This window comes from Enterococcus sp. E4-223, assembly GCF_035727065.1.
Taxonomy (GTDB): domain Bacteria; phylum Bacillota; class Bacilli; order Lactobacillales; family Enterococcaceae; genus Enterococcus_B; species Enterococcus_B faecium.
Genome location: NZ_JAPMLH010000002.1, coordinates 173,015 through 230,685, shown reverse-complemented (window position 1 = coordinate 230,685; position 57,671 = coordinate 173,015). Strand labels below are relative to the sequence as shown.

General features: G+C 37.6%; 54 protein-coding genes and 1 riboswitch (2 of these 55 running past the window's edge). Of the genes, 6 read left to right on the top strand and 48 right to left on the bottom strand.

Going from position 1 to position 57,671, the window contains the following annotated elements; genetic code table 11:
* The 18 genes from copB to OS139_RS03755 form a co-directional block, all read right to left on the bottom strand.
* A protein-coding gene (gene copB, locus OS139_RS03840) for a copper/silver-translocating P-type ATPase CopB (protein ID WP_002331527.1) crosses the window boundary here: on the bottom strand, window positions 1-1,311 show its 5' portion. The gene continues 861 nt to the left of window position 1, outside the view; only the first 1,311 of its 2,172 coding nucleotides appear in the window; its start codon is at window positions 1,309-1,311; its stop codon lies beyond the left edge, outside the window.
* Window positions 1,312-1,330: 19 nt separating this feature from the next.
* The gene (locus tag OS139_RS03835; protein ID WP_002331528.1) at window positions 1,331-3,517 is read right to left on the bottom strand and encodes a heavy metal translocating P-type ATPase; all 2,187 of its coding nucleotides are present in this window, start codon (window positions 3,515-3,517) and stop codon (window positions 1,331-1,333) included.
* On the bottom strand, window positions 3,517-3,726 hold the full coding sequence (copZ, locus tag OS139_RS03830) for a copper chaperone CopZ (RefSeq protein WP_002289040.1): 210 nt from the start codon (window positions 3,724-3,726) through the stop codon (window positions 3,517-3,519). The genes OS139_RS03835 and copZ overlap by 1 nt, the downstream gene beginning before the upstream one ends.
* Window positions 3,727-3,738: 12 nt before the next feature.
* The gene (locus OS139_RS03825; RefSeq protein ID WP_002294855.1) at window positions 3,739-4,179 is read right to left on the bottom strand and encodes a CopY/TcrY family copper transport repressor; all 441 of its coding nucleotides are present in this window, start codon (window positions 4,177-4,179) and stop codon (window positions 3,739-3,741) included.
* Window positions 4,180-4,252: 73 nt separating this feature from the next.
* Window positions 4,253-4,792 (bottom strand): topology modulation protein, encoded by a 540-nt coding sequence (locus OS139_RS03820; RefSeq protein WP_002306254.1) that lies wholly within the window; start codon window positions 4,790-4,792, stop codon window positions 4,253-4,255.
* Between the two features lie 613 nt (window positions 4,793-5,405).
* Entirely contained in the window at window positions 5,406-6,872 is a 1,467-nt protein-coding gene (locus tag OS139_RS03815; protein WP_002288779.1) for an APC family permease, read from the bottom strand.
* Window positions 6,873-7,182: 310 nt separating this feature from the next.
* Window positions 7,183-9,264 (bottom strand): heavy metal translocating P-type ATPase, encoded by a 2,082-nt coding sequence (locus tag OS139_RS03810; protein ID WP_002306253.1) that lies wholly within the window; start codon window positions 9,262-9,264, stop codon window positions 7,183-7,185.
* 141 nt (window positions 9,265-9,405) lie between these two features.
* A complete protein-coding gene (locus tag OS139_RS03805; protein WP_002294862.1) occupies window positions 9,406-9,528 on the bottom strand; it encodes a hypothetical protein in 123 nt (40 codons plus the stop codon).
* Between the two features lie 259 nt (window positions 9,529-9,787).
* Window positions 9,788-10,147: a YccF domain-containing protein gene (locus OS139_RS03800; protein ID WP_002288776.1), complete on the bottom strand. Its 360-nt coding sequence runs from the start codon at window positions 10,145-10,147 to the stop codon at window positions 9,788-9,790.
* A 29-nt stretch (window positions 10,148-10,176) separates the two neighbouring features.
* Complete coding sequence (locus OS139_RS03795; RefSeq protein WP_002331530.1) at window positions 10,177-10,518, bottom strand: hypothetical protein; 342 nt, start codon at window positions 10,516-10,518, stop codon at window positions 10,177-10,179.
* Entirely contained in the window at window positions 10,515-11,189 is a 675-nt protein-coding gene (locus tag OS139_RS03790; protein ID WP_002306251.1) for an SGNH/GDSL hydrolase family protein, read from the bottom strand. Before OS139_RS03790 ends, OS139_RS03795 begins: the two co-directional genes overlap by 4 nt.
* Window positions 11,190-12,243: 1,054 nt before the next feature.
* A complete protein-coding gene (asnS, locus tag OS139_RS03785) occupies window positions 12,244-13,542 on the bottom strand; it encodes an asparagine--tRNA ligase (RefSeq protein ID WP_002288767.1) in 1,299 nt (432 codons plus the stop codon).
* Window positions 13,543-13,581: 39 nt separating this feature from the next.
* On the bottom strand, window positions 13,582-14,772 hold the full coding sequence (locus OS139_RS03780) for a pyridoxal phosphate-dependent aminotransferase (RefSeq protein ID WP_002296294.1): 1,191 nt from the start codon (window positions 14,770-14,772) through the stop codon (window positions 13,582-13,584).
* 20 nt (window positions 14,773-14,792) lie between these two features.
* Entirely contained in the window at window positions 14,793-15,320 is a 528-nt protein-coding gene (locus OS139_RS03775) for a cell wall elongation regulator TseB-like domain-containing protein (protein ID WP_002348809.1), read from the bottom strand.
* A gap of 46 nt (window positions 15,321-15,366) precedes the next feature.
* Window positions 15,367-18,156, bottom strand: coding sequence for a helicase C-terminal domain-containing protein (locus OS139_RS03770; protein ID WP_002306250.1), 2,790 nt, complete (start codon window positions 18,154-18,156; stop codon window positions 15,367-15,369).
* 146 nt (window positions 18,157-18,302) lie between these two features.
* On the bottom strand, window positions 18,303-18,503 hold the full coding sequence (locus tag OS139_RS03765; protein ID WP_002288762.1) for a cold-shock protein: 201 nt from the start codon (window positions 18,501-18,503) through the stop codon (window positions 18,303-18,305).
* A gap of 450 nt (window positions 18,504-18,953) precedes the next feature.
* Complete coding sequence (locus OS139_RS03760) at window positions 18,954-19,274, bottom strand: hypothetical protein (protein ID WP_002326721.1); 321 nt, start codon at window positions 19,272-19,274, stop codon at window positions 18,954-18,956.
* A gap of 378 nt (window positions 19,275-19,652) precedes the next feature.
* Window positions 19,653-20,771, bottom strand: a complete 1,119-nt coding sequence (locus OS139_RS03755) for a baeRF6 domain-containing protein (RefSeq protein ID WP_002294874.1) — start codon at window positions 20,769-20,771, stop codon at window positions 19,653-19,655.
* A 232-nt stretch (window positions 20,772-21,003) separates the two neighbouring features.
* Between OS139_RS03755 and OS139_RS03750 the strand changes: the two genes are divergently transcribed.
* The 3 genes from OS139_RS03750 to OS139_RS03740 all read left to right on the top strand — a co-directional run bounded on the left by OS139_RS03750 (window position 21,004) and on the right by OS139_RS03740 (window position 23,867).
* Window positions 21,004-21,126, top strand: a complete 123-nt coding sequence (locus tag OS139_RS03750; protein WP_002296297.1) for a hypothetical protein — start codon at window positions 21,004-21,006, stop codon at window positions 21,124-21,126.
* A gap of 115 nt (window positions 21,127-21,241) precedes the next feature.
* Window positions 21,242-22,549 (top strand): serine hydrolase, encoded by a 1,308-nt coding sequence (locus OS139_RS03745; RefSeq protein WP_002302201.1) that lies wholly within the window; start codon window positions 21,242-21,244, stop codon window positions 22,547-22,549.
* A gap of 118 nt (window positions 22,550-22,667) precedes the next feature.
* Window positions 22,668-23,867, top strand: coding sequence for a YdcF family protein (locus OS139_RS03740; RefSeq protein WP_002331532.1), 1,200 nt, complete (start codon window positions 22,668-22,670; stop codon window positions 23,865-23,867).
* 26 nt (window positions 23,868-23,893) lie between these two features.
* Here OS139_RS03740 and OS139_RS03735 read toward each other — a convergent pair whose 3' ends face one another.
* The 4 genes from OS139_RS03735 to OS139_RS03720 all read right to left on the bottom strand — a co-directional run bounded on the left by OS139_RS03735 (window position 23,894) and on the right by OS139_RS03720 (window position 27,770).
* Window positions 23,894-25,162, bottom strand: coding sequence for a voltage-gated chloride channel family protein (locus OS139_RS03735; RefSeq protein ID WP_002331533.1), 1,269 nt, complete (start codon window positions 25,160-25,162; stop codon window positions 23,894-23,896).
* Between the two features lie 54 nt (window positions 25,163-25,216).
* Window positions 25,217-25,283, bottom strand: a riboswitch (Fluoride riboswitch).
* 41 nt (window positions 25,284-25,324) lie between these two features.
* Complete coding sequence (locus OS139_RS03730) at window positions 25,325-25,972, bottom strand: FusB/FusC family EF-G-binding protein (protein WP_325066803.1); 648 nt, start codon at window positions 25,970-25,972, stop codon at window positions 25,325-25,327.
* 407 nt (window positions 25,973-26,379) lie between these two features.
* A complete protein-coding gene (locus OS139_RS03725; RefSeq protein ID WP_002289559.1) occupies window positions 26,380-26,883 on the bottom strand; it encodes an HD domain-containing protein in 504 nt (167 codons plus the stop codon).
* Window positions 26,884-27,005: 122 nt separating this feature from the next.
* Window positions 27,006-27,770 carry a TrmH family RNA methyltransferase gene (locus tag OS139_RS03720; RefSeq protein ID WP_002331534.1) on the bottom strand — a complete coding sequence of 255 codons (765 nt, stop codon included), beginning with the start codon at window positions 27,768-27,770 and terminating at the stop codon, window positions 27,006-27,008.
* Between the two features lie 107 nt (window positions 27,771-27,877).
* On the opposite strand from OS139_RS03720, the gene OS139_RS03715 reads away from it, so the two are divergent.
* Together OS139_RS03715 and yidC are read left to right on the top strand one after the other, a co-directional pair.
* A complete protein-coding gene (locus OS139_RS03715; protein WP_002289551.1) occupies window positions 27,878-28,153 on the top strand; it encodes an acylphosphatase in 276 nt (91 codons plus the stop codon).
* A 437-nt stretch (window positions 28,154-28,590) separates the two neighbouring features.
* The gene (gene yidC, locus OS139_RS03710) at window positions 28,591-29,541 is read left to right on the top strand and encodes a membrane protein insertase YidC (RefSeq protein WP_002302193.1); all 951 of its coding nucleotides are present in this window, start codon (window positions 28,591-28,593) and stop codon (window positions 29,539-29,541) included.
* A gap of 90 nt (window positions 29,542-29,631) precedes the next feature.
* Here the strand turns inward: yidC and OS139_RS03705 are convergent, their stop codons facing one another.
* The 23 genes from OS139_RS03705 to OS139_RS03595 form a co-directional block, all read right to left on the bottom strand.
* Window positions 29,632-30,798 (bottom strand): nucleotide sugar dehydrogenase, encoded by a 1,167-nt coding sequence (locus tag OS139_RS03705; protein WP_002331535.1) that lies wholly within the window; start codon window positions 30,796-30,798, stop codon window positions 29,632-29,634.
* A gap of 47 nt (window positions 30,799-30,845) precedes the next feature.
* Window positions 30,846-31,706, bottom strand: coding sequence for a glycosyltransferase family 2 protein (locus OS139_RS03700; RefSeq protein WP_325066822.1), 861 nt, complete (start codon window positions 31,704-31,706; stop codon window positions 30,846-30,848).
* Window positions 31,707-31,827: 121 nt separating this feature from the next.
* On the bottom strand, window positions 31,828-32,937 hold the full coding sequence (locus OS139_RS03695) for a glycosyltransferase family 4 protein (RefSeq protein WP_002331537.1): 1,110 nt from the start codon (window positions 32,935-32,937) through the stop codon (window positions 31,828-31,830).
* A gap of 356 nt (window positions 32,938-33,293) precedes the next feature.
* Window positions 33,294-34,493 (bottom strand): hypothetical protein, encoded by a 1,200-nt coding sequence (locus OS139_RS03690; RefSeq protein WP_002331538.1) that lies wholly within the window; start codon window positions 34,491-34,493, stop codon window positions 33,294-33,296.
* Window positions 34,494-34,508: 15 nt separating this feature from the next.
* Window positions 34,509-35,270, bottom strand: coding sequence for a hypothetical protein (locus OS139_RS03685; protein WP_230198356.1), 762 nt, complete (start codon window positions 35,268-35,270; stop codon window positions 34,509-34,511).
* 30 nt (window positions 35,271-35,300) lie between these two features.
* Window positions 35,301-36,452 (bottom strand): glycosyltransferase, encoded by a 1,152-nt coding sequence (locus OS139_RS03680; RefSeq protein WP_002331540.1) that lies wholly within the window; start codon window positions 36,450-36,452, stop codon window positions 35,301-35,303.
* A 12-nt stretch (window positions 36,453-36,464) separates the two neighbouring features.
* Window positions 36,465-37,091 (bottom strand): sugar transferase, encoded by a 627-nt coding sequence (locus tag OS139_RS03675; protein WP_002331541.1) that lies wholly within the window; start codon window positions 37,089-37,091, stop codon window positions 36,465-36,467.
* Window positions 37,081-38,199, bottom strand: a complete 1,119-nt coding sequence (locus OS139_RS03670) for a DegT/DnrJ/EryC1/StrS family aminotransferase (RefSeq protein ID WP_002331542.1) — start codon at window positions 38,197-38,199, stop codon at window positions 37,081-37,083. The genes OS139_RS03675 and OS139_RS03670 overlap by 11 nt, the downstream gene beginning before the upstream one ends.
* A 1-nt stretch (window position 38,200) precedes the next feature.
* Window positions 38,201-38,833: an acetyltransferase gene (locus OS139_RS03665; RefSeq protein ID WP_002331543.1), complete on the bottom strand. Its 633-nt coding sequence runs from the start codon at window positions 38,831-38,833 to the stop codon at window positions 38,201-38,203.
* 10 nt (window positions 38,834-38,843) lie between these two features.
* A complete protein-coding gene (locus OS139_RS03660; protein ID WP_002331544.1) occupies window positions 38,844-40,661 on the bottom strand; it encodes a polysaccharide biosynthesis protein in 1,818 nt (605 codons plus the stop codon).
* A 12-nt stretch (window positions 40,662-40,673) separates the two neighbouring features.
* Entirely contained in the window at window positions 40,674-41,438 is a 765-nt protein-coding gene (locus OS139_RS03655; protein ID WP_002331545.1) for a tyrosine-protein phosphatase, read from the bottom strand.
* 27 nt (window positions 41,439-41,465) lie between these two features.
* The gene (locus OS139_RS03650) at window positions 41,466-42,164 is read right to left on the bottom strand and encodes a CpsD/CapB family tyrosine-protein kinase (RefSeq protein ID WP_002331546.1); all 699 of its coding nucleotides are present in this window, start codon (window positions 42,162-42,164) and stop codon (window positions 41,466-41,468) included.
* A gap of 11 nt (window positions 42,165-42,175) precedes the next feature.
* Complete coding sequence (locus OS139_RS03645) at window positions 42,176-42,955, bottom strand: YveK family protein (protein ID WP_002327773.1); 780 nt, start codon at window positions 42,953-42,955, stop codon at window positions 42,176-42,178.
* 15 nt (window positions 42,956-42,970) lie between these two features.
* Window positions 42,971-43,915: an LCP family glycopolymer transferase gene (locus OS139_RS03640; RefSeq protein ID WP_002294932.1), complete on the bottom strand. Its 945-nt coding sequence runs from the start codon at window positions 43,913-43,915 to the stop codon at window positions 42,971-42,973.
* 45 nt (window positions 43,916-43,960) lie between these two features.
* Complete coding sequence (locus OS139_RS03635; RefSeq protein ID WP_002331547.1) at window positions 43,961-44,740, bottom strand: hypothetical protein; 780 nt, start codon at window positions 44,738-44,740, stop codon at window positions 43,961-43,963.
* Between the two features lie 390 nt (window positions 44,741-45,130).
* Window positions 45,131-47,206, bottom strand: coding sequence for a glycine--tRNA ligase subunit beta (gene glyS, locus OS139_RS03630; RefSeq protein WP_002331548.1), 2,076 nt, complete (start codon window positions 47,204-47,206; stop codon window positions 45,131-45,133).
* Between the two features lies 1 nt (window position 47,207).
* Window positions 47,208-48,125, bottom strand: coding sequence for a glycine--tRNA ligase subunit alpha (gene glyQ / locus OS139_RS03625; RefSeq protein ID WP_002291706.1), 918 nt, complete (start codon window positions 48,123-48,125; stop codon window positions 47,208-47,210).
* 383 nt (window positions 48,126-48,508) lie between these two features.
* Complete coding sequence (gene recO, locus OS139_RS03620) at window positions 48,509-49,336, bottom strand: DNA repair protein RecO (protein WP_002331549.1); 828 nt, start codon at window positions 49,334-49,336, stop codon at window positions 48,509-48,511.
* Window positions 49,337-49,478: 142 nt separating this feature from the next.
* A complete protein-coding gene (gene era, locus OS139_RS03615; protein ID WP_002288753.1) occupies window positions 49,479-50,378 on the bottom strand; it encodes a GTPase Era in 900 nt (299 codons plus the stop codon).
* A gap of 14 nt (window positions 50,379-50,392) precedes the next feature.
* Window positions 50,393-50,788 (bottom strand): diacylglycerol kinase family protein, encoded by a 396-nt coding sequence (locus OS139_RS03610; RefSeq protein WP_002301250.1) that lies wholly within the window; start codon window positions 50,786-50,788, stop codon window positions 50,393-50,395.
* Window positions 50,772-51,248, bottom strand: coding sequence for an rRNA maturation RNase YbeY (gene ybeY, locus OS139_RS03605; RefSeq protein ID WP_002306229.1), 477 nt, complete (start codon window positions 51,246-51,248; stop codon window positions 50,772-50,774). Before ybeY ends, OS139_RS03610 begins: the two co-directional genes overlap by 17 nt.
* A gap of 16 nt (window positions 51,249-51,264) precedes the next feature.
* Complete coding sequence (locus tag OS139_RS03600) at window positions 51,265-53,457, bottom strand: HD family phosphohydrolase (RefSeq protein ID WP_002331551.1); 2,193 nt, start codon at window positions 53,455-53,457, stop codon at window positions 51,265-51,267.
* Between the two features lie 23 nt (window positions 53,458-53,480).
* The gene (locus tag OS139_RS03595; RefSeq protein WP_002291698.1) at window positions 53,481-54,452 is read right to left on the bottom strand and encodes a PhoH family protein; all 972 of its coding nucleotides are present in this window, start codon (window positions 54,450-54,452) and stop codon (window positions 53,481-53,483) included.
* A 704-nt stretch (window positions 54,453-55,156) separates the two neighbouring features.
* Here OS139_RS03595 and brnQ point away from each other — a divergent pair.
* Window positions 55,157-56,536 carry a branched-chain amino acid transport system II carrier protein gene (gene brnQ, locus OS139_RS03590; RefSeq protein ID WP_002331552.1) on the top strand — a complete coding sequence of 460 codons (1,380 nt, stop codon included), beginning with the start codon at window positions 55,157-55,159 and terminating at the stop codon, window positions 56,534-56,536.
* A 153-nt stretch (window positions 56,537-56,689) separates the two neighbouring features.
* On the opposite strand, the gene OS139_RS03585 is transcribed toward brnQ, so the two are convergent.
* From OS139_RS03585 to OS139_RS03575, 3 genes are all read right to left on the bottom strand, one after another.
* Window positions 56,690-57,136, bottom strand: a complete 447-nt coding sequence (locus OS139_RS03585) for a GatB/YqeY domain-containing protein (RefSeq protein ID WP_002287318.1) — start codon at window positions 57,134-57,136, stop codon at window positions 56,690-56,692.
* A gap of 26 nt (window positions 57,137-57,162) precedes the next feature.
* Entirely contained in the window at window positions 57,163-57,339 is a 177-nt protein-coding gene (gene rpsU / locus OS139_RS03580; protein ID WP_002287321.1) for a 30S ribosomal protein S21, read from the bottom strand.
* 161 nt (window positions 57,340-57,500) lie between these two features.
* A protein-coding gene (locus tag OS139_RS03575; protein WP_002287322.1) for a Fur family transcriptional regulator crosses the window boundary here: on the bottom strand, window positions 57,501-57,671 show its end. The gene runs 258 nt beyond the window's last position; the window shows 171 of its 429 coding nt (coding positions 259-429); its start codon lies beyond the right edge, outside the window; the stop codon is at window positions 57,501-57,503.

Below are 57,671 nucleotides of genomic sequence, written 5' to 3'. Positions count from 1 at the left end.
CGCATCATCAAGTACTTCGACACCCGTTACAGTAAATTTTCCTTCTGTTAATGTTCCTGTTTTGTCCAGCATGATCACATCTAGATCATTAGCTTGCTCCAGTGCATTGCGGTTTTTCAAAAGTAATCCGTTTTTAGCTGCTATTGATGTAGAGCGAGCAACAACTAATGGGATAGCTAAACCTAGAGCATGAGGACAGGCGATGATAAAGACTGTTACCATACGTTCTAATGCATTAGGAAGATCTGTCAAGAACAACCAGGCGATGAATGCCAGGATACCCACAATTAATGCGACATAAAACAGCCATTTTGCCACTTTGTCAGATAATGACTCTAGCTTGGATTTTTCTCCTTGTGCTTTTCGCACCATTTCCATAACCTTCGCTAGATAACCATTTTCACCAGTTCCAGTTACTTCGATTTCGATCGTTCCATCCCCATTGATAGAACCGCCAATCACTTTGTCATTGGCTTGTTTTTTGATTCCTCTTGATTCGCCAGTCACAGCTGATTCGTCAACAATTGTTTCACCTTTCAAGATTACACCATCTGTTGGCATTTTATCACCAGACCGGACGATCAAACGATCACCTTCGTTTACTTCTTTCAATGAAACTGTCTCTTCTTTTCCATCTTTCGTCAAGCGTTTCACTGATTCTGGCAGTAATTCTGCTAGTTTTTGTAAAGCATTGCTGGCATTCGACACAGCATTCATTTCAATCCAGTGACCTAGTAGCATAATAACGATCAAAGTAGCTAATTCCCAGAAGAAATCCATGACGTGCGTATGAGGATTGATCAGATTCGCGATAAACGAATAGACACTATAAATATATGCAACTGTAATCCCCATCGCGATCAGCGTCATCATAGCAGGACTTTTTTGTTTCAATTCCATTTTTGCCCCGCTTAAAAATGGTTGTCCGCCATAGATAAACAGTATAGTTGCTAAGATCAGTACGAGCCAATCAGAACCAGGAAACGTTACTTGAAATGGAAATTCCATTCCCATCATTGGTGAAAAAAGAATGATTGGGATAGCTAGGATAAGCGATAGCCAAAATTTTTGCTTGAAATTCCCCATGTGCATGGAATGATCCATGCCGCCGTGTTCGTGATCCATGTGCATCGAATGGTCCATTTGTTTGCTGTTTGCTATATCTCCATGGTTATGTCCCATGTGCATGGAATGGTCCATCTGGCTATGGTCATGCTTCATCTCCATCTGTTTTTCAGGAGATTCTGTACTTTCTTTGTTTACTACTTCTTTTTTATGTTCATGTTTTTTCTCCATATCGTTCCCATTCATTTTTACTCCATCCCTTCTCTTACTTTTTCATGTGTCGATTTAAGCTCAGGGAATTCAACAATACACTGACGGAACTAAACGCCATCGCTCCTCCTGCAATGATTGGATTCAAAAAGCCTAGTGCGGCAAAAGGAATACCAATCGTATTATAGACAAAAGCCCAGAAAAGATTTTGTTTGATTTTTCTCAATGTCACCCTGGACAACTCGATTGTTTGTGCAATGGATGCCAAACTGCTACTCATCAGCGTCACATCGGCTGTTTCCATCGCGATATCCGTTCCACTTCCCATTGCCATACCGACATCAGCTAATGCTAAGGCCGGTGCATCATTGATTCCATCGCCTGCCATACCGACTTTTTTGCCATCTTTCTGAAGTTTTTCTACGTAGGCTGCTTTATCTTCTGGAAGTACTTCAGCAAAGATATGCTTTGGATCAATACCAACTTGTTTACCAATCGTTTCGGCTGCCAGTTTGTTGTCTCCTGTCAGCATAAAAACATCTAATCCTTTATTCTGGAGCTGCTTGATTGCTTGTTTGGCTTCTAGTTTGATTTGATCAGCCACGGCAATCAACCCGATCACTTGCTTTTCATCAGCTAAAAACATGACTGTTTTTCCCTGCTGTTCTAATTCTAACGCGTGTTCTTGGTATTCATCAAATGATAGGTTCAATTCAATTAATCGTTTACGTGTACCCGCAAAATAGCGTACTCCGTTAATCGTACCGCTGATTCCAGCACCTGGGTGAGCTGTAAAATCAATCATATCGTATGTTGCTGCTTCTTGCAGTTTTCCGTATTCCACGATTGCTTTACCTAGTGGATGTTCAGAGGCTTGTTCTAAAGTATAAAAAATAGATAGGACTTCTTTAGAACCGACTAGATCTGTAACTTTGGGCTTTCCTTCTGTAATCGTTCCAGTTTTATCCAAAACAATGCTGTCTAAGTGAGCAGCTGCTTCTAATGCTTCTCCGCCTTTAATTAAGATTCCGTTTCGTGCGCCAACACCCGTACCTACCATAATAGCTGTTGGAGTCGCTAAACCTAATGCACATGGACACGCAATGACTAATACAGAGACACTATGGATCAATGCGAGTTGCCAATCACCAGTGATCAAACCTGTAGCTATGAGCGTGATAAACGCGATGACTAATACGATCGGAACAAAAATCCCTGAGATCCGATCTGCGATTTTTTGGATTGGGGCTTTGCTCCCTTGAGCATCTTCCACCATTTGAATGATTTGCGCTAATACTGTCTGCTTGCCGACTTGTGTGACTTCCATGTGTAGCAGACCATTCGTATTGATTGTCCCGCCAAAAAGCGTGTCATCCGGATTCTTTTCTACAGGAAGATTTTCACCAGTAAGCATACTTTCATCTATCGCACTGCTTCCTGAAATAATTCGACCATCTGCTGGAATCTGCTCACCAGGACGGATGACTAGTTGATCACCAACGACTACTTCTTCAATCGCTAACGTTTCTTCTTTCCCGTTTCTTATCACTTGGGCGGTTTTTGTTTGAAGAGACATCAATTGTTTGATTGCATTACCTGTTTTCGTTTTTGCTGTATGTTCCAAATATTTGCCGAGCAAAATCAGCGTGATGATCATACTGCTGCTTTCAAAATAAAGATCTTGGGGGTGTCCACGGAAAAATCCGTTGTAAATGCTCAATGCAAAGGCAGCCGATGTTCCAATTGCTACTAATACATCCATATTTGGTGCTTTCGTCTTGATTGCATGGTACGCACCTTTATAAAAACGAGCACCGACATAAAATTGGACAGGAGCAGACAGCACTAACTGGACGATTGGAAAATGAAAAAAGTGAACAATCGCCGCATGGCTTCCTAACATCATAGCAATCATTGACAACATCAACGGCAAAGTCAAAACCGTACTCAATATAAGATCGAATAGCATTTTTTTCAAATACGCTTGCTTTTCTTCTGCAATTTTTTGTTTGTGGGCTTCATCGTACAAAATTGCACCATAACCGATGTTTTCTACGCTTTGGATTAATTTTTCAGTGGTCGTCCCTTCATATTTGACACTTGCTTTTTCAGTGGCCAAGTTGACTGTGGCATTGACCACACCAGGTTGTCCGTTCAGCTCTTTTTCGATCCTAGCAGAACAATTTGCACAAGTCATACCTGTAATGACGAACGTATCCATTTTGGTTGCTGCTGTTGCCATCAAATCACCTCTGCTTTATAACCCAATCCATTGATTGCTTGACAAATCTTTTCGGATTGAACTTTTGTTTCATCAAACTTGACCGTACCGTTTGCTTTTTTCAAATTTACTTTCACTTTTTGCACGCCGTCAAGTGCGCTTACTGTTTCTTCTACTCTTGCTGCACAATGATTGCAGCTCATACCTTCGATTGAAAATTGTTGTTTCATTTTTTCTTCCTCCTATTGATGTTGTTTACATTCACATTGACCTGGGATACAGTTACATTCGATCGTATCTACTGGTTGCTTTTGTTCCAGTTGTTTCAAAATCTCATTGATATCTTCTTGAGTCAAAGTGGCTTCTTCTACTAGATCCGCAATCGTCTCTCCAATCCTTTTTGCACAGATATGGGAAAAAAGATTTTCCGTCGCACTGCGAACTGTTTCCATCTCCGAGACAGCTGGATGATAAATGAATTTTTTTCCTTCTTGTTCTGTCCAGATCACTTCTTTTTTTACCAAACGTCCCAGCAAAGTTTTGATCGTTGCTGGTTTCCAATCCATCGAATCAGCTAAGATCTGCGTGATTTCTTGGGCTGTCGTCTGTCCAAGTGTCCAAATAACACGCATGATCTCCCACTCTGAATCACTGATCTTTACTGGCGTTTTGACTTTTTCCATTTATTTCACACCTTTCGTTTACAAATGTAATCATTAGCTTATGAATATAGATTACACTTGTAAACAAAAACTGTCAATTATTTTTGCTCTCTATTTTCAATTTAGTTAAAAATTCTTGTTTCTCTCGTCTTGTTTTAAGGATGATCAGTTTATTTCTTGCATTAGCTACTTGGATCAGCTGCTGTATTTTTGGTTCATTGTTTTCTTCAAAATGCCAGATAAAAGATAAAAATTCTAAGTATTCCCTGTTTAGTTTCTCCGAAAATGATTCAGGCATATCTGGCCGAGATTTTTTGTTTATCTTTCTTTTTAGAGAACGCCAAACTACTCGGTAGATGGCGAGATAACGTGGCACTTTAAGCCAAATGATCTTATCTGTTTCTTTAATCCTTTCCTCTAATGTAGAAGTATAATTTCCTTCAACGATCCATGACGGATTAGATACCATAAACAATTGCTGTTCTTGCAAAAACCACTTTTTTGCCTGAATACTGTAGTCTGTTGTATGCCATAAAAGGTCTAGCGGCAGTAGCGGAAAGCCGGTGATTTCTTTGATCTTCCTTGCGAGGGACGATTTTCCCGACCCACTTTGTCCAATCACGATGATCTTCATTCTTCTCCCTCACTTCTCTTTGGAATTTGGTTCGATTATACCACTTATAACGCCGCAAAAAAACAAGGGACTGTGACAAAAATCGTGTCAAAGTCCCTTGTTTCGAATAAATGGTGTTCAATCAGCTGACCTTCAGCATTAGCTCAAAAAACGGCAAAATATGAGGAGCTATTTTTCCGTTTGTTTCTCTAATACTCAGTCAAACCGCTGATTTTACAACCTCTTCCTTAAACGGTGTTCTCCTGCCAACACCTCGGTCACAAGTCACAATAGTCAACAAACATGAGAAGTTGTTTTTTGAAATTGCTCCTTGTGACTCGGAGTTAAACGGCAGGCTCACTACCTCTTTCTTAAACGGTGTTCAAAAGCTTGCATCTGCGGTAATAAGCCCAGCCAAACGAAAAATATGAGGGGCTATTTTTGTTTGGCTGTTCTTATTACTTGATGCAGGACAGCTTTTTCACAACCTCTGATTCACGGTGTTCCAGAAGTAGCTTCTGCGAAAAACAAGCCGAAACTTCACAAAAATATGAGAAGCAATTTTCGTACATTCCTTCTTATTTCTTGAAGCTGACCACTTCTGTCACAACCTCTTGTAACAAGTATTTCTATTTTAAGGCTGAACCACTGTTTCTGGTTCAGTGATTTCTTTGTTTTTGTCTCGACGAGCAATTGCTGGCAAGATCATACCTAATAAGATCAAGACGATTGGTGTGATGATATTCGTGAATAATTGGAACCACCATGCTTTAGGATCAGCAGTATAATCTACTTTTGGCACCATTCCTAGGATACATGCAAACGCAGTGAAGGCAAAGCACCAAGCACCAAAGATAAAACCGATTTTTGGATTTTTAACAAATTTATATTCAGAATTGAATTTCTTATAAGCTTTATTCAACATCATATATGCCAAGAACACCCATAGGTAACGCATTGGCATGACAACTGAGTTCAAGTTCGTCAACCATTTTACTAATTCATTCATATCTTTGATACCAAAAATCGGCAACAAAATAATGATTCCTACTAGTATACCTGTCAGAAGATAACCATTCACCAATGTACCTTTACGATTACGTTTACGTAGCCAGTTTGGTACAAATTCTGGATCCGCATCTGCTAACAAGATTTTTAGTGGTGCATCAATTGAAAAGGCTAATGCGGAGATTTGTCCAATCATGTTTGTCAATGCGTAAATGATCATCAATGAGTTACCGATACCATAGTAATTACCTAAAATTTGAAAAGCACTGTATGCCCCATTTGCCATCAAGTCTTTAGGAATATTATCGCTAGCAAACAGCATACCCATTGCGACTGAGCCTAATACAGCACAAATCCCTACCATTGCTGCTAAGAAGATCATCCCTTTAGGAAATTCCTTTGCAGGATTTCTTGTAGAGTTGACATAAGGGGATATTTTTTCCGCCCCTCCAACTGCAAATACTAGCATCGAAACGGTTGTGAAATAACTGAAATCAAATGTTGGAATATATGTTTTCACTTGATTCATATGTGGTGTGGCAAATTCCATCGTTGGATTGATGAACGGTGCCGTTACAGCTAAAAGAATAAATAAGATCGACATGACGAACATCGCTGTTCCGGCCAGTCCGCCAATCACTTTCAAAGTAGAAAGTCCTTTTGTTGATAAATATAAAAAGGCAAGAAATATAATAAGTGAAATAACTGCTACCATTTGTACTGACATCGTATTTACGATATTTCCATTTCCTTGGACTGCCCAACCACCAGCAATCAGAATTGCTTGAGGCTTTTGTGCCAAATAAGGAATATGGACGACCCAGTAAGTCCAAGCGGCATAGTATGCCAGTCGTTTATTAGATGTCGTATTTTCGACCCATGAACTGACGCCTCCTTTACTATCCTTGAAGGCTGATCCTAATTGTCCAACGATCAATGCGTATGGAATAAAATAAATGGCCAAAATCAATAGCCAAGAGGTTACAACTGATACTCCTTGCTGAGCATAGTTATTAACTACATTCCCCATGCCCCAAACCATGTTAAATGCAATTAACGCAACAGTAAACCAGCGTAATTGTTTGTTGTTCATTCGTTCTCTCCTTTATGATAAAAATTTGTTATCCAGATGTAATCATATTCAATTTTTAACAAACTTACAAGACAGTGTTATTTTATGTGTGTATTCTTTTATTTAATACACATCGTTTTTTCATATTTTTTCCATCAAAAAAATAAGTTATTTTCTTTTATTTCATTGACCTTATTGAATTTCAAGCTATTTTGAATTTTCTGTAAAATTAAAAACATTGGTTATTTTATAATTCTATCTATTTTCTTTACATTTTTCATTAAGAAAAGGATATAAAAAAAAGAGGACGTTCATTCGTCCTCTTCATTGATCAACGTTTATTTTTTACATGCAAGCTTCGCATGGCATTCAAAACAGCTAATACTGTCACCCCAACATCTGCAAATACTGCATCTCCCATTGATGCAAAACCAAAAGCACCTAAGGCAAGTACCAAAATTTTTATCCCAATAGCAAAGACAATGTTCTGTTTGACGATTTTCAATGTTTTCTTTGCTAAATGGATTGCTTCTGCAATCTTCGATGGTTGATCATTCATGATGACTACATCTGCTGCTTCAATTGCAGCATCGCTTCCCAATCCACCCATTGCGATCCCTACATCTGCTCTTGCTAGCACCGGTGCATCGTTGATTCCATCTCCGACAAATGCGGTCTTTTTATTGTTTCTTTGTAAGATTTCCTCTAACCGCTGCACTTTATCTTCTGGAAGCAATTCGCTATATATCTTGTCCACGCCTACTTGCTTCCCAATATGATCAGCAATTTTTTTCGAGTCGCCCGTCAACATGACTGTGTTCTTCACACCAGCCTGTTTTAATTGAACCAATGCGTCTACGGCATCTTCTTTCAAGGTATCTGCAATAACAAGATAACCACTGTAACTTTGATCGATCGCTAAATAAAGCAAAGTACCGATTTCTTGACTTGAAGGAAAAGAGATTTCAAATCTTTCCATCAATTTGTGATTACCTGCTAATACTTGTTTGCCATCAACTTCAGCTAAGATCCCTTCACCTGCAAATTCTTGGATATTAGTTGTTGGTAAAAGCGGACCTGCGTAGCCTTCTAAAACAGATTGAGCAATCGGATGTGTAGAAAACTGTTCTGCACTTGCAACATATTGCATAAATTTCTTTGGATCAATTCCTGTTGGATCGATCGTCTGGATCGAAAAGTCGCCTTTCGTTAATGTGCCAGTTTTATCGAATACCACTGTCTCAGTTTGTGCAAGCAACTCCAAGTAATTTGAACCTTTTACTAATACACCGATTTTACTTGCTCCTCCGATACCGCCAAAGAAACTAAGTGGCACGGAAATCACTAATGCACATGGACATGAGATCACTAAAAATGTCAATGCTCGATAGATCCATTCAGAAAACGCCGCTCCAGAAACTATTGGAGGTAAAACAGCCAATAAGACGGCCAGCCCTACAACGACTGGTGTATAATATCGCGCAAATTTGGTAATGAAATTTTCAGCTGGTGCTTTTTTGCTGCTGGCATTTTCTACTAATTCTAATAATTTGCTGATAGTAGAATTTTCATAAGATTTTTCTACTTGAACTAAAAATGGTTTATTTTTATTGATAAATCCGCTTAATACTGTTTCACCAACATATACAGATTTAGGGACTGATTCTCCTGTAAGTGCTGACGTATCGACTAATGATTCTCCTTCGATGATCGTTCCATCTAACGGTACACGTTCACCAGGCTTCACAAGTACAAACTGACCGATCTGCACATCTTCAGGGTTCACGGTCATCAATCCTTCCGCCGTCTGCACGTGAGCTGTTTCTGGACGGATCGCCATCAATTCGCGAATCGATTTTCTTGAATGACTGACTGCCAATCCTTGGAAATACTCGCCGATTTGATAAAATAGCATCACTGCTACGGCTTCTGGATATTCACCGATCAACATAGCGCCAATCGTAGCAACAGACATAAGAAAATTCTCATCAAAGATTTTTCCTTTGACGATATTCATCACTGCCTTCTTCACTACATCATATCCTATCAGCAGATAAATCAATAAATACCCTATCAAGCGAATTGGTTCATTAAAATCAAATAATAGCAATAAAGCGATACCTGCAAGGGAAAATAAAATCCGGAACAGCGTATTTCTCTCTTTTTCATTTCCATGTTCAGATACTTTTTCCTTATCTATTTCTGTTACTTTGACATCTGGTTCTAATTCCTTCACTACTTTTTTTGTTTCTTGTTCAATCGTAGCCAAATGATCTTCCTCTGCGTCAATCGTTAGTTTTCCAGAAGTGAAGTTTACCGTTGCTTCCTTGACTCCATTGATCTTCTGAACTCCTTTTTCGATTTTCATTGCACAGTTCGCACAATCTAAACCTTCTAATCTGTAACTTTTCATTTTAATGACCTCCTCGCCTCAACATATGAATATCTCTTCATAACTAATTATAAATGAACGGTTATTCATATGTCAAGGTATCCGAAAGAAAAAATGAAAAACATCTGCATCGGAAAATTTCTTCCATACAGATGTTTTGGCTTATTCTTTCTTTTTCTTTTCGATCATTGCCACTGCTCTTATCCAACCCGCACTTGCCTTCTTGATCTTGACAGGATAGCAACTAAGTTTGAAGCCTGTTGCTGGCAATTTGTCTAAATTCATTAATTTTTCGATAGGGCAATATCTTTTTTCAATCCCTGCAAAATGTCCTTCCCAGATATTCGAAGCTCCACTACGCTTTCAAAAATATAGAAAGAGTTCTTTAATGAAAATTATTTCAACTTTCCATAAACAGTAATCCCATATAAATAAAAGACGTAAAAGTCACATGGAAGAACTTATACAGGAGAACGCATAGAGTCAGGTGAAATACATGTATCCCACCTGACTCTATGCGTTATCTAACCTTTATTATTCTCTTTTATACAATTTCTGCACCAAATGGCATCAACGCCAATCGAGCAAGTTTGAAAGATTGCTTGGCAAAAGGTATCCCTATGATCGTGATACATAGAAGGATGCCGCTGACGACATGTGCGAGAGCAATTGGTAGGCCTGAAACGATCAGCCAGATGATATTAACGATCAATGACATGCCAGACTGGTGATAAATTACTTCTTTGCCAAAAGGCGCAAAAGAAAGGGAGGCGATCTTAAAACATTGCATACCGATTGGGATACCTATGATCGTGATACACCAAAGTATCCCCGCTGCTAACCAGCTAAGACCACCGATTAGTCCGCCGAATATAAACCAGATGACATTTCCTAAACAACTCATTGTATTTCTCCTTCTATTACTGTTTTTGATTAAAACTGGGCAAAAAATGATTTTATTCTTCTTTTTTTAGCTTCCAGCATCAAATATTCTGCAAATTTTTTTTGGATTTCTTCCGTATTTTCTTTTGTTACTAATGTGTGTTGGATTAGTTTTCCTGATGGTCGCTGATCCAATCGTTCTTCTGACTGTTGCACGTCCGCTTGCGCAAATCCGATAATCCGTTTTTCTTTTGTTACAGCAACGAGCAATAGTTTATTCTTATCACTTAGGTCAGCTGCCGTTTTTGCTTTTACGAATGATTCTGGATGATCAGTAATCAGCTGATTGATTTGAGGTAGATCTTCTTTTACTGCCCACCGTATTTCCATCATTTTTCACTTTTCTTTCGCTCATTTTTATCTCCACTAAAAAAATCGACTGCGGCAATTGCATCTATCCAGCTTTGTGCAATGATCTCATGTCCGCCAATCGTTGGGTGGACCCCATCTTCTCTTGTATATTTCGAAAAACCATAAGCAATCCCTAAAGCATTGAATATACCATCTAAAGGAACCAGCAATGCGCCATATTCCTTAGCAAGTTTACGAACAATTTGGATTTTAGGGTCTAAGTCTTTACGCCAGCCATGACGGTCGTCGGTTATAGGAAGTACAAACGGCTCCATCAAGATGATGTTGCAGATTTCCGCTGTTTGAAGTTCATTTAGTAATTTTCGATAAACGGATTCAAATTGCTGAGCAGATTTCTCAGTTCCGAATATAGCCTGATCGCTAGTATTATGCCAGGTATCATTGATTCCGATCAAAATCGATACATAGTCAGGTTGTAAAGCTAAACAATCTTCTTGCCAGCGTACTTGCAGATCTGCAATTTTGTCTCCTCCTATCCCACGGTTCATGCATTCAAATTCCATCGTTGGATATTGGGAGATTAGTTTTCCGGCAATCAAAAGTGGATAACCTTTACCTAGATCAGTTGATTCTGCTCGGTCTCTTCCTGCGTCTGTAATGCTATCACCGATAAATAATATACGTTTTTTCATTTGTCAAAAACTCCTTTTTGAATAAAACGATGATTTTCTTCCTTATATTATCCCATAAGCCCTATCAAGACGAAAGAGAAAATATATGTATAAAAAATGACACCAGCCTAGTCCCTTCAAACAATTGAATGAACGCTCATCAAGTGTCTAGTTTTTTATGCTATTTTTTTCTTAACGTGCCGGATTCCCCTTGATTCCTTCGTTGTTTGGTCCAGAGAGATCGATCACACCTAAGCTTCCGTCAATCAGACCACTGATGACGCCATCAGAACATATATTTATAGGCTCATCTAAGACTTCTAGTAAATGTCCCTTTACTAATATCTCTTCTAGATTGCTTGGGATAGATTGGTCATAACTTTATCTGGTCCGATGATTTCAAGGGTGAATTGAACTTACATATGGATTATTGCATGCTGAAAATACGGACCTACTCCATCTTCGAATGTTACTATTAGTTTGTTTTCAGGTGCTAGATGCTGCTTTATTTCAACAGCAGAAGCATCATCAAATTAGATTTCCATTTGAATTACCTTCTTTGTAAATGTTTGATTGATTGCGATTTCGTTATAGAATCTTGTGAATCAAATAGCAATTTCTTTTGCTTTCTTCTCTTGTCTGCTGGAAACTTCCTTTATCCCGTATTTAAAAAAAGAACTGCGAGAGTTCGCAGTTCTTTTTTTTTTAATAAACGTTGCTCTCCGGCCAACTCCTCGGTCACAAGTCACAATAGTCATCAAACATGAAAAACTGTTTTTTGAAATTACTCCTTGTGACTCGGAGCTGAACGGCAGGCGCACAACCTCTTGATATAAACGGTGTTCAAAAGCCAGTTTCTCGGTATTAAGCCAAATTTATGCAAAAATGTGGAAAGCCATTTCCGCAAAATTTTTCTTAATACTCGAAACTAAACAGCTTTTTCACAACCTCTCCACTAAACGGTATTCAAAAGCTTACATCTGCGGTAATAAGTCCCGCCAATTCAAAAACATGAACAGCTGTTTTTGCTTGGCTGTTCTAATTACTTGATGCAGAACAGCTTTTTCATCACCTCTTATGGATAAATTCGGTTCAACAAACGTGGGAATGGAATAGCTTCACGCACATGGTCGATACCAGCAATCCAAGTGACTGTTCGTTCAAGGCCTAGACCAAAACCAGAGTGCGGAACAGAACCGTATTTACGTAGATCAAGATACCATGAATATTCTTTTTCATCCAAACCGTGATTACGGATTTGTTCTAGCAAGAAATCATAGTCTGTTGCCCGTTCGCTTCCGCCAATAATTTCACCGTAACCTTCTGGTGCGATCATATCTGCACAGATCACCACGTCTTCTCTTGTTGGATGTGGTTTCATGTAGAATGGCTTGATGGCTTTTGGATAGTTTAGGATAAAGACAGGCTGTTCGAATGAATTCGCAATGAACGTTTCATGAGGTGAACCAAAGTCTTCGCCCCATTCGATGTCATCAAATCCATTTTTCTTCAGTAATTCGATCGCATCATCATAAGTAATACGAGGGAATGGCAATTTTGTATAAGTTTTTAAGACTTCTTTGTCTCGTCCTAGTACATCTAATGCATATTCGCAATGATCTAAAACATTTTGTACTAAGAATGCTACATATTGTTCCTGTACTTCTAAACTTTCTTCTTGATGAGTGAAAGCCATTTCTGGTTCGATCATCCAGAATTCGATCAAATGACGTCGTGTTTTTGATTTTTCAGCACGGAAAGTCGGACCGAATGAAAAGACTTTTCCGAAAGCCATAGCAGCAGCTTCCATGTATAATTGGCCACTTTGAGATAAATAAGCTTTTTGATCAAAGTAATTTGTTTCGAATAGATCCGTAGTGCCTTCTGGTGCAGAACCAGTCAAGATCGGCGGATCGATTTTGACAAAATGATGTTGATTAAAGAATTCATACGTTGCACGAATGATTTCATTTCTGATCTGCATAATCGCATGTTGTCTTGAAGAACGAAGCCATAAATGACGATGATCCATCAAGAAATCTGTTCCGTGTTCTTTTGGTGTGATCGGATAATCGTGGCTCTCGCTTACCACTTCCACATTTGTAATTCCGATTTCATAACCAAATTTTGAACGACTGTCTTCACGGATTTCTCCAGTTACTAACACGGATGTTTCTTGGTGTAGATTTTTAGCTGTTTGGAAAACTTCTTCCGACACTTCGCTTTTTACAACTACACCTTGGAAAAAGGCTGTTCCGTCTCTTAATTGTAAAAATGCGATTTTTCCGCTTGATCGCTTATTTGCGACCCAAGCGCCGATTGTTACTGTTTCTCCCACATGGTTTTTCGAATCGATGATTTGAATTTGTTCCACGTATGACTCTCCTTTTATATTCCTTGAATTTCTTCAGGATTAATTTTGACTTTTACTCTCAATAAATTGCTTGATTCTGCGTACCGCTTCTTCTAACGTAGCGCGATCAGTAGCATAACTCATGCGGACATTTTCTGGTGCCCCAAAGCCTTCGCCAGTCACAAGCGCTACCCCCGTTTCTTCTAAAAGATCTTCTACCCATTGTGTGACATTTTCATATTTACACATGCGTAGCGTTTCTTTTACATTAGGAAAAAGATAAAAAGCTCCTTGTGGCTTTTCAAGAGAAACACCCGGCAGTTCTGCCACAAGCGGATATAACGTATTCAGGCGTTCTTCAAAGGCGTTCCGCATTTCTTCCACTGTATCTTGCTCGCCTTTCAATGCTTCAACAGCTGCATATTGACTGACTGCTGTCGGATTACTGGTTGACTGGGAAGCAACAGCGATCATTCCATTGATGATCACAGGATTTCCCACCGCATAACCAATGCGCCAGCCTGTCATCGCATATGTTTTAGACACGCCGTTGATGATGATGGTCTGATTTTTGATTGCTTCTGAAATCGTTGCAATTGGAGTAAACTCATTGCCATTATAAACTAAACGACCATAAATATCATCAGCAACTATCAAAATATCATTTTTTACTGCCCATTCACCGATTGCCTGAAGTTCATTCTTGCTATAAATCATTCCAGTCGGATTCGATGGAGAATTGATGATTACGGCTTTTGTTTTTTCTGAACGTGCTTGTTCTAGCTGTTCAACAGTAACTTTCCAGCTATTGGATTCTTCCCCTTTCACAAAGACAGGAAGTCCTTCTGCCAGTTTTACTTGCTCACCGTAACTGACCCAGTAAGGTACAGGAATGATGACTTCATCTTGCGGGTCAAGGATCGTTTGGAAAAGGGTATACAAAGCAAATTTCGCTCCGTCTGTTACGACTGTTTGTGAAGGTTCATAGACAAGTCCATAGTTTTTCTTCAGATAATCAACGATTGCCTGTCGAAGCTCTGGGATTCCTGCTGTTGGTGTATAATAGCTAGCTTTCCCGTTGCGGATTGCTTCGATTGCTGCTTCTTGGATGTTTTCTGGTGTCGCAAAATCCGGTTCTCCCACAGTCAAACTCAGCACATCTCTGCCTTTTGCTTTTAATGCCTTGGCCTTTGCCGCAGCTGCCAAAGTGACAGACGGTTCTAATCGTTTTGTTCTTTTTGATAACTCCATCCCATTCATTCCTTTACCTTTTAAATTCCCTTGATTGTCTTGACTTCATCTCCAGATTCAAAGCCAATCAGGTAATAATTCAGTTTCCCATTTGTTTCTTTTCCTACTACTTCCCACACAGGCTGATCATCATACATCCCTAAAGCAGCTTTTTCGATTTGGATTTCAGGATGGGCCGCAGCAATTGTCTGTTTTGCTTCGTTTTCAGTCAGTCCCTTTGTTTGATCCAATACTTTTACTTTTTCACCAGATTTAGGAATGATAACGGCGATTTCTTTTCCTTTATCATTTGTACCTGTCAGTGAAAAGTATGTCTTCTTTCGAGTAAACCAATAAAAATGATCGGCTTCCTCAAGATTTGCATATTTCTTTGCGATTTCTACTGCTTCTTTCTTCGCCTGCACCGCCGGACGACTGGAACGCAAGTAAAAAATCGAGCTGATCACGATGACCGCTAATAAAAATACGATCAAGCCAAGTAACACGCGATTAATCGTTTTTTCCTTTGTCTGTTTTTTCTTCAAGGGTCGTCGCTCCTTTATCTTCATTCCTTTTCATTATAGCAGATTTTAATTATGAAAAAAAACAGCTCCTCTAACTTCCTTCTTCATTTTTCTTTAAGAATTCATGGATGTCCTGATAGATTTCCTCCATAGCTAGCTCTTTGATCGGTACTTTTTTCGGTAATGCATGGATGATCCGTGCACTATATTTTGCAGTGACTAGTCTTCGATCCAAAATAAGCAATACGCCACGATCTGTCTCCGTCCTTATCAAGCGACCTAATGCTTGGCGTAACTTCAAAGCTGCTTTAGGTACGGATTCCTGGTAAAAAGGATTGATCCCCTCTGATTCTAAATAAGCGTTCCTAGCTTTGACCATCGGGCGAAGCGGATTATCGAAGGGTAAACGTGTGACTACAACGATCTGCAAAGCATCTCCAGGCAAATCTACACCTTCCCAAAAGCTGTCAGCGCCAAACAATACGCTTTTTTCTGACAAAATGAAGCGTTTCAAAAGCTTCTCCCGGCTTCCGCCAAACCCTTGAGCTAGTATTTCTCGTCCTTTTTCTAGCATGGACAGATGCATTTTCTGATAGACCTTCTGCAAAACATCATGAGAAGTGAATAACACAAGTATTGGCCGATCTTCTTGTTCGATCAGACCTGTAAGTGCTGTCTCTAAATAATCGATATATGCTTGATTGCTGACTTGATGGACGGCAGGTGCCTCTTTTGGCACATAGATCCTTGCCTGTTTCTCATAATCATAAGGAGAGGCAATCACTTTAAGAGGTGCTGCTTCAATGCCAAGCCGCTTAGAGAGATAGTGTCGATTAGGGCCGATCTTCAGCGTTCCTCCAATATAAAGAATACGATCATATCGAGGATACCAAACAGTCGACGGCAACATAGCCGCTTGAAAATCATGGAGATGAAAAATCATCTGCTGCGCTGTGTTCCCAGGAACGAACCAATGGATCAAATGATCTCGCCAGTCTTCCAGCCATTGATCCATCAGCAAGTACTGCTTGTCTAATTGATCAAATAAGCTATATAAACTTGCTAAATCGATCCGCATCTGGTTTGTCCAGCTTTCTTGGATAATCTCAAAAGTCAGACGCATTTGTGACTGTAGCTGCTGGATCTCCTGATAAAAAAGCTGCAGGTGATCAATGGCTGTCCCAGATTCCAGTGGCAGCTGATCCAACATCTCTTTTGTCATCATGACTTCTTCTGGATACTGTCCGTTAGGTTGCTTGCCGCTCACTAAACTCATTAATCCTTCTGCCATACAAATCTGTGCTTCGCATAGCGCAGAAAGTTCTTCTCGATAAATCGATAACCAGCGTAAGGCTTCATGTTCTTTCGGTAAATAGCTTTGTATTCGGTCAAACAGCTGATTTGGTTCTTCTAATTGCTGGATTTGTTTATGGAAATAGTTAATACTTAATCGTTTGTCATTTACTTTTTCAGCGATTTCCGGCAAATGATGTACTTCATCGATCAACAAAAATGGACTAGCTGGAAGCAATGGTTCTTTTCGCTGTGTTTCTTGTACTAAAAACGCATGATTGACAATCAAAAAATTACTTTGCCTGATTTTCTTTTGCAAGAAACGAACAAAGTCTTGTTCGTAAAATGACTGATTTCTTGCTAAAAATCCAGTGCCTCTGTGCGCGATATCTGCAAAGAATGAATGGTTTAAATTTGTTAAATGTAATTCATCCAAATCACCGGTCTTCGTTTGCGTCAGCCAAACTAAGACCGCCATTTGATACAAAGCATATTGTTTTTGTTCTGGCGGTTCCACAAGTGTTCCTTTAAATCGCTGCAGGTCGATATAGTGGCGATAGCTTTTGATAATTACAGGTTGTATGGGCTGATCTAGCAATTGATTCAGCAATGGAATGTCTTTTTCTATGATCTGCTGCTGCAAAACTAGCGAAACGGTACTGATGACAGCGGGTTTTTCAGGTGTAGCCAAATAACTCAATGGCAGCAGATAACCGATTGTTTTACCCATTCCTGTAGCTGCTTCGATCATCAAATCTTTTGATTCATCTTTTGTGAAATGGTCGTAGACCGCATTCATCAGTCTGTTCTGTTCTTTTCGATACATCAGTGTTTTACCAAACATTTTTTCTTTTGCTTGTTTTTTTCTTGGATATGTCCGCTCGCCATAATGGACGGATGTGAATAGTTCCACTTCTTTTTTCTGCAAAGCTAGCCCATCGACGATTTCTAATGAGGGATCAAGTGGCTCTGGTTTTTCTTTCATTTCTTCAATCACATGATAAATGAAACGACTCGTATCCATACCTGTGTGTCTACTTAATCGCGCAATCTGCTCTAACGTGATGATTGGCAATTTTCTCATCCGTTCTTCGATCAGCAAAAGAAGTTGACCTGTCACTTCGGCATCACTATCTGCCTGATGAGGATTCTCATGAATAAATCCAAGGCTTTCTGACAAATCAGCTAAGCGAAAGCTTGGTTCCGTCGGCAAGAAAATTTGTGCAAGTTCTACTGTATCGATGCCTGGTATCTTCAAACTAGGAAGTCCGCATCGCATGAGTTCATGGTTCAAAAAATTATAATCAAAATAAATATTATGCGCGACAAATATGGTGTCTGCCAAAAGATTGTAAATCGTTTGGGCGACATCTTCGAAATAAGGCGCTTTTTGGACGCGTTGATTCGTGATCCCTGTTAAATGCTGGATTTGTTTTGAAATCTTCCGCCCTGGATGAATATCGATCGAAAAACGTGAAGTGATCCGACCTGATTCAATCATGACGCAGCCAAATTGGATGATCCGATCTTCTTTTGGATTCGTCCCAGTCGTTTCGATATCAACGACTGCATAAGTTCTTGGTTTCAAAATATCTTCCTCTTCTCCTGCCTCTAATGTTCTTTTGAAATTATACTACAAAGTGCAGAAAAATACTCTCATCGCTTTTTAAAGAAAATAGACAAAAACGCCCAGACACGCAAATGTCTGGGCGTTTATTTTTTAGTATAGGTTAATTAAGCTTTAGTAACGTTTGTTGCTTGAGGTCCGCGTTGGCCTTCTTCAACATCGAAAGTTACTGCTTGGCCTTCTTCTAAAGTTTTGAATCCGTCGCCTTGGATAGCTGAGAAATGAACGAATACATCGTTTCCGTTTTCTGCAGTGATGAATCCAAATCCTTTTTCTGAGTTAAACCATTTTACTGTACCTGTTTCCATAATAAAAATCCTCCTTGTGTATCAACACATATTTTGCAATTACTTGAATGGTGTATATCTGGAAGATGTTTATTTGAAACAAGCTACCACAGATTACCGAACAAAAACTACTCCTATAGTATATCATACCGTTTACAAAAAAGCTAGAGTTTTTCGACTTTTTTATTAAAAAAAGTTTTCTCAGCGATTACATAAAGTGAAAAACCGAACTTTTTTTAAAATAAACGACATATTGTTCAGTTGGTGTTTTTTTGCTCTGATGTTCTTTTTTAAACTAAAAAAATTATTCTTTCTGACTACTTATCGGTTCTGTTTCAACGGTCGAGGCTGGGGAAGATTCTTTAGTAGGTCTGATGTTCTCATGGTATTTCTGATAGCCTATGACAGTTACCAGAAGAACAAGGCAAACCAATACGACCAACGAGATTAGTTTTTCTTTTTTGCTCATATCTATACCTCATAAATAACAGGATGATGTCCATCATATTTCTGAGTATGAGTAAAAGCAAAAGCTGCAGCTGTAGAATGTAAGAAATGCCAGCAACTTTCATAATCACAGGTCGGACAGTACCAAAAGTAACCAAATCTTGGCTGCAAAGACCGTTCTTCTGTTTCAGGAATCGCAGAATCAAGATCTGGTGTCTGTACATAAACATTTTTGTACAGACGTGTGCCTGTAATAGGAGACCGCTGTGTTTCTTCAGCAAAAACTGGCTGACTTGTTAAACTTAGGGATAGAGACAGCAAACACCATAACAGTCTTTTTTTCATAAAGACCTCCTTATCGATAAGTTTTTCCCAATTAAAATCATATCTCAAGAACGCCCGTTATTCACATTTTGTTCATAAATGATGTTTTTTGTATCATAATCGTCAAAAAGAGGTCGTGACCACGTCACAACCTCTTCCTTAAACGGTGTTCAAAAGCTTGCATCTGCGGTAATAAGCCCACCAAACAAAAAATATGAAGAGCTATTTTTGCTTGCTGTTCTTATTACTTGATGCAGAACAGCTTTTTCACAACCTCTCATACACGGTGTTTAATCAGCTGACCTTCGGTATTAGCTCAAAAAACGGCAAAATATGTGAAACTATTTTTCCGTTTGTTTCTCTAATACTCAGGTCAAAACACTGATTTCACAACCTCTTTTAATAACGAAGAATCGCTGTCAGACTCTTTTCATCTGGCGCATCTTTTTGATCCAAAATAAACACTTTTCCGCCATTAATGATCACATCATCTGCTAATGCATTCAACACTTGACGCCGATCATATTCTGTTTCAGGATCTTCACCGAAACCATCAGCTAAGTTTGACGTAGCGATAAATAAATGTGACACTTTTCCTTCTTTCGCAGCTGGAACGATATCAACTAACTGATCGATGAATTTCTTATCTAAGAGTTTATTGTATTCTTTTGATTCTTGAGCTGCGAGTTCACTTGACAGCTTCTTCGCCCCTTCTTCGATATCTCTAAAGGATAGCTGCGCAGGAGAAGCAGAAATCGCAACGTCTGCACAATAATAGGGATTTTTAGCAATTTTTTTGAACATCGTCTGATTTTCTGGTAGAGCAAATAAATAAATCGGCCATTGTTCTGGATTTTCGAAAGAATCCTTCAAGTACGTATCAACTGCTTGGTAATAGTTGACCCAATCGATCTCTACTTCTTCATCTTTTGGATTTACGCCATGGAAAGTTACTCCATCTCGGGCTCCGCCTCCTCCATTAGAAGAGAAGTTCAAACCGCCACCTGTCAGTTCAGATCCCAATGCAGTAACGACATCAACCGGTGCCCCTTCTGGTAGAGATACTTCTTTTACTTGTTTGTTGCTGACTTCATACAATTTCATGGAGTCGCGGTTCAATCCCAATAAATAATAAGAATAGTTGAACTGCCCATTTTTGATAATAGCCAGTAAATAAGGAAGATCACTTACATAGTATTGATCGTCTACCGGGATACTCAAACGATGGATATAGGTTTGGTCAGCAGTTATAATGACCGCTACACTCGTAGTTGCACTACGCCAAAACGAAGGATCTCCTAACAAATTTTCAATTTTTTCTTGGAACGGGGACCAGTCATGTTCGGAATATTTTTTCTCAAAACGTTTCTTTGCTTCTTTCGCAAAATTTTTGAATTTGATCTGATCTTTTTCCACATCTTGATGGGCGACATGCGTATTCAGCATGATCGTGACGAATGGTCCTTTAGCGCCTTCTGAAGTCAATTGTGACAATAATTCTTTATCCTTTTTTGCCATAAACGTACCCCTCCTAAAAAAATCATTCCTTTGTTTCTATCTAAAGTCTACCACAACACTATTTTTCCATACAATAAAACGTATCTAAAAAAATAAAACGGTTTCTACGGTTTTAAATTTAGCTATTTTTTTAAGTTATCTTCATAATTTCCTCAATTATTTAGCCCCAGTCTTCAACTATTCTTCATGAAATGCTGATAAACTAAGAAAAAGAATAAAAGAGGTGGATCTTATGCATTTGATTATGATTTTCAGTTTATTAAGTATTATCAGTTTATTTGCTTTCAGCGCTTCCCGCTTATTAGATGCGGAAACACAGCCTATTCCTGTAAAAGTACGTAAAAACGACCGCTAACCTTCCATAACGTGCGTTCTTATCCTAAAGTTTTTTCAGAAACATTGAAACTCTCTCCCCTCTCTGATAAAATTTTAATTTGTAGCGAAACAAATTAATTACAAGGAGATCGGATATGTCCATAAAAAAAACACGTCTAGTCCTATTATTGGCTAGTCTCATTCTTTGCCTTGCTTCTTTTCTACCAGCTGTTGCTGTGCAAGCTGAAGATACGTTCAAAGTAAATGCAAAAGCAGCTTTTGCTGTAGATGCGCAAAGCGGTAAGATTCTTTATGATCAAGATGGAGAAAAAACCATGGGGATCGCTTCAATCACAAAAATCATCGGTCTTTACATCGTTCTTGATCAAGTAAAAGAAGGAAAACTATCATGGGATGATAAAGTTTCGATTTCAGATTATGCAGAAAATTTGAGTATCACCCCAGATTTATCGAATGTTCCTTTGCATAAAGAAAACACCTACACTGTCAAAGAATTATTCGACTCTGCAATCATCCAGTCAGCCAATGCTTCAATGGTGGCCTTGGCAGAAAAAATCTCTGGCAGCGAAGCTAAATTCACTGAACGAATGAAAGAACAATTGAAAGATTGGGGAATCAAAGATGCAACGATCGTTAATGCATCAGGACTGAATAACTCTTATCTTGGCGAAAACCGACCAGAAGGCACTGGAGAAAACGACGAAAATCAAATGTCTGCTCAAGATGTGGCCATCGTTGCCCGCCATTTGATCTTGGATTTCCCAGAAATACTGGATGTATCAAGTACTACGACCCAAATGTTTGGCGAAAACACGCAATCACCAGTGGAAATGGTCAACTGGAACTGGATGCTCCCAGGATTCGTTAATTACAAGGAAGGCGTGGACGGATTAAAAACTGGTACGACTGAGCTTGCAGGTGCTTGTTTCGTTGGTACGATCACTAAAAACGATCAACGGATCATCACTGTCGTATTGAATGCGGACGGCCATGCGGAAAACCCGAGTGCCCGCTTCAATGAAACAGACCGTTTGATGGACTACTGCTATGACAATTGGTCAGAAAAAGAGCTCGGAAAAGCTAACGCAAGTATTCCTAGCCTAAAAACCATTGATGTAAAAGACGGAAAAGAATCAACAGTTCCTGTTGTGCTTAAAAGCCCTGTAAAAGTATGGGTACGAAACGATATGGATACTGGCAAATTAACGATCACGCCAACACTTGACAAGAAGCAAGTCACTGACAACGAGATCCAAGCACCTATGGATAAAGGTACAAAAATCGGTACCGCTACGATCACCTTGGCAGACGATAAATTAGGCTATTTAGAAGACAACAATGCGCCATCGACAGAGATCATTACGGATAAAACAGTGGAAAAAGCGAATATGTTCGTGATTGGCTGGCGACGCGTCGCAGAATTTTTCGGCAACTTGTTTTAATTGAACAATAAGAAAAGCATCTTTCCATCGGAAAGATGTTTTTTTGCTTTTTCTAGTTTAAATAACAGCTTTTTTCATCTATTTTCGTTATACTGTATAAGAAAAAGGAGTTGAATTTATGAATCTAACCAGAGATCTGATCTTTTTAGTTCTCTATCTTATTGGGGTATTCTCTATCGTTTATTGGCGAAAACAGAAGAAGGATCCTTCCTTGTTCTTTTACGGCAGTACGTGGACATTTACGGTAATCTTAACTTATTTTGTCGTGTTGGAAATTTTTTATTCGACCTTTTATTTTTTGATTCCATTGTTGTTCTTTAGTATCTTTGCTTTTTCTTATTTCACAGAAAAACGAAGGCTGCTGAATGGTCTTTTATTCAATGTTTTCCTCATCAGTTTCGGCATCTACTTGTTTGTCTTGCTGTATGAAACGCAAAATATTTTCCTTGGCGGACTGATCGCCTTGATCACGATTCCATTGCTACTTGTCCTTTTATTTGGTATTTATGGATTGATTGTTTTACTTTTTTGGAACGGGGTCACAGTTTTACGTAGAGAATCGCATTCATTAGCTAATCTTTTAACGTTGATACTAGCCATTTTTCTTACACTGTTTCTTGTTTTTGACTTTTTCTTGTTAAAATATTTGCCGCAATGGATAAATGCTTTGTTTTTCTGCGTTCCCCTGATCTTGATCTATCTATTTATCGTATTCTACAACTTTTTGACTGTCTCATTCTTGTATCAGTTCAACCGGCCTCGATACAATCAAGACTTCATCGTTGTGTTAGGCGCTGGGTTGATCAATGGAGAAACAGTTTCTCCTCTTCTAGCCAAGCGAATCAATAAGGCAATTGCTTTTTATCGGGCTCAAAGCCGTGCTACATTAAATCCGCCCATCTTATTGATGTCTGGTGGGCAAGGAGCAGACGAAAAATTACCAGAGGCCATTGCGATGAAACAATATGCCATGGAACAAGGAATCCCTGAAAGAGACATTCTTGTCGAAACCAATTCGACAACCACTTTGGAGAACATGCTCTATTCAAAGGAAATCATGGATCAGCAAATGAAAGGGCCATACCGCGCGATCTTCAGTTCCAACAATTACCACATTTTTAGAGCCGGTCTTTATGCGCGGCAAGCCAAATTGAAAGCAAATGGTATTGGTGCAAAAACAGCTTTCTACTACTTGCCTAATGCGTTTTTGAGAGAATACATCGCCATCTTGATGATGAACAAAAAAAGACATATGATCATTTGCGGATTGCTTTTCGCAGGCTCCGCATTCTTATCGCTGATTACTTTACTTTTCTAAAAAAACAAGGTGTGACAAAACATATGTCACACCTTGTTTTTTTCTTTCATTCTCTTAACTATTGGCAAAAAGAGTATCCCTTTTTTGACCGCTACTTGCTGAGCAGAATAAATACCGCTGTTGCCTGAACACATAAAGCTGATCAAGCAGATCATAAAGAAGTATACTGCCGCTTGTGAACCGAACAATTCGATCCCCATCACAAAGCAGGCAATCGGTGTATTTGTCGCACCAGAAAATACTCCGATAAAGCCCAATCCTGCAAGAAAAGGAACAGAAACATGGAGCAAAGGCGCTAGTGCTGCACCAAGCGTTGCACCAATTTCAAACAATGGTGTCACTTCTCCCCCTTGATATCCCGCGCCTAAAGACAAAACTGTGAAGAATAACTTCCCAATAAAATCATAGACATGTGCCTGTCCATTAAATGATTCTTGAAGTAACGGAAGACTCAATCCGAGATAACGTTGTGTTTGCAAAATCAATGCTGCTGCCACAACTACAGCTCCACCTATCGTATTTCGCCAAACAGGATGAGGAATCCATTGTGCATATCGCGCTTTTAAAAAGACGATCGAACGGCTGAATACCCAACCAATCAAACCAAAAGCAATCCCAGCAACAAAAACTTTGAAGAACAGCAACATACTCCATTCAGGAATCACACCCATTTGGTAATGTAGATGAGAAACACCATAGCTTTCTGTCATGAAATTTGCAAACAGTGCAGCAAAGAAGCTAGGGAAGATCGCTTCTGTTCGGACTTTCCCGATTGCCAACACTTCTAATCCAAATAATGTTCCAGCTAAAGGTGTGCCAAATACAGAACTAAAACCCGCACTGATTCCACTGATAATCAAGATTTCCCGTTCTGCTTTATCCAATCGGAACAAACGTGCTGTATTATCTGCTAACGATCCCCCCATTTGGACTGCTGTTCCTTCACGGCCAACAGACCCCCCAAATAAATGGGTAGTTATGGTTCCAAACAGTGTAAGTGGAATAAGCCGCAACGGGATTTTTTCTTCTCCACCATTTCCTTGATCGATCACTAAGTTGTTTCCACGACTAGAAAGACCGCCGTGATACGCATAGAGATAAGCAAAAAGCGCACCACTAACTGGTAGTAGATAAAGGAGCCAAGGATGTGATAGTCGGATATCTGTCACAACTGTCAGGCTATTTAAGAAAAAAGCAGACAAGCTCCCCATGAATATACCGAGAATCGCTGTGATCACCAGCCACTTCAGCATGTACACTAAAATGCGCATTGGACTCGGTAATTGTTTTTCCATAAAAAATTCCTCCTCAATAAAAAAACGCCTACTAAAGAAAGGGGCTGTCCCCAGACTTTAGTAGGCGTCATTAGCTATCTTTCGTTAGCATTTAAAGGCGAACACCATCACCTATTCACTTCCATTAAAAGATAGCATATTTTTCTGTAAAAAACAATAAAATTATCGTTCTTTCTTTACACGTTCAGCAAATTCATAGAAAGGAGCCAATTTCGTTAACTGTTGATTACATTGGTCACTATCATGACAAATATAATTCCCCTTTTTCGTATACGTGCCATCAGAACCTGCTTTCGTTGTAGAAAGAAAAAGCGACACATTCGATGTTTTCTGACAGATTGCACAGATTCCCTTATTTATCGTTGGTGATAAAGTACCGCTAATCCCTTTTAATTTTTCATCTTCGTAATAGACCATGAATTTTTTCTGCGTACCTGGATCATTCCAGCCGATGTACGTATGTTCTTGCAAGTCGATTTCATTCCAAGCTGGTTGTTTGAGTTTTTTCACTTTTCGGAATAATTTCTCGATTTGTGGTTTGCTAGGCTGCATAAACGGCTGAACGATTTGCTTCAGCTCCTCCAATGCTCTTTCTGCTTGCGCTTTTGTCAGTTTTACGTCTAAAACTGTCGTTAAAAATGTATCGATTTCTGGCAGTTCGTGATCTAATATGTCTCGAATCTTTTCAGCTGCTAGTGTCTGAACTGTTTGTACCGTTTTTGGATCATTGACAGATGAGTACGCATTTAATAACTGTTCTACTTCTCTTTTTATAAAAAAATATTGGTATGGTTTTATTGTTTGTTCCATGATTTTAAAGTCCTTTCTTCTAACCAAAGTGCATACTTTGTAGAAAAAAGTGATCTTCTGCAAAGTATGTGTTACCTGAAGATCCCGGACTCTTTTAAATAAGATACGTTTTGCATCTTATCATCACCCCCTTTAATGCTTATTCTTCTATGTACATGATTCATTCGATAAATAAAAGTAAACCGTATCTTGAACAGATAGTCAACTACAAACAGAAAAAAGGACTGTGACAAAAGTCGTGTCAAAGTCCCTTGTTTCGAATAAATGGTGTTCAAAAGCTTGCATCTGCGGTAATAAGCCGAAACTTCACAAAAATTTGAGAAGCAATTTTCGTAAATTCCTTCTTATTTCTTGAAGCTGACCACTTCTGTCACAACCTCAATATGGTCTATTATTGGTTTTACCTGTTAAATCGAGGATTCTTTCCCAAAGTAACGTTGCCATCTCTTACGCATACTTGCAGACATGGGCTGAGCCGCTTCTTTGACTGCGCAGTATTTGTCCACGAATGTCACGATATATCCTTCTTTGTACTTAGGCGGTGCTATCGTTGCACCCCACATGTGCTTCAAAATGATATCTCGCTCAAGATCCGACAAATCGGTGATTTTTTCTGCATTCTTTACAGCAATTCTTGGATGGATATACGCATGTGTCCCCTCGTCAAATTTCGTCGTACGCCAATCATAGTAGAACAGATCATGCAAAAGTCCAGCACGCGCTGTTGCTTTAGCATTGCCACCCCATTTTTTTGCGAGCAGATAACTATAGTAAGAAACACTGATGGAATGCTCCAAACGAGTGGAATGAACATGCTGTGTGTAATTCGCTAATTTTTTCACTGCTTCTGTTTCTAAAAGATCTTGTACATAAGACATATATTCTTCGTCTTCACGCCATTTTTCTGTCATAATTATCGATCTGCCACCTTTTTGAATTTCATTTTCTTCTGAAATTGATCTAAGTATACCACCAGTGTTCGGATTATTCTAGTCGCTCTAGATAAAATAGCTAAAGCTTAATAGTTCCTTAATCATAAAGAAAAATGATAAAGAACGATCCCTGCTGCGACTCCGACATTCAATGATTCCGCATTTCCTTTCATTGGGATATATACGTTCTGATCAGTCAAAGACAAGATTTCCTGACTTACTCCCTGACCTTCGTTTCCCATGATTATAGCGAAATCCTCTGTTTTTTCTACTTTGTCTAATGCATGTGCTTCTTCATTTAATTCTGTACCGTACACCGTAAACCCTTTGCCTTTCATTACAGGGATCACTTCTGACAAATCTTTTTGTAACACAGGCAAATGATAATTGCTTCCCTGCATGCTTCGCAGCACCTTTGTACTATAAATATCTGCCGTTCCTTTACCTAATAAAACACCAGCCATACCAAACGCATCTGCCGTACGGATCATCGTTCCCACATTTCCAGGATCCTGTACATTATCTAGTAAAAGCCAGCCTCCTGAAAAATCTGGCGTATCTTCAGATGTTAACGTCATCACTGCTAAGATCCCTTGCGGTGTAGGTAGATCTGACATAGCGGTCATGACCTCATCTGAAACTAGAAAAGTAGAAATCTCTTTGTTTACAGCCAGCCAGTCTCCCCATTCTTTCATACCTCTCTGTGTCACAAAAAGTTCTTTTATTTCTGCATCAGACGACGCAGCTTCTTCGATCAGATGGAACCCTTCCAAAAGATATTCTGCCTTTTCTTCTCTGTATTTCTTTTTATGTAGTTTTTTTAATTCTTTGATTCTTGGATTTTTTGCTGATTGGATCTCTTTCACATTCCTTCACCTCACCTGATTATATCATGGAATAGGTGCTTGAGCTTGTTTCATCCTAAAAAAATCGGTATCATTGATTTATAAAACAGGAAAGAAAGGTGACGAACATGCGCAAAGTTAAAATGAATGTCCAAGGACGTGTCCAGGGCGTGGGATTTCGCTATATGACCAAGATGGTTGCTGATCAGTTAGGCGTGACCGGAACGGTAAAAAACGAAGACGACGGCTCAGTCACAATCGAAGCAATCGGAAATGACGACATCATCCAAAAATTTATCGAAGAAGTCAAGAAGTCTCCGAGCCCAAGTGGACGAGTGCAGTATGTGGATGTCCAAGAAGATCCGATGATTGAGGAACGAAAGAAATTTGATGTGGTGGGATAAGGTTGTGAAAAGGTCGCTTAGTTTTGAGTATTAAGGAAAATTTTGTGAAAATGGCTTTCCACATTTTTGCATAAATTTGACTTAATACCAAGAAATTGACTTTTGAGCACCGTCGATAAGGTTGTTTTTGAGGCACTTTGCCTCAAGTATTAAAGACAGGTAGTAAAAAAGCTGATCTATAACTTGCAATAAATTTGCTTAACCCATATTTTCCAGACAGAACAAAAAAGTTTTTAGTTTTTTAAATAAGAAAGAAACACTTGGAATCACTCTTTTCTTTCTAAGTATTTCTTTCTTGATTTTTTGTCTTTTTTCAAAATTTTTCGCTACGAAAAAGAAAGAATATTTATATGAAATTTCTATGAAGTTGATTGAATTCCATGCGCTTTTTTAGTATAGTTAAGTTTGTGTAAAAATTATAGAAGAGGAAGTATTCTATGAATAAATGGAAAAACTGGTTATTGGGATCCGGACTTGTCAGTATCCTGCTCTTTTTATCTGGCTGTGTGCGGATGGATTCAAACGGAAACCCTGACACTTCAGGAATCGTTTATCGAGTACTCGTCCATCCTATGGGCCAAGCGATTACATATCTAGTTGAGAATTTCAATTGGTCTTACGGCTGGGCAGTTATTGCAATGACTGTGATCGTTCGTATCATCATCTTGCCACTAGGTATCAGTCAATCGAAAAAAACAATGATCCAATCTGAAAAAATGCAAGCGTTAAAACCACAAGTTGAAGCAGCACAACAAAAGCTAAAAGCTGCAACAACACGTGAAGAACAAATGGCAGCACAAGCAGAAATGCAGCAAGTATATCGCGAAAACGGATTGAGTATGACCGGCGGAATCGGCTGTCTGCCTCTATTGATCCAAATGCCGATCTTCTCTGCCTTGTATTTTACGGCTCGCTACACAGAAGGTATCCGTGAATCATCTTTTTACGGCATCGATCTAGGCTCACCAAGTATGGTGCTTGTTGCCATTGCAGGGGTCGCTTATCTGCTTCAAGGATATATTTCAACAATCGGTATTCCTGAAGAACAGAAAAAGACGATGCGTACGATGCTGATCGTCTCTCCTGCTATGATCGTCTTCATGTCGATCAGTGCGCCAGCCGGTGTTACACTTTACTGGGTAGTCGGTGGTGTGTTCAGCTGTCTGCAAACATTCATCACAAACGTTATGATGAAACCACGTTTGAAAGCACAAGTGGCAGAAGAGTTGAAACAAAACCCGCCAAAACAAGTCGTCACTCCAAGAAAAGACGTGACAGAATCAGCAAAGCCAGCTAATAACAAACAAGCAACAAAACAAATCAAACAACCAAAAAACAGTACAAACAACAAAGGCCGCAACGCAGGAAAGCAACAGAAGCGGAAGTAGATGGATAAACAAATAACCCTCGCCTCTCTATCGATTGACAGAGAGGCGAGGGTTATTTGTTTATCCATCTATAGTAACTATGTCTTTTACTCAATCCCGTCTAAAAATATCTCTTGTATAAACTTTTTCTTTTACTTCAGCTAAAGCTAGCTCCATACGATTTGATACAATTACATCTGACATATTCTTGAACTCGTCAAAATCTTTGATCACCCGTGAATGATAGAATGCTTCTTCATCTAGTGTTGGTTCATAAACTACGACTTCGATCCCTTTTGCTTTGATACGTTTCATTACACCTTGGATAGATGAATACCGAAAGTTGTCAGAATTTGCCTTCATTGTTAAACGATAGATTCCTACAGTTTTAGGTTTTTTCCCTAAAATTTGGTCTGCAATAAAATCTTTTCTTGTGCTATTTGCATCTACAATTGCACTGATGATATTGCTTGGAACATTTTCATAGTTTGCTCTTAACTGCTTTGTATCTTTAGGTAAACAATATCCTCCGTAACCAAATGAGGGATTATTGTAGTGAGAGCCAATTCGAGGATCTAACCCTACACCCTCAATGATTTGTTTTGTGTTCAATCCTCGAGACTCGGCATAAGTATCTAACTCATTAAAATATGCTACGCGTAAAGCAAGATAAGTGTTTGAAAACAATTTGATTGCTTCAGCTTCAGTAGGATGTGTCAAAAGAACTGGCACATCTTTATCTAAAGCGTTCCGTTCAAACATATCCGCTATTTCTTGCCCTCTATCAGAACACTCTCCTACAACAATTCGAGAAGGATGCAAGTTATCATACAATGCCTTCCCTTCTCTTAAAAACTCTGGAGAGAAAATAATGTTCTCTGTTTTAAATTTTGCTTTTAATTCTAATGTATATCCCACAGGAACAGTGGATTTAATAATAAAAGTTGCATCTGGTCGAATGATCAGGGCTTTTTCAATAACATCTTCAACTGTGGAAGTATTAAAGTAATTTTTCTTTTCATCGTAATCTGTTGGTGTAGCGATGATCAAGTAATCACCAAAAAGTACAGCTTCCTCAAAATCTTTAGTAAATTTCACATTTAAATCATCCCGTTCGAGAAACTCGTGAACTTCTTTATCCTCTAAAGGTGATTGTCTGTTTCTTAGCATATCGATCTTTTCCTCAACGATATCATATGCTTTTACTTCTTCTTTTTGACTCATTAAAAGTGCATTTGCTAAACCAACATAACCTAGTCCAAAAACCGAAATTTTCATAAATGTTCACTCCTATTAATAGTAGTTTAGTTATTTACTATTATCATCTAAATTCTATTAGTTAGTTTGAATATGATATACTTTTCTAAAGTACCCATTGAAAAAAGAACTTTATAAACGCTTAGTTTCCAAACACTTATTCCCAGATATTCTTTTAAATAGACTATTTCAGAATATTTAATAATTTTTTGTCGTTTAAAAAAGCTCTTTATATTTTTTTTAACAGTATTCCCACCAAAGTGTGTTACTTGCTGTTTAACTATAATAGCAGCTTTATAGTCCCTTTTTTTAAGTTTAAAAAAAAGATTATTCTCCTCACCATATAAAAAAGTTCTTTCATCAAACAATCCGATACTTTGAAAAACAGAAGCCTTAATCCCAAAAAAACACCCTGAGATTACGTCAACTTCTTTGATATCTGAATTAAAATCTGAATCGTAAAATCTTGAGAGATTCAATTTATTCATAAGAAATGTTGAAAAAGCGAAAGTTTCAGATAATATATGGTAGTATTTTGGAAGCCTCCATGCAAAATTTTTAGCAATTTCCCCACTTTTATTCTTTATCAATCCACTTACAGCAACAAATTTGTTAGTATCTAAACACTCACAAATCTTCCTAATTGTATTCTCATCAACTTCTATATCTGGATTACTTATAATAAAATTATTAACCTCGTAATTTTTTAAAGCATAATTCAATCCAAAGTTATTTCCTGCTGCATACCCTCTATTTTCTTGAGTTGAAAGAACCTCTATTCTATCATTAGACATGCTAGTCAAAAATTCATACGAATTATCAGTAGACTTATTATCGACGATAATAATCTTATCTAAAATTTTGTACTTCTCTATATTCTTTACATATTCTTTGGTCATCAACCAATCATTGTAGTTCAAAATAATCATTATATTCAAGGGAAATCCACCTTATATTTTATATTTAGGGTTTTTTAGTTTTATTGGAATCCCTATGAACCGTTAAGCTCATATTTTTAAAATTTTAGAAATATGAGCTTAAAAATAAAAATTATGGTTTATTATTAAACATACTAATTTGATTAATTTTTTTTGAAACATTTTCCCATGAATATTCTTCATGATATTTTACGGCTTCTTGTCTAACCTTAGAAAAAATTTCTTCATTTGTTAGCAATTGTTGAATTTTATTTGACAATTCTTCAGCTGAGTCAGTTTCTTCCAGTAAATATCCATTTTCTCCATTTTGAATAAAATGTCTCATTTCAAATTTATTCGTACCGATACAAGGCAAGCCAAAGCTTAATGCTTCTATAAAAACTAAACCATACGCTTCAAACTTTGAAGGCATACAAAATATATCGCATATTTCAAAATAGTATTTTAAATCTTCTTGACTTAAATCTCCTAAAAAAATGATATTTGAATCCAATTCATAACCATTTAAATGTTTAGGTCCTGCTATATAAAGTTCTAGTTCATCAAATATATCATTTTTTAATTTTTTAAAGGCTTGGATTAAGACTGGTCCGCCTTTTCTCTCAAAATCACGACCAACGAATAAAATTCTACGTCTATTCTTTTTTCTGACAGTTAGAGGCAAAGGTAAATTAATTCCCCCTCCAACATGAAAAACTTTTTCAGCAGGAATTTGTTCTACGTTAACCAAAAAATCTTCAAGTGTTTTAGACATTGTTAAGATTCCTTTAGCTTTTTCATACCTTTTTTTTTGTATTTGATCTCTTTTTTCTAATTTAGCAATTGGGATATCTTGAAATTTACTATATTTAAAAGCTTCAGGATCATTTTTTCTAACATGAAGTAAAAATCCTACAGATAAGTCTTGATAAATGTAAGAATCTTCAATTTCTGCTAGATCACCAATTTGCAAAATAAATTCCTCTGCTTTATTATCTTTTATTTCTCTATTTATATTTTTGGAGACCTTATTTAAAAAAGGCCAGTTAAAATTCATATTTTTCTCAAATTCTCCATATTTAATAAAAGAATAAGCTCCAAATATAATTTTATTTAACTTTGAACTTTGATGTACTTCGATATTTTTAATTTGGTTAGTTTTTTCTAACGATTCCTTTAAAGAATATGTCGTCCCTGACCAAGTTTTTTTTTTATTTTTATCCCAATTTGCTACAAATATCATAGTTAATAATCATTCCTTTTATTTTTAATACAGAATTATTACAATACTTTGCTTTATGTTTTGAAAAGACTTTATTTATTTTTTAGCATTCAAAAAAATATTTGTACTTTCTTAATTTTAATTCTTCTAAGAATCCTAAGAAATAATTCAACTATTACAAAAAGCACTGTTCAAAAATGAACTTACTTAAGTTTTTATCATTCTTTCGTTTGATGAAAATACTTACCTTAAATTTATTTTGAGTGGCTTATCTTCAAGATAACTATTTTTGAATTATTAATAGTAACGATTTTTTAGGTTAATTATTATACAACAACGTTATTAAATTCTTATACATGAAAAATTTATATAACCATCTATTTTAATTGTTTATTTACATTTTTCCTAGCAATAAAGAGCAGTAAGATAGTACACCAATACCCTGCTGAAAGATAGCCCCCTCTTTGAAATGAAAAGATTGTAAGCATACAGGCTAACCAAAAGTTTGTCTTCCCCATATAAAAGATCAACAAACAAAAAAGAATAAGTGGAATCAGTCCTAATTCTGTTAATAGATATGCAAATATATTAAAAATAGGTGGGGAATTGCCAATACCAATCCCTCCAATATAATCAGAAACATATTGCCAACTACCCACTATCCTAGCCGTTCCAGAACCATCGTTACCATTTATAATTTCATTAAATCTAATAATTATCGTTTGAGTTAACTCTTCTCTGAATATTAAAATTAACACAACAATACCAATAAAAAATAAAATAATTTTTCTATTGAATAATTTCTTAAATGATTTTGATTTTATCATTTGTATTATGGGAAGAATTGCTACAGTTAGTATCGTAGAGAATGAAAACGTAAGTAAGGAACAAAAAATTATAAACCAATTTTTTTTATTACTAATTCTAAAGCCTACCTGATTAAAATATGAAAGAGCTAATGAAACCGTCAACATCATCCCTAAACCTTGAGGCTCATTTGATAATCCACGCAATCTTATAATTGAACTTCCACGATAAGTATAACTTTCAGCATCCTGTCTAGAAAAATACCAGAGAGCCCTATAAGGCAACCCAATTAATTGAGCTACGTATATATAGAGAGAGATAATACACATTAACAATGTATAGTTAATAAATATCTCAATTGCTTTTTTTTGTAAATTAAATTCGGTTACAAAATTATACACATTAAATGTAAAAAGTAAAAAGACAGGTATTTTTATCAAATAAATCAAGGAACTATTTAAATCATAATTAGTAGTAGATATATTTATTCCATAAAATATGTTAGTAATAACAATTGAAATACATAAAATAAAAATAAATATTTGAGAAATTTTAATTTTATGGAAAAATACGCTTGAGCAAATCAATCCCAAGATCAAAAAAATATCTGAGAAAGTTCCTCCAAATGTAGGCGAAAGCATCAAATCATTTAGAAAAAATGAAAGACATAATAAATGTATAGAAAGATGGGCCATAGTTTCAGAAAATTTATTCAGCACGGGTATATCCCTTTTTATGGATTTATCTATGGTCACATTAGGATAATTCACTAGCTCTTACCTCCTTTACTCTTTAAAGTTTTTCGCTCCTTGCAACATATATTTTAATGCTTCTATTCTCTTTACGTTATTACTACTATCGTATCTTCTCAGCCAAAATTGTAAAATAAGGAAAAAAGATAAATTTCCACCAAGAGCTTGGTATAATGCTCCTTTATCTACATAATATTTTTTATTGAATCCCTCAAACCACGAAGACGTGTCATTATAAACATCAGAAATTGTTATAGGGATTGAATAAATTTTTAATTTAGTTTTTAGAGCACTCCATAAAAATAATGTGTCTTCTCCAGAACCGTATTGTGTTCCTCCACCAAATAATAGTGAGAAAGATAGGTTCTTTTTTAGTATGCCATTTCTTTTAAATGTAAAAGTGACAGTTCCATATTTCAGTGAATTATAAAACTTTACTTTTCCTTCTTTTTTTGTAGTTTCTCGGATTTTATTTCCTTGATGAACTCTGACATTAAATATAATCATATCTGCATCTGGATATTTCGAGTAAGCATCATTAATGATTTTTTCATAACCCTCTACAAAAACTTCATCTTCGTCAGCCATTATAACGATATCGTCAGAAGCCCTCATCAAAGCATTATTACGACTGCGTCCTACACCTTTTTCAGACATAGAATAGAATTTCCAAGTTTTGTCATCGAATATTTGTTGTTTATATGAAAAATTTCCTGATACATCTGGAGTTTGATTAATGATAATTGCATTTGTTTGAATATTCATTTTTTTGAATAAAGACATATCTTTATTCATACTTGACACTAGAACTTCCATATGATTAATCTACCTCGTACTTTCTGCTTTTTCCCAAAATGGTTTAGATTTTCCAGTACTCTCTCTATAAGCACCAATTAGTTGAGCTAATATTGTCATTACATAGTAAGAAATAAATTTTAAATATTTATTATTTAAATTTCGAGCAACTAATGCTAGTAGATATATCATTAACTGTACAATAAACAAAAAAACATATATTGAGTTAGAATCGATAAACGCTAAAATCAAGTTTGTTATAAAGACAATTATATGCATTAGATATAGATTATTTCTAAGTGTTCTATGTGAGAAATAAAAAAGAGTAAATAACCCATGCTTAAAAAAATTATATTTACTAAAATCAACAAAATTAATCATTATTATTTTACGAGACATTCGAATTTTTCTCTTAAATTCATCATTATCCGTTTCTCCTGCTTTTTCAAATGCTATTGCTTTTTCATTGTAAATAGCTTTTTTCCCTAAATTAACAAATTTTGGTGGATATATACTGTCATGACTATAAATTGGATTAATTTTTATATAATCATTTTTTCTAACAGCATATATACTCCCATTACCAGCTGTTATAGAAGCTAAATCTGATTCTATTTTACGCATTCTAAGATCAAGATCCCAATAGGTGGACTCTGACTCACTTGTTGAATTTATTTTGTTATTAGTATAAACTAATTTTCCTGCTACATAACCTATTTCTAAGTTTGATAATGATAAAACAAGTTCTTTTACTGATTTTTTTTCTAACATAGAATTAGCATCGGTAAAAACTATGATCTCACCACAGGCTACTTCTACTGCTTCGTCCTGTGCATTTGTTTTTCCTTTTCGTTCTTTAACAACATGTAGTTTAACTATTTTCGGGAATTCAGCTACATATCGTTTGACTATTTCATTCGTTTCATCTGTGCTATTATCAGAAGCGATAATAATTTCTAATTTATCCTTCTCATAGTCTAAACTCATCAAATTCAATATTTTTTTTTCAATAATAGAATCTTCATTATGTGCTGGAACTATTACAGACACACTTGGACGGTAACTCTTAACAAATTTGATTTGCTTTTTATGAATAAATTTATTCAAGAGCTCAAGTAATATAGGATAGCCCACCATTGTATAAATAATTAATATTAAAAATAGATAAAATAAAACTCTCATAGTTCCCTCACTTTATTCTTCATTACCAGTAAACTTTTCATTTGTTACACTGGAATTAGATGTTATTCCATCGTGCTTCAACACCTTTTTTATAGTATGCCAAATTATGTTGATGTCTTTTGTAAAAGAATAATCTTCTATATATAAATAATCGTATTCAAACTTCGCTTTCCAACTAATCGCATTTCTTCCATTGACCTGAGCTAGTCCAGTTAATCCTGGTCTTACGTTGTGTCTTTTCCGTTGCTTCTCACTATATAGTGGCAAATACTCCACTAATAATGGACGAGGTCCTACGATCGACATATCACCTTTCAAAATATTCCAAAGTTCGGGTAGCTCATCCAGACTTGTTGCTCTAAGCATTTTCCCAAATTTAGTTAGTCGAATTTCATCAGGTAAATATTCTCCATTGTGGTCTCTTTCGTCAGTCATTGTACGAAATTTATACATGGAAAAAATTTTTTCACTTTTTCCTGGTCGTTCTTGTTTGAAGATAATTGGAGAACCAAGTTTAATTCTTACTAAAAAACCTACAATTAAGATTATCGGCGATAAAACGATGAGAGCAATGCCTGACAATAGGATATCTAAAATTCTTTTCCCAAAAAGCTGATAGAAAGTTTTTTTACGCATCATTGATCACTCTTTTAATCGTAGATACTACATATTTTAAATCTTCATCTGTCATCTTTGTATCTGATGGTAAACATACTCCTAAGTCAAATAAAGTTTCTGCTACATCATCGCCAATATAATCATAATTTTTGAAAACAGGTTGTAAATGCATAGGTTTCCATACTGGGCGGGCTTCTATGTTATTTTTATCTAACTCATCAATAAGATGATTCGTATTTATCCCCTTTATTGTTATGACGCTTAACCAATAGTTCGGTTCATTCCAATTATTTTCTGGCATGAATTGTATATTTGACAATTTAGACAATTCTTTTTTATAAAAATTATGAATATATCGTTTTTTCTCAATTCTTTCATTTAAAACTTTCAATTGTCCTCGACCGATACCTGCAACGATATTGCTCATTCGATAATTATAGCCAATTTCATTATGTTGATAATGGCGTGCCTTCTCACGAGATTGTGTAGCCCAAAATCTCACTTTTTCCACCTTTTCTTTTTCATTAGACACAAGCATCCCGCCACCTGAAGTTGTGATTATCTTATTTCCATTAAAAGAATAAATTCCATAGTCGCCGAATGTACCAGTATATTTTCCTTTATATGTTGTTCCTAATGATTCTGCAGCATCTTCAATTAGAGTAACATCATATTCTTTGCATATTTTAGTAATTTCGTCTAAGTTAGCTGATAAACCGTACAAATGTACTACTAATACAGCCTTTGTGTTAGGATATTTTTCTAGCGCTGTTCGCAAATGTTCAGGTTTCATGTTCCAAGTTTCGTAATCACTATCAACAAATACAGGTATAGCTCCCTGATAGAGAATTGGATTAGCAGTAGCTGAGAACGTCAAGGACTGACAAATCACTATGTCATCTTTACCGACCCCAGCCGCTTTCAAAGCTAAATGTATAGCTGCTGTTCCAGAAGATAATGCGGCAGCATGACTAGCTCCCACGTATTCTGCTAATTCTTTCTCAAATCCATTCACATTCGCACCTAAAGGAGCCACCCAATTTGTATCAAATGCTTCTTTTACATACTCTTGTTCATATCCTTCCTCACTCATATGAGGAGATGCTAATAATATTCGTTTATTTTCCAACTTAATCCCATCTTTCTATTACTTTGGTAGGTACGCCAACATTTTTAGTATTGTTATTAATATTTTTTATTACTACACTTCCTGCACCTATAATATTCGTATTTCCAATACTTAGATTTTGTATTATTTTAGTACCTACTCCAATTTCATTTTTATCTCCTAATATAACATGTCCTGAAATATTTACACTTGGAAAAACTGAATTATAATTACCGATTTGAGTATCATGTCCGATAGTAGAGCCGATATTGATCATATTGAAATTTCCTAAAACTACGTCAGCAGTGTAAGTCGTATAGGGCATTAAAATATTGCCAATTCCTAACTGAACATTTATGCCTACTAGTGCACTTGGTGCAACTAAATTAGGGAAAATCAATTTATTATTTTTATTTATCTTCTGATATATTTTCTCTTTGATATCTGGCGAAGCAATTCCCAGAAAAATAGCAGTTTCTTCTTCTAATTCTATTAACGAGTCTATTGTTCCTAATATAGGTTTTTCCAATAATTCTTGATTTTGCATTTTTAACGAATCATCGACAAAACCAACCAATTCATATCTAGAGACACTTTGTAATAGAAAAGCAATCTCTTTGCCAAATCCACCAGCTCCTACAATAATTGCTTTCACTTTACTCCCCCTACTTATTCGAAGCATTTGCAAAAGTGACGATATCTTTAGCCAATTGTTCATCGTCTTGCGGCAGGCTCTTGACAAAATCCATCACTTTTTGTATTGAGTAACCTTTGATGTTTCCTACAAAGATTTTCTCATAAACTGCTTCATCATTTCTTTCCTTATCCAACAGTAGTTCTTCATATAGTTTTTCCCCTGGACGGATACCTGTTTCAATGATTTCGATTTCGTCTTCGCTATACCCGCTCAATCGGATCATGTTTTTGGCTAGGTCTACAATCTTCACTGGTTCACTCATATCTAGAATAAAAATTTCGCCACCTTTTGCTAATGCGCCAGATTGAATAACTAAACGACTCGCTTCAGGAATCGTCATGAAGTATCGGGTCATACGAAAGTCTGTTACAGTGATTGGACCACCTTGAGCAATTTGTTCTCTGAATACTGGAATCACACTACCGCGAGAACCAAGGACATTCCCAAATCTGACAGCTGAGAATTTCGTACAGCCTTCTTCATTCAATCCAGTCACGATCATTTCAGCGATTCGTTTTGTTGAACCCATGACGTTTGGAGGATTGTTAGCTTTATCTGTCGATACCATGACGAAGTTTTTCACTTTTGCTGCTTTAGCTGCTTCTGCTACATTTTTTGTACCGAAAATATTGTTTTTGACTGCTTCTTTTGGATTATATTCCATCAGTGGTACATGTTTATGAGCAGCTGCATGGTAGACGATATCTGGATGATATTGTTCCATGATCTCATTGATTTTCTCGCGATCTTGGATATCTGCGATGATCGGTACGATTTCTGTAGGACAATTTTGATGATGCGTGCGTAACTCACGGTCAATCAAGTAGATCGAGTTCTCCCCATGTCCTAAAAGCAATAGCTTTGCAGGATTGAATTGAATGATTTGCCGACAGATTTCTGAACCGATCGATCCTCCTGCGCCGGTGACAAGAATGACTTTGTCTGTGATCTGATCTTTGATGGATTCAATATCCAGCTCTACCTCATCTCTTCCCAGTAAATCCACTACGTCAATTGTTTTTAATTTTGATACGCTAATTTTTCCTGAAGCAAGTTCTTCTATAGAAGGCATCGTGTTGACTTTCACACGAGCGGATTCGACTAACTCGAAGATTCTTCGTAATTTTTTTCTTGATAAGGAAGGGATAGCGATCGTTACCATTTGAATGTCATATTTTTCAATCAATTCCGGAATATCTTTTAATGCACCTAATACTTTTTTTCCTGAAAGATACGTATTTCTTTTATTCGGATCATCATCTACAAACCCGACAACGTGGATATCTTGAGCCGTTTTGGATCCAAGAAAGCTGTTGTATAAAATACGCCCGCCTTCGCCAGCACCAACGATCAATGTATTTTTAGCAGAATCTGCTGATACGTATCTCATATTTTTTGTTTCGATGTAGATACGCCAGATCAATCGGCTACCGATGATCAATAAGAGCGAAAGCAGATAAGCAAAGATAACTAACCGTAAACTGTATTGCCGATTAATAAACAGCAGTATGAGGATACTTGAGGCAGCACTTGCAGATAGTGAACTAAAAATTGCAATGATCTCTCTTAAATTTGTATAGCGATTGATCCGAGTGAAAACTTTGAATAAACTACCATAAAATAAATAAAAACCAATCGACAAACCGATAGAGATTAAAATAAGGTCCATTGGTATAGCTACAAACGGCTTCATGAATTTAGCTGCTGCAATATTTGCAGCGATCAATAACAAACTGTCCACAACAACCAATGTGGCAATTTTTCTTCTTCTTGTTAATACAAACACCTTACACTCCCCCTAAAATAAACCAAACTTCTTCTTTTTTACCTCTTCATAGATTGGATAACTGATCTCATCCCCGTTGATCAGATCCTTTGCGACTTGTTTCATCTGTACTACTTTTTCCTTACCAAAGTCCTTGGCAATCTGTTCATAGCACTCTTTTAAGTAAAAGGTGCGCTTAGAGACCCCATGGGCATCAGAAGCAGCCATCTGCACGAGATTATGTTTGACCATTGTTTTGGCTGTTTTCTGGATGTCTTTGCCAAATACACCAACATAACTTGGCGCAGTAAGTTGGGCCAAACATCCCATATCTAGGAACGGAAGCAAATGATTTGGGTCTTCTCGAAAATGCGCGTTGCGTTCTGGATGGACGATCACTGGTGTCTTTCCTAGTTCTAACAACTCAAAAAAAAGCCGTTCTGCATATAGCGGCACTTCCAGTGTCGGAAATTCGATCAGAAGATATGTATCATCTAAATCTGTAAATAAAATTTCATCTCGATGGATGTCTTCGATGAGCGTTCCGGTAATACGTACTTCTTGTCCTTCCAATAACGTCAAAGGCAACTGTCTTTTATCTAATTCGGCTTGTAACGAAGCGACTAGAGAAATGACTTGTGATTTTTCATTGCTGTATTTTCCATTATTGTGGTGTGGTGTGCATAAAATATGCGTGATGCCTTGCTGAATCGCTTTTTCAGCCATTGCAATACTTGCTTCTAAGTTTTCTGCCCCGTCATCGATTCCTGGTAGGATATGGCAATGTAGATCGATCATTTCTCTTGTCTCCTCTCTTCTTATTCCTTAATTTCCGTAGTAATAACCAGCATCTTTGCTATGTTCTGCTCCGTTGTATACAACACCTAAGACTCGTGCTTGTACCATCTCCAGCAGTTCTTTTGCTTTATTCAATGATTCTTTACGTGACGTATTTTCACGTACAACCAATAAGGTGCCATCCGTTTTTGAAGACATGATCTGTGCATCTGTTACGGCTACTACTGGTGGCATATCGAATATCACCACGTCAAATAACTGTCTTGCTTCGGCTAGAACCTGATCCATTCTTGGCGAGCTTAACAATTCTGATGGGTTGGGTGGCTTAGGTCCACTAGGCAAAATCGACAAGTTCTCGACTGGCGTTCGTTGAATCACATCTGCTACACTTCCTGATGAACTAAGTGCTGTACTTAATCCCCTGGCATTGTTCAGCTGGAATGTCTTATAGACGACGGGTTTACGTAAATCTGCATCGACTAGTAGAACTCGTTGACCGGATTTAGCAAAAACGACTGCAATGTTTGCTGCAGTGGTGGATTTTCCTTCTCCAGGACCTGATGAAGTCACGACAATCGTTTTGATTTGCTGACCAGCTGCGGAGGCAAACTGGATATTCGTCCGGATCGTACGATATTGTTCGGCGATTGGTGAAGATGGGTTTGTTAATGTGATCAAACTGACTGCATGAGTTTGTGCTGCTTTTTGTTTCTGTGTTCGTGCCATTTTTCTTCCTCCTAGACTCTTGAGCGGCTTCTGCGTGATGGGGCTGTTTTATCGTTTGTAGCTTTTGGTCGTGCAGGAGCTGATCCTTTTTTACGGATACCAGCGTTCAATTCTTTCGCTGACATTTCTGGAACTGTTCCTAAGATTGGGAATCCTAATGTATCCGTCACATATTTTTCATCTTTCACTGTCCGATCAAGTAATTCGAATAAGAATGCCAGACCTACGCCTACCATCATTCCTAATACTAAGCCAATCACTAGATTCAATTTATTATTTGGCGAAACAGGTGTCGTATTGGCAACTGCACCTGAAATAATCGAGATTTTATCGACATTCATCACGTCTTTTGCGTTCTCTTGGAAAACTTGTGAAGTTGTGTTAGCGATCTGTTGAGCAGTCACTGCATTCGTGCTTATTGCCTGGATCGAGAACATTTGTGAATTTTGTGACTGATTGACGGAGATCGCATCTTTGATTTGTCCAGCAGTCATTTTCACATTGTCTTCTGTTTCTAAACGATCTTTGACTTCATTTAGTACTAAATCACTGACGATCATATCTTTATACGTATTGATCATTTGCAGGTTCGTATTGACATCATTGACATTTGCTGTGTCTGATTGTGGCAGTGTCACGATCAATTGTGCTTGTGAACTGTATTTTGGTGTCAAGATGAAAAATGTTACGATTCCTGAGATGGCCAAGCCAGCAAACATTGAGATGATGATTGTTACCAAGTGTTTGCGTAATGTTTCAAAAATTTCTTTCAAGCTGATTGTCTCTTCCATTTTTTCTCCACTTTCCTATTTATTCTCTAGATTCATTTGATCTTTTAATTCTTTTTTCACACGATCAAGTTCTTGATCACTGACTTTTTGATAGGAGATATTATCTTGCATGAAGCCTTCTCCTTGCAGCTGATCTTGCTTGATCGTACCAAATGCCTCCCGATAATCTAAAGCAATTTTTTTCATTTCATCAAAGCTCATGTCTGTTTTCATATTCGACTCTAGAGCATTCAAAACGGATTGATAGTTGCTGACACCATTTAGACTCAATACTTTTTTTGCTACGCCTTCTACGATCTTTCTTTGACGCTCTTGTCTACCATAGTCACCATTTGGATCTTCATAACGCATACGAGAATAAGATAATGCCTGATCCCCGTTCAATGTGATTTTACCGATTGTAAAGTCATAGCCATCTTGTGAGAAAGTGAGGTCATTATTGACTTCGATACCACCAACTGCATCAACAAGTTCCTTTAGCCCTTTCATATTGATAGAGACATAGTGATCGATTGGGATGTCTACATATTTTTGTACGGTATCCATCGCCATGGCAGCTCCGCCGAATGCGTAAGCGTGGTTGATCTTGTCTTTTGTGTCACGACCTACGATGTCGACATACGTATCACGAGGAATGCTGACGATCGTTGTCTGTTTGTCTTCAGGACTGACTGTGGCAACCATCATCGTATCTGATCTTCCTTGATCGACCCGACCTAAATCTCCAGTATCAATCCCCATCAATAGAACAGAGAAAGATTCTTGTTTGTCCAGATCAACTGGTTTCGTTCGTTCTCCTTGGGTTCGTTCCACTGATTCGTAAGTTTTCTCAATAGAATGTGAGAGATCCAGATATAATTTTGCTCCTACTCCTACAATTGCTAATACTAATACGATAAGAACTGCTAAAATAATCAGAAATATTTTTTTCCCTCTTGATTTTCTTCTTCGTCTTGCCATAGTTTCCTCCGTTTGCTAACCTTGCTTGAATCAACGTTTTAACTGTCAATAGCTTATATTGCTATAGCCCATTTGCTGAGCAAAAGTTTGTGCTTTTGTTGCGTATGCTGCGCGTATTTTTTCATTCCGGATCTGCTCTATTTGACTGAGCACCGTCAAATATTGATCGTAAGTAGCGGTGGCAGTCACTTGACCATCCTTCAACATCGTATCGAATAACTGATCTAGTTGCGTGACTTGCGCGATCTGAGTATCAGCGAATCCTAGATATTGCATAACAACCGTTTTCCAAGGACTATCTTTAAAAAAGCTCATATTTTCACGTACACGAGCAATATCTGCACTTGTCACCTTTTCTTTGATGACGACATCGTCTACAGCTTGCTGCCAGTTTGATACATTTTTAGTAAATAAATCGTTGACAGCTGTCTGGATCTTCAGTTTTGATTCTGCACTATCTAACTGTGTCACGATTGCTTTCTTCTCATCTTGGATTGCAACAGCTTCTTTAGGCAATTCTGATTCTTTGATGTCGTAATCATCTGCTGAAAGTTTGACAGAGGATAGCTTATTGGACAAACTTGTGATTGTTTCTTCTGTTATTTCAGGGTTTAGAAAAATTTTTTCTTTTGTACTATACAGCTTGTCTACTTCTTTTGATAAAGAAGTCAAGGTGTCTTTTTGATTGGTGATGGCAGATTCTGCATAATTGATCCGTTGCTGATGTTGCCGCTGATTATTGATGTGGTATCCAAACAAACAGATCGCAATAGCACCTGCACCTACCGCCACAGCAGTCAATGACTTGACGAATGGCTTTTCCATAGATTCACTCCTAAGTATTGATGATAGATAAATTAAGATATAATTCACTTACATAAAAATGACAGCTTTTTATTTTAAAAAACATAATTAAACTAATATATTCACAGAAATATTTGTAAACAAGTTTTCCCTATATAATCATACCACAAACTGTTTTCTTGACTAGGGCAATTTACGATTTAAAAATAAATAAAACATTAATAAGATAACAATTAATCGATTTCATTTTTATTTCCTTAATTTTCATAGGTTTTTTTAAAAGTTACACAAAAAATAAAATAACAAAAAAAATTAACATTGAATTAATAATAGTTATTTATATTTATAACAAATAAACCAGAGAAATAGCCTATTTTGCGCCTGTTCTCTGGTTTATTTACATATTAGAAATTATTTTGTAATGATTTGATCTAAACTTGCTAGTGACAAAGCCATGGCAGCAATTTGACTTAATTGCGTTAATCGGTTCTTACGTACTGCTGGTTCTTCTGCCATGACCATCGTCTGATCAAAATAATTTTCGATCAGTGGGCGAAGGCTTACAAGCTGATCATAATTTTCGTTGATCGTTTGGTCAGCAAAGCTTGTTTTCATTGCCTCTACTGCTTTGTGCAGTTCTTTCTCCGCTTCGTTTTCGAACAGTTCAGGGTCTACTTCTGATTGTTTTTCAAGCTCCGCTTTTTTCGCTAAGTTCACGACACGTGTCAAAGCTTCCATCGATGGTTTGAAGTCTTCATCTGCAAGATGCTGCTTGAACAATTGTGCTGCTGCAAATACTTTTGTCAGATCTTTTTGTTCTGCATTCAAAACAGCTTCGATGACATCATGACGAATATTCTTCGTTGTCAATAATTGGCGCAGACGGCCTTTGATAAAGTCGATCACCTGTTGTTGTCCCGCTGACAAGCCAATGCCAAAACGATCCGTATCTTTACTGATAACTTCACTAATCGTTTCTTGCAGAACAGACAAAGGAAAGACCCATTTTTTCGATTCGATGATTCGAACGACACCATATGCTTGACGGCGCAGAGCATATGGATCGTTTGAGCCACTTGGGATCATCCCAACTGCAAAGAAAGAAAAGATACTATCTAATTTATCAGCAATCGCTAAAACAGAACCTACTGTAGTCTCAGGTAAATCTCCTTCACTGGATATAGGCATGTAATGTTCACGGATCGCTGTTGCTACGGCTGGTTTCTCGCCTTTAAGCAGAGCATATTTTTCTCCCATGATCCCTTGTAGTTCAGGGAATTCTCCTACCATGTTGGTTACTAGATCAAATTTATAGATTTCAGCAGCGCGTTGCAGATCCATCAATTCTTCCTCAGATAGTCCTACTTGTTCGCCTATGATGCGAGCGATGACTTGTACCCGTTGCATTTTCTCATAGATGCTACCGATTTTTTCATGGAAAGTAACAGTTTTTAATTTTTCAACGTATTGGTCGATTGAAGCTTTCTTGTCTTCATTATAAAAGAATTCCGCATCTTCTAAACGAGCAGTCAATACTTTTTGATTGCCTCGTACCACATTTTCCAATTTTACCCGATCGCCATTACGAGCAGAAATAAAATGAGGAAGCAACATACCTTGATCGTTCCGTACTTCGAAATAACGTTGATGTTCTTTCATAGAAGTGACTAGTACTTCTTCAGGAACAGATAGATATTTTTCTTCGAAGTCGCCAGAAAAGACAGTTGGATATTCGACTAGATTGTTGACTTCTTCTAGTAAATCTTCATCTAGATCAATGATCCAGTGATTTTTTTCTGCTAATTCGTTTGCTTGTGTGATGATCATTTCTTTTCTTTTTTGCGGTGAAGCAATAACAAATTGTTCATTTAATTTTTCTTCGTATTCTTTTGCATGCGCAAATGTCACATCTTCGCCTAAGAAACGATGACCTCGAGAGGCTTTGCCTGTTTTGACATCCAAGATTTCGAATGGGATTACTTCGTCATCTAACAATGCCACGATCCAGTGAATAGGGCGGATATATTCAAAATCGTATTCTGCCCAATGCATCGTTACTGGGAAAGTGAGGCTTTTAATGACATCTGCTAAACCTGTCAATACTTCTTTTGCTTCTTTGCCGTGAGTGTATTTCGTTACATAGACATATTCCACGCCTTTTAATTCTCTAAAAGTGATAGCATCTGTCGTCAGACCTTGTCCGCGGACAAATCCTTCAGCTGCTTTCGTCCAGTTTCCATCTGCGTCCAAAGCAATTTTTTTGGCTGGTCCTTTGACTTCTTCTTCACTGTCTGCTTGACGTTCTGGAATGTTTGTTACTTTGATTGCTAAGCGGCGCGGTGTAGAAAACGTTTCGATCGTATCATAAGTCAATTGGTTTTCATCTAAAAATTTTGCTGTTTTTTCTTCTAATTGTTTCATGCTTGGTGTGACTACATGAGCAGGCATTTCTTCCAGCCCGATTTCAAGTAATAAGTCTTTTGCCATCTTATTCAGCCTCCTTCACGTTTTCTGGATTTGCTGTGTTTTTATTCAATAAAGGGAATCCTAATTTTTCGCGTTCTGCCACAAAGATTTTGGCTACAGCACGAGCCATGTTGCGGATACGGGAAAGATAACCTGCTCGTTCTGTTACAGATACTGCACCGCGAGCATCTAATAAATTGAATGTATGGCTGCATTTCAAAATATAATCATACGCTGGATGAACAAGATTTTCATCGATACAGCGTTTAGCTTCTTTTTCAAAACGGTCAAAATTGCTTAGTAGTAAGTCTTGGTCGCTTACTTCAAAAGAATATTTGGAATGTTCATATTCTGGTTGTTTGAAGATCTCGCCATATTTCACGCCATCAGCCCATTCTAAGTCATAGACACTTTCAACTTCTTGAATATATGAAGCAAGACGTTCTAGTCCATAAGTGATCTCAGAAGTAACTGGTTTACAAGGTAGTCCTCCGACTTGCTGGAAGTACGTGAATTGTGTGATCTCCATCCCATCAAGCCATACTTCCCAGCCCACACCGGCACAACCCATCGATGGGTTCTCCCAGTTGTCTTCAACAAAACGAATATCGTGTTCTAATGGATCAATTCCTAAAAGACGCAAGCTTTCTAAATAAAGCTCTTGGATATTTTCAGGTGAAGGTTTCATTACGACTTGAAATTGATGATGCTGATACAAACGGTTTGGGTTTTCTCCATAACGCCCGTCAGCTGGTCGGCGGGATGGCTCTACATAAGCAGCATTCCATGGTTCCGGTCCGATTGCCCGTAAGAATGTATATGGGCTCATCGTACCTGCTCCTTTTTCTGTATCATAAGCTTGCATTAGCATGCAGCCGTTTGATGACCAAAATTTTTGTAATGTTAAAATCATATCTTGGACGGTCAATTTTTTACTCATCTGTTTTGCCCCTTTCAATTTTTAAGCGTTGCTGTCAATAAGAATACAGGAAAGAAAACGACAAAAAGTCCCTATGTCTGATTACAGACATAGGGACGAATAATTTCGCGGTTCCACCCTACTTCCGAATAAAGATTCGGCAGCTTCATTTATCGTACTCGCAAGTGCCTCTTCAAAAATCGTTTGGGTCCGGCTTCCACTCTCCCGAACTCGCTAAACCACGTGTTTTTTACTGATCTTGGTCAATGTACGTATTCATTTTGCAGTTTTCTTGTTTGTATAATAGATCCTCTCAGTGAACGATCTATTTAATCTACGGTTAATAATAGACGGAAGTCCCTGTATTTGTCAAATAGTTTTGATTTTTTTGTTGTATCTTTCATTTATTCTTCTTTTTCAGGTATCTCTTTTTCAGGTATCTCTTTTTCAGGCATATTTTTCTCTGGCGTCTTTAATACGTGTGCCCAAGACTTCATTTGATCAATGAACTTTTTGCTTTTTAGATGAATACCGACATATTCATCATACAACTGGTCAATGAGGTCACGGATTGCCTGCTTCGTTTCTTCTTTCAAGTGGATTCCACTGATCTTATCATAAGAAATAGCCGAAAACATTCGGACGAAATAAACAGCGCGAGGATCTGCATGATAACGGTGTTCGTCCATTGGCCAGTGTTTCTCGCATATCACACCGCCATATTTGGAAGAATAGTCAAATTTTCCTTTTGTTTCCCCGCATACGACACAGTGCGTCCAAATTGGCGCGATTCCGAAGCGTTGCAGTATTTGAACTTCAAAGATATTCGTGATGATTTCTGCATCATCTCCTTGATCCATCCGCTGCAGAGCTTGTTGCGTAAATTGGAATAAATGCGGGTCATATTGATGATCTTCGATTGCTGCATCTACTAGATTTAGCAAATACGTACCATAACCGCTCAAAAAGATATCTTCTTGGATGTTCCGAAACGCATGGACGTCTTTGACACTGCTTAAAAACGACAAACCTTCACTTCGAAAATTACCGATATAGACTGCTTCGGTAAAGGGGAGCAAAGCCGGAGCTAATGGCTGATTTTGCCGATGGATTCCTTTGATATAAAACATCATTTTGCCAGAAGATTCCGTAAAGATTTTGACTAATTTATCTTTTTCTTTGTAATTACGGCTAGATAAAATCAAGCCTTTCGATTCTGCAAGCTGGCTCATATTCTCCCTCCTAAAAAATAAATCTGGAAAAGCAGATTCTGCCGATCCAGATTATTTATGTTTCGATCTTCCGCCGTTTTTCTCAACGTGCGGATTTTTATCCAGTTTATTTCTATACTTAACCTATAAGAAGTTCAGAATATCAGTATTCATCTTTTCGGTAGCCGAAGTCTTGCAGATAGACTTTTTTGTCTCGCCAGTCTTTTTGGACTTTGACCCAAAGTTCTAGAAATACTTTGTCTCCTAAAAGATTTTCGATATCCTTTCTTGCTTTCGTTCCTACTTGCTTCAGCATTTTTCCGCCTTTGCCGATAATGATTCCTTTTTGGCTATCTCTTTCGACGATGATCGTGGCCTGGATATGGATTTTATCATTCTCGTTTCGCTTCATCGAATCAACAACGACTGCGACAGAATGAGGCACTTCGTCTCGTGTTAAAAACAAGACTTTCTCACGGATCAACTCAGAAACGATGAAGTATTCAGGATGATCAGTCACTTGATCATCTGGAAAATATTGTGGGCCCTCTGGCATTTCACTGACTAATACATCCATTAAGCGTTCGACATTGTTTCCTTCTGTAGCAGAGATCGGAATCACTTGTGCAAAAGGCATCTGCGTCGAATAATCTTCGATGATTCCCAGCAACTCGTCTGGATGGATCTTATCGATTTTATTGATAATCAGATAAACAGGAGAATGCACGTTTTTTAGACGTTCAATAATAAAATCGTCTCCCCGGCCGCGTTTTTGATCAGCACTGATCATAAATAAGACTGCATCCACTTCTTTCAACGCACTGTAAGCTGCTTCTACCATAAAATCTCCTAGACGATGCTTTGGTTTATGGATTCCTGGTGTATCGATAAAAATCAGCTGAGCTTCTGGTGTAGTATATACTCCTTGGATTTTATTTCTAGTTGTCTGTGCCTTGTCACTCATAATGGCAATTTTTTGACCCACGATTCGGTTCAATAATGTGGATTTTCCTACATTCGGGCGGCCGACGATTGCGACAAACCCTGATTTATGTTCTGGCATATACGTTCTCCTTTTTAATTAAACAACAAATGATATATTTTAGGGACAAATAAAATCAACCCAATGATGACAGCAAAACAAGCGGTCACTAAAACTGCTCCAGCTGCCATATCTTTGATTTTTTTCCCAATCGGATGAAAATGAAAATCCGTAAACATGTCCACTACATTTTCAAAAACAGTATTGATGATCTCTACTATCCAAACGAGAAAAACAGCTAAAAGCAGCCATAACCACTCTATCCGATCAAGCTGGAAAATCACGCCCATAAATAAAGCAAGGATACCGAACGCAACATGTTTCCTCATATTGCGTTCTTCCTCAAAAACGGTTTTGACTCCTTGGACAGCAAATTCCACAGACATCAGGAAATGTTTGTTTTTCTCTACGTTTTTATCTTTTGAGTCCATAGGCATCCAAGATCTCTTTCTGTAAACCAAACATTTCTTTCTCATCTTCTGGTGTCATATGGTCATACCCGTTGATATGCAAGAATCCATGTACCGCTAAAAAGCCAAGTTCCCGATCATATGAATGGCCGTAAGCTTCTGCTTGTTCAGCAGCACGTTCAATAGAGATCATGATGTCTCCTAGTACACGAGGCAATGGATTCTCTCCATCTTCAAAAATCACTGGGATTTCGTCTTCGCCTTCTTCTTCCAGAGCAAAACTGATGACGTCTGTCGGTGCATCTTTTCCACGGTAATCACGATTGATTACTTGGATTGTCGCATTGTCCATGAAAGTAACAGACATTTCTGTTTCCTCTGGCAGCTTTAAATAAGATGCTGCAAATTGCAGCAAGTCATCGATTTCTTTCATTTTCTCTTCTGAGACTTGGTTTGTTTCATCCATAAAGGTAATATCCATTATACATCGCTTCTTTCTATTCTTCTTGTTCTTCCTTTATCTTCTCAACTTCTGTTTTCATTTTAGGATATTTGATCCGAGAATGGAAGGTGCTACTTAAACCGCTGATCAATGATTTTTCCACTTTTCGGATTTCTTTCAAGGTCAGTCCACTATCGTCTAATTGACCATCGGAAATACGCTCTTCGATAAGATTATGGACAAAACTTTCGATTTTTTCGCTCGTCGGATGATCCATTGCCCGTACTGCAGCCTCACAACTGTCAGCAATATTGACGATCCCTGCTTCGCGACTTTGCGGTTTTGGTCCAGGGTAACGGAATTGCTCTTCTGTTACTTCCGGATTGCGTTCTTTCGCTTTGATGTAGAAATAACGCATTAGCGTGGTTCCATGATGCTGTCTGCAAATATCGATCACCATTTGCGGCATATTATAATCTTCCAATATTTTGGCTCCATCTGTCACATGTCCAAAGATAATATGTTTACTGTCTTCTGGCAATAAGAAATTGTGCGGGTTTTCCGCTCCTGAAGGCAAGTTCTCAACGAAAAAGCTAGAATGTTTGATCTTGCCGATATCATGATAATAGCAAGCTACTCGAGTTAGCAAAGAACGTCCGCCGATTTCTGCTACAGCGTTAGCACTTAGATTAGCTACCATCATACTATGATGATAAGTACCTGGCGCTTCTTCCAGCAACTGTTTCAATAAAGGATGATTTGGATTGCTGAGTTCATTTAATACAATTACACTGTCATCATTGACCATCAATTCAATATATGGGTGTAGACCGATCGTCAGCAAGAATGAGAAGAGTGCACCAGTGAACCCGCAGACAAGCATTAACCAAGTCGTTGCATCACCAAAGCTCATTCCTTGATAGACGATCAAAATGACATCCATCATCACAGGAAAAATAATGACCCACATGGCAGCAGATAATCCTTGTTCTGAGATCCGTTTACGTCTGACAATCGTTGCCATGAGCCCAGAGAAAACATAAGACATCAAGATAATCGTTAGAAAGTTCGTGCCAATCGAATCATAAAAAATGAAAAGTGCGGATACTGCTTGGAAAATACCAGCCATGATCCCTGCTCTTCGATTCAAGAAAAAGCTTAAAACAAGTGGTGCAAAAGCAGCGGGATAAAACAGCGGGATATAAGTAGCTTGTTCCGTTTGGAATAATTGGAAAAATTTCATCAGCACTATGCTGACTGACATAGCTGTCACATAGAAAAGCACGTATTTTGTTCTTTCTCCTGCATTTTGGAATTGAAGTGAATTATAAATCAGTACGCCGATTTGAAGCAAAACAGCTAAAACCATGGCAATTAGCGGAAAAATCGAAGTTGTTTGATTAGTCAGTCCTAGTAATTCCAATTTTTTCATAGCTGAAGCATCGATTTGATTACCTTCACGAACAATGATTTCTCCTTGGAAGATCATCACTGGTTGTACAGCTTCTCGTGCGGATTGTTTCAATTCTTCTGTCTTTTTCTCATTCAATACGTCATTCACTACGATACCTTGATCCACTAAGTAGCGAATCATTTGTTGTTGTGCTGGTGTGACATTCAAATATTGGATTTGCTCTTCTGCTTCTTGTTTAAAAGCTTCCAATTCACTTTCACGAACTTGTTTGCTCATCTGTTCGTCAATGAGCTTCAGACTCTCATCCCTCACAGTATGGATCTCAGTTTCAGTCATTTCAAATATCGTCGAATAAAAATTGTTCGGTAGTTTTTGATAAAACGCAACATTTTCTGCATTCACATTTTCAAAATTTTTCTTCAACGCGGCGATCCGCTCTTCTGTAGTAGGCTTTGGGATATTTTCATCTTCCTTTGCCTTATCAATCTTTTCGTCATAAGATTTGTTTATGGCATCATTCGTCTTATCGATCAATTCAAATAGTTGCTTGATCCGATTATTCTGGTCATCTGCAAGATCTTTTTGGTAAGTGTATTCTGGAGTGACTGCTTCTGCTGCCAGTTTTCTTTTTTGTTCGGTTTCTTCCGTGTTCTCGATCGTTTTGTTTGCACGGATACTTTCTTCTGCTACTTGGCCTTCTCTGAAATCATTGGCCTTTTGTTTGACACTACTAAATGTAACGCCGCAGATAATGATAAAAAACAAGAACAGCAGGAAAGGCAATGCTGCCTTTCCAAGTTTTTCTTGTAGTTTCTGCAGTGTTTTATTCAACATGTGCTTATCCTCCTAAGCAAAGCTTATTCTTGATGGAGATCTGCCTTTTCATAAGCTTTGATGATTTCGGCAACTACAGGGTGCCGAACAACGTCACTTGCTTCAAAATTAACAAAATCGATTTTCTTGATTTGCTTTAATGTTCGTTCTGCATGAACAAGACCACTTGTTGTCCCTCGAGGCAGATCAATCTGACTCGTATCTCCATTGACAATCATTTTTGATTGATAACCAAGACGTGTCAGGAACATTTTCATCTGAGCAACTGTCGTGTTCTGTGCTTCATCCAAAATAACGAATGCATCATCCAATGTCCGCCCCCGCATGTAAGCTAAAGGAGCAATTTCGATCACGCCTCGTTCCATCAATCGGTTCGTATGATCTAATCCAAAAATTTGGTATAAAGCATCATAAACAGGACGCAGATAAGGATCTACTTTTTCTTTTAGATCCCCGGGAAGAAAGCCTAGATTTTCCCCTGCTTCCACAGCAGGCCGCGTCAAAATGATTTTTTGCACTTCACCTTTTTTCAAGGCAGCGATTGCTAATACTACTGCAAGAAAAGTTTTTCCTGTCCCGGCTGGTCCTACGCCAAATACGATATCATGTTTGGCTACCGATTCGACATATTTCTTTTGGCCGCTGTTTTTTACCCGTATAGGTTTTCCATTACGGTCTTTGACGATCTCTTCCTCATACATCTCAACAAAATAATCTAATGTGCCTTTTTGCCCCATTTTCAGTGCCGTCACGACATCTGGTGTACTTACATGGATTCCTCGTTTGATCAATTCCTGCAATGTCCGAATGACTGAGGCAGCCAAGGAAATCTGGGATTGTTCACCAATGATCTGAATGATTTCTCCACGTGTATGGATGGTTGTTTCTGTTGTTTCTTCAATCAGTTTTATATGCTTGTCGTGTGCACCTAAAAGCATGCTGACATCATCAGCAGCCGTCAATCTAATCTCTAAAGAACTAGACTCTTCCGTCAAAAATAGACATCCCCTTTTTTTCGATTCATTCTTTCCTATTTTACCATACTCAGAAGAAACTATATAGCAAATAAGAAAAGGTTCTAAAAGAGTTGCTTAACCATAAGTACCAAGAAACGTTAAAAAATAGCTGCTTCCATTCTCTAAAGGTCTCGTTTGAATAAAAAAAGCTGATCATGTAAGCTATGCATAAGATAGAGGACAAGTATTCCGTCTAACTTAGCAAGTATTCTCTGGGTATTTTTCTTGTTTCAAAAAAAGAAAACAAAATATTTGAAATATTCTTGCATTTCAAAAAAAACAGGTGTATTATAACGTCAACAAATAAATATACAGCAAAGCGTCGAGGAAAACAGTAGGCTATTCAGCGATTTATTCCCAGTGAGTCATGTAAGTGAGAAATGACAATAAATCGAATAGACGAACATCATTTCCGAGTCAATGTCGAAAACGTAGATCATTGTGGCTGCCTCCATTATCAGGCTAGCGGATAACTTTATCGAAAAGCGTCCGTGAATGAAGAAGCTTTTTTAAGCGAAAAAAGGTGGTACCGTTCTAGAATCTAGAGCCCTTTTCCCAAGTGGAAAAGGGCTTTTTTTATATTTTAAGGTGGTGGTTTTCATGGAATCTGATATTAGTGGTATTTCTAGTTTCTGCAACGTTTATTTTGTTACTCAAAATGATAATTATTGGAGGAAAAATTTATGGAAGAAACAAAAACTTATTCATGGAAGCAATTATTGATGGTCAGTTCACTTATCTTCGGGATGTTCTTCGGGTCAGGTAATCTGATCTTTCCTGTCCACTTAGGTCAAATGGCTGGATCAAACTGGATCAGCGCTGGTGTAGGATTTGCCATCTCAGGCGCTCTTTTCCCATTATTAGCTATCTTAGCTGTAGTAGTGACAAAAAGTGATGGTCTGTATGACTTAGCTAAACCTGTCGGAAAATGGTATGCTGCCTTGTTCTTGATCCTTGTTCATTTAACGATCGGACCATTCTTTGGTACACCGCGGACAGCAGCAACTGCTTTTGAAATGGCTGCTAAACCCTTTTTGCCTGAAAAATATGATTCATTAGGTATGTTTTTATTCTCTGCTCTTTTCTTTTTACTTGCTTATTTCCTTACTGTACATCCAACACGTTTGGTCAAATATGTCGGAAAGTATTTAAACTCCTTGTTTCTTGCATTATTAGCTATCATTTTTGTCGTTTCTTTATTCCAACCCATGGGGAATCTAAACCAATCTGCTGCAGATTCTTATCAGACGAACGCTTTGACAAATGGCGTTTTAGAAGGATACAACACGGTTGATGCAGTAGCTTTACTTGCTTTAAGTGTCACTTTTGTCCATGCAGTTCGTGATCTTGGTTTTAAAGATAAAAAAGTCACAGAATTAACAGCAAAAGCTGGTAGCCTGAGCGTTGCGTTAGAAGTCATGATTTATTTTGGTCTGGTCCTTCTCGGTGCGATGAGTTTGAATAAGATGTCTTTATCAGAAAATGGCGGAACTGCACTTTCTCAGATCACTAATTTTTATTTAGGTAACTTCGGTGCTAGCTTCTTAGGGGTAATGGTCACATTAGGTGTCTTCACTACCGCTATGGGACTCGTTGTTTCTTTTGCACAAGATTTCCATAAACTGTTCCCTAAAGTCAGTTATATGACATGGCTGCGGTTAACGACTTTTGTCTCTTTTGTCGTTGCGAATGCCGGATTGGATAATATCATCCAATGGTCTTTACCAGTATTGATGCTTTTGTATCCATTGTCACTTGCGTTAATCTTGCTTTCCTTAACAGCAAAATTCTTCCAAAAGAGTCCATTTGTCTATCAAGTAACGATGTTCTTTTCTGCCGTTCCAGCCGTATTGGATATGTTGGCAAATTCGCCTGCATTAGTGAGTCAGCAAACTATCGTAGCAAGCTTACTAGGATTTTATCATCATTATGTTCCTTTTGCTGCATTAGGACTTGGCTGGGTCGTCCCAACGTTGCTTGGTTACGCTGGCAGCTTACTCTTTTATTATGTATATCGCGTATCAGGATATAAACAAGAAGCAAGTGAGTTACCAGAAGAATAACCAAATCAAACACAATTTAACATAAGAGATCTTAAACAGGAAAAAAACAGCTAGAAGAAAGAATCTTATTCTTTCTTCTAGCTGTTTTTTAGTTCTTTTTTTACGAACACAAAAAACTGCGGACAATCACTGTCCGCAGTTTAAATGATAAAATTAAGATTGTAATAGTTCTTTCACAATCGCATTCACTTGGTTTCCATCTGCTTTTCCTTTGACTTTAGGCATAATTGCACCCATAACTTTGCCAAATTCTTTCATTGATGAAGCACCAGTTTGAGTGATTGCTTCTTGAACAAGTTGTCGAATTTCTTCGTCGGAAAGTTGTTCCGGCATATATTTTTCGACTATTACAATTTCACTTTTTACTTTTTCAGCTAAATCGTCACGTCCTGCTTCTTCAAACTCATGCAAAGAATCACGTCGCTGTTTCATTTCGCGAGACAACACCGTTAGTTCTTCTTCTTCTGTCAAGTCGTGACCTTCTTTAATCTGCTCGTTTTGTATAGATGACTTGATCATTCGGATGACTTGTAAAGATTCCTTATCTTTCGCTTTCATCGCTGCTTTCATGTCATCGTTTAATCTACTTAGTAGTGACACACTACCAACTCCAATTCATCACAGAACTAGAATTTTTTGCGTTTTCTAGCTGCTTCAGATTTTTTCTTGCGTCTTACACTTGGTTTTTCGTAGAATTCACGTTTACGAGATTCTTGTAAAGTACCCGCTTTTGACACGGAACGTTTGAAGCGACGAAGAGCATCGTCAAGTGATTCGTTTTTGCGAACGACTGTTTTTGACATGTTAATTCCCTCCCTCCGAGCTTAAAAAGTAACCGTAATTGTTATTGAAATATATCTCAAAAAACAAGACTGTCCTGTAAATATTATATCTAATGCTGTTTTGACCGTCAAGGAAATCTTGCTTTTTTTTAAAATTATCAAATGTTATTTTATTTAAATCCTTATTGACAATTTTCACATCTTCCGAAAATCTCGAATCTATGCCCTTCGATCGTGCATCCACCTAGCTGTTCTTCGAAATAATTCATCGGACACATATGGATTTCTTTCGTTGTTCCGCACACTGTACAGATAAAATGATGGTGGTGGCCGATTTCCCCCTGACAGCAATG

What these genes read in the sequence shown, in the direction of transcription:
- OS139_RS03790 (WP_002306251.1), bottom strand. Translation starts at nt 11,189, where the DNA reads ATGAAAAAACGTATATTATTTATCGGTGATAGCATTACAGACGCAGGA.
- OS139_RS03650 (WP_002331546.1), bottom strand. Translation starts at nt 42,164, where the DNA reads ATGGCACGAACACAGAAACAAAAAGCAGCACAAACTCATGCAGTCAGT.
- OS139_RS03715 (WP_002289551.1), top strand. Translation starts at nt 27,878, where the DNA reads ATGCGCAAAGTTAAAATGAATGTCCAAGGACGTGTCCAGGGCGTGGGA.
- OS139_RS03725 (WP_002289559.1), bottom strand. Translation starts at nt 26,883, where the DNA reads ATGACAGAAAAATGGCGTGAAGACGAAGAATATATGTCTTATGTACAA.
- OS139_RS03645 (WP_002327773.1), bottom strand. Translation starts at nt 42,955, where the DNA reads ATGGAAGAGACAATCAGCTTGAAAGAAATTTTTGAAACATTACGCAAA.
- OS139_RS03675 (WP_002331541.1), bottom strand. Translation starts at nt 37,091, where the DNA reads ATGATGCGTAAAAAAACTTTCTATCAGCTTTTTGGGAAAAGAATTTTA.
- OS139_RS03795 (WP_002331530.1), bottom strand. Translation starts at nt 10,518, where the DNA reads ATGATGGAAATACGGTGGGCAGTAAAAGAAGATCTACCTCAAATCAAT.
- OS139_RS03765 (WP_002288762.1), bottom strand. Translation starts at nt 18,503, where the DNA reads ATGGAAACAGGTACAGTAAAATGGTTTAACTCAGAAAAAGGATTTGGA.
- OS139_RS03815 (WP_002288779.1), bottom strand. Translation starts at nt 6,872, where the DNA reads ATGAACAACAAACAATTACGCTGGTTTACTGTTGCGTTAATTGCATTT.
- OS139_RS03695 (WP_002331537.1), bottom strand. Translation starts at nt 32,937, where the DNA reads ATGATATTTGTAGCAAATTGGGATAAAAATAAAAAAAAAACTTGGTCA.
- OS139_RS03755 (WP_002294874.1), bottom strand. Translation starts at nt 20,771, where the DNA reads ATGGCAAAAAAGGATAAAGAATTATTGTCACAATTGACTTCAGAAGGC.
- brnQ (WP_002331552.1), top strand. Translation starts at nt 55,157, where the DNA reads ATGGAAGAAACAAAAACTTATTCATGGAAGCAATTATTGATGGTCAGT.
- copZ (WP_002289040.1), bottom strand. Translation starts at nt 3,726, where the DNA reads ATGAAACAACAATTTTCAATCGAAGGTATGAGCTGCAATCATTGTGCA.
- glyQ (WP_002291706.1), bottom strand. Translation starts at nt 48,125, where the DNA reads ATGAGTAAAAAATTGACCGTCCAAGATATGATTTTAACATTACAAAAA.
- OS139_RS03835 (WP_002331528.1), bottom strand. Translation starts at nt 3,517, where the DNA reads ATGGCAACAGCAGCAACCAAAATGGATACGTTCGTCATTACAGGTATG.
- OS139_RS03705 (WP_002331535.1), bottom strand. Translation starts at nt 30,798, where the DNA reads ATGAAAATTTCGGTTTTTGGACTAGGTTATGTTGGTTTAGCAAATGCA.
- OS139_RS03640 (WP_002294932.1), bottom strand. Translation starts at nt 43,915, where the DNA reads ATGGCAAGACGAAGAAGAAAATCAAGAGGGAAAAAAATATTTCTGATT.
- OS139_RS03685 (WP_230198356.1), bottom strand. Translation starts at nt 35,270, where the DNA reads ATGAATAAAGATATGTCTTTATTCAAAAAAATGAATATTCAAACAAAT.
- OS139_RS03800 (WP_002288776.1), bottom strand. Translation starts at nt 10,147, where the DNA reads ATGAGTTGTTTAGGAAATGTCATCTGGTTTATATTCGGCGGACTAATC.
- OS139_RS03750 (WP_002296297.1), top strand. Translation starts at nt 21,004, where the DNA reads ATGCATTTGATTATGATTTTCAGTTTATTAAGTATTATCAGTTTATTT.
- rpsU (WP_002287321.1), bottom strand. Translation starts at nt 57,339, where the DNA reads ATGTCAAAAACAGTCGTTCGCAAAAACGAATCACTTGACGATGCTCTT.
- OS139_RS03635 (WP_002331547.1), bottom strand. Translation starts at nt 44,740, where the DNA reads ATGGAAAAGCCATTCGTCAAGTCATTGACTGCTGTGGCGGTAGGTGCA.
- glyS (WP_002331548.1), bottom strand. Translation starts at nt 47,206, where the DNA reads ATGGCAAAAGACTTATTACTTGAAATCGGGCTGGAAGAAATGCCTGCT.
- OS139_RS03780 (WP_002296294.1), bottom strand. Translation starts at nt 14,772, where the DNA reads ATGGAGTTATCAAAAAGAACAAAACGATTAGAACCGTCTGTCACTTTG.
- OS139_RS03805 (WP_002294862.1), bottom strand. Translation starts at nt 9,528, where the DNA reads ATGAATTTAGACAAATTGCCAGCAACAGGCTTCAAACTTAGTTGCTAT.
- OS139_RS03745 (WP_002302201.1), top strand. Translation starts at nt 21,242, where the DNA reads ATGTCCATAAAAAAAACACGTCTAGTCCTATTATTGGCTAGTCTCATT.
- OS139_RS03740 (WP_002331532.1), top strand. Translation starts at nt 22,668, where the DNA reads ATGAATCTAACCAGAGATCTGATCTTTTTAGTTCTCTATCTTATTGGG.
- OS139_RS03775 (WP_002348809.1), bottom strand. Translation starts at nt 15,320, where the DNA reads ATGAAGATAAAGGAGCGACGACCCTTGAAGAAAAAACAGACAAAGGAA.
- OS139_RS03600 (WP_002331551.1), bottom strand. Translation starts at nt 53,457, where the DNA reads ATGTTGAATAAAACACTGCAGAAACTACAAGAAAAACTTGGAAAGGCA.
- OS139_RS03655 (WP_002331545.1), bottom strand. Translation starts at nt 41,438, where the DNA reads ATGATCGATCTACATTGCCATATCCTACCAGGAATCGATGACGGGGCA.
- OS139_RS03730 (WP_325066803.1), bottom strand. Translation starts at nt 25,972, where the DNA reads ATGGAACAAACAATAAAACCATACCAATATTTTTTTATAAAAAGAGAA.
- OS139_RS03680 (WP_002331540.1), bottom strand. Translation starts at nt 36,452, where the DNA reads ATGAGAGTTTTATTTTATCTATTTTTAATATTAATTATTTATACAATG.
- era (WP_002288753.1), bottom strand. Translation starts at nt 50,378, where the DNA reads ATGCCAGAACATAAATCAGGGTTTGTCGCAATCGTCGGCCGCCCGAAT.
- recO (WP_002331549.1), bottom strand. Translation starts at nt 49,336, where the DNA reads ATGAGCCAGCTTGCAGAATCGAAAGGCTTGATTTTATCTAGCCGTAAT.
- OS139_RS03820 (WP_002306254.1), bottom strand. Translation starts at nt 4,792, where the DNA reads ATGAAGATCATCGTGATTGGACAAAGTGGGTCGGGAAAATCGTCCCTC.
- OS139_RS03810 (WP_002306253.1), bottom strand. Translation starts at nt 9,264, where the DNA reads ATGAAAAGTTACAGATTAGAAGGTTTAGATTGTGCGAACTGTGCAATG.
- OS139_RS03610 (WP_002301250.1), bottom strand. Translation starts at nt 50,788, where the DNA reads ATGGACTCAAAAGATAAAAACGTAGAGAAAAACAAACATTTCCTGATG.
- yidC (WP_002302193.1), top strand. Translation starts at nt 28,591, where the DNA reads ATGAATAAATGGAAAAACTGGTTATTGGGATCCGGACTTGTCAGTATC.
- OS139_RS03700 (WP_325066822.1), bottom strand. Translation starts at nt 31,706, where the DNA reads ATGATTATTTTGAACTACAATGATTGGTTGATGACCAAAGAATATGTA.
- OS139_RS03760 (WP_002326721.1), bottom strand. Translation starts at nt 19,274, where the DNA reads ATGAAAAAAAGACTGTTATGGTGTTTGCTGTCTCTATCCCTAAGTTTA.
- ybeY (WP_002306229.1), bottom strand. Translation starts at nt 51,248, where the DNA reads ATGGATATTACCTTTATGGATGAAACAAACCAAGTCTCAGAAGAGAAA.
- OS139_RS03735 (WP_002331533.1), bottom strand. Translation starts at nt 25,162, where the DNA reads ATGGAAAAACAATTACCGAGTCCAATGCGCATTTTAGTGTACATGCTG.
- OS139_RS03825 (WP_002294855.1), bottom strand. Translation starts at nt 4,179, where the DNA reads ATGGAAAAAGTCAAAACGCCAGTAAAGATCAGTGATTCAGAGTGGGAG.